The sequence below is a fragment of the Rossellomorea sp. FS2 genome (assembly GCF_047915635.1).
In the GTDB taxonomy this organism is placed as follows: domain Bacteria; phylum Bacillota; class Bacilli; order Bacillales; family Bacillaceae_B; genus Rossellomorea; species Rossellomorea marisflavi_A.
On sequence record NZ_JBLRVS010000004.1, the window covers coordinates 146,601 to 202,231 of the forward strand.

The 55,631-nt window shown below is 47.9% G+C and carries 64 protein-coding genes and 1 riboswitch (1 of these 65 only partly in view); of the genes, 14 read left to right on the forward strand and 50 right to left on the reverse strand.

From position 1 onward, the window contains the following. Positions 1-136 precede the first annotated feature (136 nt). The 12 genes from ACNA6I_RS11350 to ACNA6I_RS11405 all read right to left on the reverse strand — a co-directional run bounded on the left by ACNA6I_RS11350 (position 137) and on the right by ACNA6I_RS11405 (position 11,248). Entirely contained in the window at positions 137-2,335 is a 2,199-nt protein-coding gene (locus tag ACNA6I_RS11350) for a YhgE/Pip family protein (RefSeq protein WP_416313317.1), read from the reverse strand. 278 nt (positions 2,336-2,613) lie between these two features. Continuing rightward, positions 2,614-2,814, reverse strand: coding sequence for a cold-shock protein (locus ACNA6I_RS11355; protein WP_048005082.1), 201 nt, complete (start codon positions 2,812-2,814; stop codon positions 2,614-2,616). Positions 2,815-2,992: 178 nt separating this feature from the next. Beyond that, positions 2,993-3,760 carry a MerR family transcriptional regulator gene (locus ACNA6I_RS11360; protein WP_416313318.1) on the reverse strand — a complete coding sequence of 256 codons (768 nt, stop codon included), beginning with the start codon at positions 3,758-3,760 and terminating at the stop codon, positions 2,993-2,995. Positions 3,761-3,935: 175 nt separating this feature from the next. After that, a complete protein-coding gene (locus ACNA6I_RS11365; protein ID WP_159129460.1) occupies positions 3,936-4,700 on the reverse strand; it encodes a hypothetical protein in 765 nt (254 codons plus the stop codon). A gap of 115 nt (positions 4,701-4,815) precedes the next feature. After that, positions 4,816-5,586 (reverse strand): hypothetical protein, encoded by a 771-nt coding sequence (locus ACNA6I_RS11370; protein ID WP_048005085.1) that lies wholly within the window; start codon positions 5,584-5,586, stop codon positions 4,816-4,818. A 175-nt stretch (positions 5,587-5,761) separates the two neighbouring features. Continuing rightward, positions 5,762-6,541 (reverse strand): hypothetical protein, encoded by a 780-nt coding sequence (locus ACNA6I_RS11375; RefSeq protein WP_159129458.1) that lies wholly within the window; start codon positions 6,539-6,541, stop codon positions 5,762-5,764. Positions 6,542-6,643: 102 nt separating this feature from the next. Then, positions 6,644-7,408: a hypothetical protein gene (locus ACNA6I_RS11380; RefSeq protein ID WP_416313319.1), complete on the reverse strand. Its 765-nt coding sequence runs from the start codon at positions 7,406-7,408 to the stop codon at positions 6,644-6,646. 126 nt (positions 7,409-7,534) lie between these two features. Further along, entirely contained in the window at positions 7,535-7,984 is a 450-nt protein-coding gene (locus tag ACNA6I_RS11385) for a DUF5085 family protein (protein WP_048005088.1), read from the reverse strand. After that, complete coding sequence (locus ACNA6I_RS11390) at positions 7,971-8,420, reverse strand: hypothetical protein (RefSeq protein WP_416313320.1); 450 nt, start codon at positions 8,418-8,420, stop codon at positions 7,971-7,973. Before ACNA6I_RS11390 ends, ACNA6I_RS11385 begins: the two co-directional genes overlap by 14 nt. Positions 8,421-8,453: 33 nt before the next feature. Next, complete coding sequence (locus ACNA6I_RS11395; RefSeq protein WP_416313321.1) at positions 8,454-9,305, reverse strand: hypothetical protein; 852 nt, start codon at positions 9,303-9,305, stop codon at positions 8,454-8,456. Positions 9,306-9,341: 36 nt separating this feature from the next. After that, a complete protein-coding gene (locus tag ACNA6I_RS11400; protein WP_416313322.1) occupies positions 9,342-10,955 on the reverse strand; it encodes a T7SS effector LXG polymorphic toxin in 1,614 nt (537 codons plus the stop codon). Positions 10,956-10,978: 23 nt separating this feature from the next. Further along, positions 10,979-11,248, reverse strand: coding sequence for a YwqI/YxiC family protein (locus ACNA6I_RS11405; RefSeq protein ID WP_048012578.1), 270 nt, complete (start codon positions 11,246-11,248; stop codon positions 10,979-10,981). Positions 11,249-11,552: 304 nt separating this feature from the next. On the opposite strand from ACNA6I_RS11405, the gene ACNA6I_RS11410 reads away from it, so the two are divergent. The 3 genes from ACNA6I_RS11410 (at position 11,553) to ACNA6I_RS11420 (ending at position 13,566) form a co-directional block, all read left to right on the forward strand. Next, a complete protein-coding gene (locus tag ACNA6I_RS11410) occupies positions 11,553-11,720 on the forward strand; it encodes a twin-arginine translocase TatA/TatE family subunit (protein WP_079515280.1) in 168 nt (55 codons plus the stop codon). Between the two features lie 214 nt (positions 11,721-11,934). Then, a complete protein-coding gene (locus ACNA6I_RS11415) occupies positions 11,935-12,552 on the forward strand; it encodes a DUF47 domain-containing protein (protein ID WP_048005092.1) in 618 nt (205 codons plus the stop codon). 15 nt (positions 12,553-12,567) lie between these two features. Next, positions 12,568-13,566, forward strand: coding sequence for an inorganic phosphate transporter (locus tag ACNA6I_RS11420; protein ID WP_048005093.1), 999 nt, complete (start codon positions 12,568-12,570; stop codon positions 13,564-13,566). Between the two features lie 121 nt (positions 13,567-13,687). Here ACNA6I_RS11420 and ACNA6I_RS11425 read toward each other — a convergent pair whose 3' ends face one another. The 6 genes from ACNA6I_RS11425 to ACNA6I_RS11450 all read right to left on the reverse strand — a co-directional run bounded on the left by ACNA6I_RS11425 (position 13,688) and on the right by ACNA6I_RS11450 (position 20,425). Then, a complete protein-coding gene (locus ACNA6I_RS11425) occupies positions 13,688-15,151 on the reverse strand; it encodes a sucrose-6-phosphate hydrolase (protein WP_416313323.1) in 1,464 nt (487 codons plus the stop codon). A 21-nt stretch (positions 15,152-15,172) separates the two neighbouring features. Beyond that, positions 15,173-16,576: a sucrose-specific PTS transporter subunit IIBC gene (locus ACNA6I_RS11430; RefSeq protein ID WP_416313324.1), complete on the reverse strand. Its 1,404-nt coding sequence runs from the start codon at positions 16,574-16,576 to the stop codon at positions 15,173-15,175. A 161-nt stretch (positions 16,577-16,737) separates the two neighbouring features. Next, on the reverse strand, positions 16,738-17,724 hold the full coding sequence (locus ACNA6I_RS11435) for a LacI family DNA-binding transcriptional regulator (RefSeq protein WP_416313325.1): 987 nt from the start codon (positions 17,722-17,724) through the stop codon (positions 16,738-16,740). A gap of 100 nt (positions 17,725-17,824) precedes the next feature. Continuing rightward, positions 17,825-18,298, reverse strand: coding sequence for a response regulator (locus ACNA6I_RS11440; protein WP_416313326.1), 474 nt, complete (start codon positions 18,296-18,298; stop codon positions 17,825-17,827). A gap of 26 nt (positions 18,299-18,324) precedes the next feature. Continuing rightward, the gene (locus ACNA6I_RS11445) at positions 18,325-19,350 is read right to left on the reverse strand and encodes a fatty acid desaturase (protein ID WP_048005097.1); all 1,026 of its coding nucleotides are present in this window, start codon (positions 19,348-19,350) and stop codon (positions 18,325-18,327) included. 247 nt (positions 19,351-19,597) lie between these two features. Continuing rightward, positions 19,598-20,425, reverse strand: coding sequence for a TRM11 family SAM-dependent methyltransferase (locus ACNA6I_RS11450; protein WP_331458294.1), 828 nt, complete (start codon positions 20,423-20,425; stop codon positions 19,598-19,600). 268 nt (positions 20,426-20,693) lie between these two features. Between ACNA6I_RS11450 and ACNA6I_RS11455 the strand changes: the two genes are divergently transcribed. The 3 genes from ACNA6I_RS11455 (at position 20,694) to ACNA6I_RS11465 (ending at position 22,518) form a co-directional block, all read left to right on the forward strand. Further along, complete coding sequence (locus tag ACNA6I_RS11455; RefSeq protein WP_048016376.1) at positions 20,694-20,900, forward strand: helix-turn-helix transcriptional regulator; 207 nt, start codon at positions 20,694-20,696, stop codon at positions 20,898-20,900. Continuing rightward, a complete protein-coding gene (locus tag ACNA6I_RS11460; RefSeq protein WP_048005099.1) occupies positions 20,897-21,355 on the forward strand; it encodes a hypothetical protein in 459 nt (152 codons plus the stop codon). Before ACNA6I_RS11455 ends, ACNA6I_RS11460 begins: the two co-directional genes overlap by 4 nt. A 341-nt stretch (positions 21,356-21,696) precedes the next feature. Then, positions 21,697-22,518, forward strand: coding sequence for an MBL fold metallo-hydrolase (locus tag ACNA6I_RS11465; RefSeq protein WP_079515273.1), 822 nt, complete (start codon positions 21,697-21,699; stop codon positions 22,516-22,518). 38 nt (positions 22,519-22,556) lie between these two features. Here ACNA6I_RS11465 and ACNA6I_RS11470 read toward each other — a convergent pair whose 3' ends face one another. Continuing rightward, complete coding sequence (locus ACNA6I_RS11470) at positions 22,557-22,931, reverse strand: VOC family protein (RefSeq protein ID WP_048005101.1); 375 nt, start codon at positions 22,929-22,931, stop codon at positions 22,557-22,559. A gap of 215 nt (positions 22,932-23,146) precedes the next feature. On the opposite strand from ACNA6I_RS11470, the gene ACNA6I_RS11475 reads away from it, so the two are divergent. Next, positions 23,147-24,157, forward strand: a complete 1,011-nt coding sequence (locus ACNA6I_RS11475) for a serine hydrolase domain-containing protein (RefSeq protein ID WP_251527986.1) — start codon at positions 23,147-23,149, stop codon at positions 24,155-24,157. On the opposite strand, the gene ACNA6I_RS11480 is transcribed toward ACNA6I_RS11475, so the two are convergent. Further along, positions 24,154-25,110, reverse strand: coding sequence for a sigma-70 family RNA polymerase sigma factor (locus ACNA6I_RS11480; protein ID WP_416313327.1), 957 nt, complete (start codon positions 25,108-25,110; stop codon positions 24,154-24,156). The genes ACNA6I_RS11475 and ACNA6I_RS11480 overlap by 4 nt on opposite strands. Before the next feature lie 116 nt (positions 25,111-25,226). Between ACNA6I_RS11480 and ACNA6I_RS11485 the strand changes: the two genes are divergently transcribed. Then, complete coding sequence (locus ACNA6I_RS11485) at positions 25,227-25,640, forward strand: hypothetical protein (RefSeq protein ID WP_251527990.1); 414 nt, start codon at positions 25,227-25,229, stop codon at positions 25,638-25,640. A 47-nt stretch (positions 25,641-25,687) separates the two neighbouring features. Here ACNA6I_RS11485 and mmuM read toward each other — a convergent pair whose 3' ends face one another. Together mmuM and mmuP are read right to left on the reverse strand one after the other, a co-directional pair. Beyond that, the gene (mmuM, locus tag ACNA6I_RS11490) at positions 25,688-26,653 is read right to left on the reverse strand and encodes a homocysteine S-methyltransferase (protein WP_048015150.1); all 966 of its coding nucleotides are present in this window, start codon (positions 26,651-26,653) and stop codon (positions 25,688-25,690) included. Then, positions 26,622-28,037: an S-methylmethionine permease gene (gene mmuP, locus ACNA6I_RS11495; protein ID WP_048005105.1), complete on the reverse strand. Its 1,416-nt coding sequence runs from the start codon at positions 28,035-28,037 to the stop codon at positions 26,622-26,624. The genes mmuM and mmuP overlap by 32 nt, the downstream gene beginning before the upstream one ends. An 85-nt stretch (positions 28,038-28,122) precedes the next feature. Then, a riboswitch (SAM riboswitch) is annotated at positions 28,123-28,231 on the reverse strand. A gap of 168 nt (positions 28,232-28,399) precedes the next feature. Between mmuP and nei the strand changes: the two genes are divergently transcribed. Beyond that, a complete protein-coding gene (gene nei / locus ACNA6I_RS11500) occupies positions 28,400-29,215 on the forward strand; it encodes an endonuclease VIII (RefSeq protein ID WP_416313328.1) in 816 nt (271 codons plus the stop codon). Between the two features lie 217 nt (positions 29,216-29,432). On the opposite strand, the gene ACNA6I_RS11505 is transcribed toward nei, so the two are convergent. The 8 genes from ACNA6I_RS11505 to ACNA6I_RS11540 form a co-directional block, all read right to left on the reverse strand. After that, positions 29,433-30,362 carry a hypothetical protein gene (locus ACNA6I_RS11505; protein ID WP_048005107.1) on the reverse strand — a complete coding sequence of 310 codons (930 nt, stop codon included), beginning with the start codon at positions 30,360-30,362 and terminating at the stop codon, positions 29,433-29,435. Between the two features lie 171 nt (positions 30,363-30,533). Then, the gene (gene mnhG / locus ACNA6I_RS11510) at positions 30,534-30,962 is read right to left on the reverse strand and encodes a monovalent cation/H(+) antiporter subunit G (protein ID WP_048005108.1); all 429 of its coding nucleotides are present in this window, start codon (positions 30,960-30,962) and stop codon (positions 30,534-30,536) included. Then, the gene (locus ACNA6I_RS11515; RefSeq protein ID WP_048015147.1) at positions 30,940-31,224 is read right to left on the reverse strand and encodes a Na(+)/H(+) antiporter subunit F1; all 285 of its coding nucleotides are present in this window, start codon (positions 31,222-31,224) and stop codon (positions 30,940-30,942) included. Before ACNA6I_RS11515 ends, mnhG begins: the two co-directional genes overlap by 23 nt. Beyond that, complete coding sequence (locus ACNA6I_RS11520) at positions 31,217-31,699, reverse strand: Na+/H+ antiporter subunit E (RefSeq protein ID WP_048005110.1); 483 nt, start codon at positions 31,697-31,699, stop codon at positions 31,217-31,219. Before ACNA6I_RS11520 ends, ACNA6I_RS11515 begins: the two co-directional genes overlap by 8 nt. Before the next feature lie 18 nt (positions 31,700-31,717). Next, a complete protein-coding gene (locus tag ACNA6I_RS11525) occupies positions 31,718-33,202 on the reverse strand; it encodes a Na+/H+ antiporter subunit D (protein ID WP_048005111.1) in 1,485 nt (494 codons plus the stop codon). After that, positions 33,195-33,533: a Na(+)/H(+) antiporter subunit C gene (locus ACNA6I_RS11530; RefSeq protein ID WP_048005112.1), complete on the reverse strand. Its 339-nt coding sequence runs from the start codon at positions 33,531-33,533 to the stop codon at positions 33,195-33,197. The genes ACNA6I_RS11525 and ACNA6I_RS11530 overlap by 8 nt, the downstream gene beginning before the upstream one ends. Next, positions 33,533-33,958, reverse strand: a complete 426-nt coding sequence (locus ACNA6I_RS11535; RefSeq protein WP_048005113.1) for a Na(+)/H(+) antiporter subunit B — start codon at positions 33,956-33,958, stop codon at positions 33,533-33,535. The genes ACNA6I_RS11530 and ACNA6I_RS11535 overlap by 1 nt, the downstream gene beginning before the upstream one ends. Further along, a complete protein-coding gene (locus tag ACNA6I_RS11540; RefSeq protein ID WP_048015146.1) occupies positions 33,942-36,353 on the reverse strand; it encodes a Na+/H+ antiporter subunit A in 2,412 nt (803 codons plus the stop codon). Before ACNA6I_RS11540 ends, ACNA6I_RS11535 begins: the two co-directional genes overlap by 17 nt. 165 nt (positions 36,354-36,518) lie before the next feature. On the opposite strand from ACNA6I_RS11540, the gene ACNA6I_RS11545 reads away from it, so the two are divergent. Beyond that, positions 36,519-37,211: a universal stress protein gene (locus ACNA6I_RS11545; RefSeq protein ID WP_048005115.1), complete on the forward strand. Its 693-nt coding sequence runs from the start codon at positions 36,519-36,521 to the stop codon at positions 37,209-37,211. 50 nt (positions 37,212-37,261) lie between these two features. Here the strand turns inward: ACNA6I_RS11545 and ACNA6I_RS11550 are convergent, their stop codons facing one another. From ACNA6I_RS11550 to htpX, 5 genes are all read right to left on the reverse strand, one after another. Further along, positions 37,262-37,825: a site-specific integrase gene (locus ACNA6I_RS11550; RefSeq protein ID WP_048005116.1), complete on the reverse strand. Its 564-nt coding sequence runs from the start codon at positions 37,823-37,825 to the stop codon at positions 37,262-37,264. A gap of 272 nt (positions 37,826-38,097) precedes the next feature. Beyond that, on the reverse strand, positions 38,098-38,766 hold the full coding sequence (gene thiE / locus ACNA6I_RS11555) for a thiamine phosphate synthase (protein ID WP_252266273.1): 669 nt from the start codon (positions 38,764-38,766) through the stop codon (positions 38,098-38,100). Continuing rightward, the gene (thiM, locus tag ACNA6I_RS11560; RefSeq protein WP_416313329.1) at positions 38,766-39,554 is read right to left on the reverse strand and encodes a hydroxyethylthiazole kinase; all 789 of its coding nucleotides are present in this window, start codon (positions 39,552-39,554) and stop codon (positions 38,766-38,768) included. The genes thiE and thiM overlap by 1 nt, the downstream gene beginning before the upstream one ends. Positions 39,555-39,613: 59 nt before the next feature. Beyond that, positions 39,614-41,056: a protein adenylyltransferase SelO gene (locus tag ACNA6I_RS11565; protein WP_416313330.1), complete on the reverse strand. Its 1,443-nt coding sequence runs from the start codon at positions 41,054-41,056 to the stop codon at positions 39,614-39,616. A 131-nt stretch (positions 41,057-41,187) separates the two neighbouring features. After that, positions 41,188-42,069: a protease HtpX gene (htpX, locus tag ACNA6I_RS11570; RefSeq protein WP_048005119.1), complete on the reverse strand. Its 882-nt coding sequence runs from the start codon at positions 42,067-42,069 to the stop codon at positions 41,188-41,190. A gap of 168 nt (positions 42,070-42,237) precedes the next feature. Here htpX and ACNA6I_RS11575 point away from each other — a divergent pair, with 168 nt between their 5' ends. Continuing rightward, entirely contained in the window at positions 42,238-42,963 is a 726-nt protein-coding gene (locus ACNA6I_RS11575) for a DUF1836 domain-containing protein (protein WP_048005120.1), read from the forward strand. An 86-nt stretch (positions 42,964-43,049) separates the two neighbouring features. Here the strand turns inward: ACNA6I_RS11575 and ACNA6I_RS11580 are convergent, their stop codons facing one another. From ACNA6I_RS11580 to ACNA6I_RS11610, 7 genes are all read right to left on the reverse strand, one after another. Then, positions 43,050-43,409 carry a DoxX family protein gene (locus ACNA6I_RS11580; protein WP_048005121.1) on the reverse strand — a complete coding sequence of 120 codons (360 nt, stop codon included), beginning with the start codon at positions 43,407-43,409 and terminating at the stop codon, positions 43,050-43,052. A gap of 96 nt (positions 43,410-43,505) precedes the next feature. After that, positions 43,506-43,868, reverse strand: coding sequence for a hypothetical protein (locus ACNA6I_RS11585; protein WP_048005122.1), 363 nt, complete (start codon positions 43,866-43,868; stop codon positions 43,506-43,508). Continuing rightward, positions 43,868-44,290: a GNAT family N-acetyltransferase gene (locus ACNA6I_RS11590; protein ID WP_048015179.1), complete on the reverse strand. Its 423-nt coding sequence runs from the start codon at positions 44,288-44,290 to the stop codon at positions 43,868-43,870. Before ACNA6I_RS11590 ends, ACNA6I_RS11585 begins: the two co-directional genes overlap by 1 nt. Positions 44,291-44,304: 14 nt before the next feature. Beyond that, on the reverse strand, positions 44,305-44,736 hold the full coding sequence (locus tag ACNA6I_RS11595) for a GNAT family N-acetyltransferase (RefSeq protein ID WP_048005123.1): 432 nt from the start codon (positions 44,734-44,736) through the stop codon (positions 44,305-44,307). A gap of 75 nt (positions 44,737-44,811) precedes the next feature. Continuing rightward, on the reverse strand, positions 44,812-45,606 hold the full coding sequence (locus tag ACNA6I_RS11600; RefSeq protein WP_367259305.1) for an ABC transporter permease subunit: 795 nt from the start codon (positions 45,604-45,606) through the stop codon (positions 44,812-44,814). Continuing rightward, positions 45,603-46,508 carry an ATP-binding cassette domain-containing protein gene (locus ACNA6I_RS11605; RefSeq protein ID WP_416313331.1) on the reverse strand — a complete coding sequence of 302 codons (906 nt, stop codon included), beginning with the start codon at positions 46,506-46,508 and terminating at the stop codon, positions 45,603-45,605. Before ACNA6I_RS11605 ends, ACNA6I_RS11600 begins: the two co-directional genes overlap by 4 nt. Beyond that, positions 46,505-46,744 (reverse strand): PLD nuclease N-terminal domain-containing protein, encoded by a 240-nt coding sequence (locus tag ACNA6I_RS11610; protein ID WP_048005126.1) that lies wholly within the window; start codon positions 46,742-46,744, stop codon positions 46,505-46,507. The genes ACNA6I_RS11605 and ACNA6I_RS11610 overlap by 4 nt, the downstream gene beginning before the upstream one ends. 117 nt (positions 46,745-46,861) lie before the next feature. On the opposite strand from ACNA6I_RS11610, the gene ACNA6I_RS11615 reads away from it, so the two are divergent. Then, positions 46,862-47,407 (forward strand): helix-turn-helix domain-containing protein, encoded by a 546-nt coding sequence (locus ACNA6I_RS11615; protein WP_416313332.1) that lies wholly within the window; start codon positions 46,862-46,864, stop codon positions 47,405-47,407. A 35-nt stretch (positions 47,408-47,442) separates the two neighbouring features. Here the strand turns inward: ACNA6I_RS11615 and ACNA6I_RS11620 are convergent, their stop codons facing one another. The 4 genes from ACNA6I_RS11620 to rlmD form a co-directional block, all read right to left on the reverse strand. Next, positions 47,443-47,607: a hypothetical protein gene (locus ACNA6I_RS11620; protein ID WP_187443081.1), complete on the reverse strand. Its 165-nt coding sequence runs from the start codon at positions 47,605-47,607 to the stop codon at positions 47,443-47,445. 69 nt (positions 47,608-47,676) lie between these two features. Next, complete coding sequence (locus tag ACNA6I_RS11625; protein ID WP_252266265.1) at positions 47,677-48,273, reverse strand: histidine phosphatase family protein; 597 nt, start codon at positions 48,271-48,273, stop codon at positions 47,677-47,679. A 3-nt stretch (positions 48,274-48,276) separates the two neighbouring features. Further along, positions 48,277-48,717, reverse strand: coding sequence for a GNAT family N-acetyltransferase (locus ACNA6I_RS11630; RefSeq protein WP_416313333.1), 441 nt, complete (start codon positions 48,715-48,717; stop codon positions 48,277-48,279). 368 nt (positions 48,718-49,085) lie between these two features. Beyond that, positions 49,086-50,447, reverse strand: a complete 1,362-nt coding sequence (gene rlmD, locus ACNA6I_RS11635) for a 23S rRNA (uracil(1939)-C(5))-methyltransferase RlmD (protein WP_048005628.1) — start codon at positions 50,445-50,447, stop codon at positions 49,086-49,088. Between the two features lie 182 nt (positions 50,448-50,629). On the opposite strand from rlmD, the gene ACNA6I_RS11640 reads away from it, so the two are divergent. After that, positions 50,630-51,433, forward strand: coding sequence for an alpha/beta fold hydrolase (locus ACNA6I_RS11640; protein ID WP_063190745.1), 804 nt, complete (start codon positions 50,630-50,632; stop codon positions 51,431-51,433). Between the two features lie 77 nt (positions 51,434-51,510). Here the strand turns inward: ACNA6I_RS11640 and ACNA6I_RS11645 are convergent, their stop codons facing one another. After that, entirely contained in the window at positions 51,511-52,347 is an 837-nt protein-coding gene (locus ACNA6I_RS11645) for a GNAT family N-acetyltransferase (protein ID WP_063190746.1), read from the reverse strand. A 199-nt stretch (positions 52,348-52,546) separates the two neighbouring features. Here ACNA6I_RS11645 and ACNA6I_RS11650 point away from each other — a divergent pair, with 199 nt between their 5' ends. Further along, on the forward strand, positions 52,547-53,434 hold the full coding sequence (locus ACNA6I_RS11650) for a cation diffusion facilitator family transporter (RefSeq protein WP_048013550.1): 888 nt from the start codon (positions 52,547-52,549) through the stop codon (positions 53,432-53,434). 183 nt (positions 53,435-53,617) lie between these two features. Here the strand turns inward: ACNA6I_RS11650 and ACNA6I_RS11655 are convergent, their stop codons facing one another. The 3 genes from ACNA6I_RS11655 to ACNA6I_RS11665 form a co-directional block, all read right to left on the reverse strand. Continuing rightward, on the reverse strand, positions 53,618-53,821 hold the full coding sequence (locus ACNA6I_RS11655; protein WP_156489278.1) for a hypothetical protein: 204 nt from the start codon (positions 53,819-53,821) through the stop codon (positions 53,618-53,620). A gap of 146 nt (positions 53,822-53,967) precedes the next feature. After that, on the reverse strand, positions 53,968-55,488 hold the full coding sequence (locus ACNA6I_RS11660) for a tripartite tricarboxylate transporter permease (protein ID WP_063190748.1): 1,521 nt from the start codon (positions 55,486-55,488) through the stop codon (positions 53,968-53,970). Positions 55,489-55,502: 14 nt separating this feature from the next. Next, positions 55,503-55,631, reverse strand: the 3' portion of a protein-coding gene (locus ACNA6I_RS11665; protein WP_048005135.1) for a tripartite tricarboxylate transporter TctB family protein. Its footprint extends 318 nt past the window's final position; 129 of the gene's 447 nt are visible here — the last part of the coding sequence; the start codon falls outside the window, past its right edge — the gene reads right to left on this strand; its stop codon occupies positions 55,503-55,505.

A 55,631-nucleotide genomic window follows, 5' to 3' on the forward strand; every position in this document is an offset into this window, starting at 1 on the left:
TTCCCCTTTTTGTGCCTGGCACCTTTTCCCCTTTTTGTGGCTGGCACCTTTTCCCCTTTTTGTGCCTGGCACCAGCATTGCATTCGGTGCCAGGCACAAAAAAACAGCCGCAACGATATCGTTGCGGCTGTTTGTATTAATGGAACAATCCGGATTCCTTGGATTTTTTCATGAAGGCTTTGGTTCGTTTGCTCAGCGGTTGTTTCAGGAACGTGCCCAGGAAGATCGCGATGGCCCAGAATAGGACTAGGAACAGGATATCCTTTGTGACACGCTCCCAGACGATTCCGCCTACCGCTTCTCTCATAAGGTCGATCGCATAGGAGAATGGCAGGAATGGATGGATCATCTGGAAGAACTCAGGCAGCAATGCAGTCGGATACGTACCACCCGATCCTGCAATCTGCAGGACAAGGAGGACGATGGCCAGTGCTTTACCGACGTTTCCGAACACCGATACAAATGTGTAGACAATGGTGATGAATACCGCACTGATCAATAGGCCGAATAGGACGAACCATCCTGGTGACGAGATGTCTACTCCGAGAAGGAAGATATCCCCCAGGGTGACGATGATTGTCTGGATAAACCCGATTGACAGGAAGGTCATCAGCTTACCGAAGTAAATATGCCTTTCTTTGAGGTCCGGAATGCCTTCCATCACGTCGGTAGCAAGAAGGGAGATGAGGAGCAGACCTCCTACCCAAATAGCAAGGACCGTATAGAATGGCGTCATGGCCGTACCGTAGTTCTGAATCGGATACAGGCTGTTTTTGTTCATTTTCACCGGTTCTTCAAAGAAACTTTTCTCCAGTTTCGGATCATTTTTAAGGAGCTTGATGATTTCATTGATGTCTGTCTCACCCTGGATTTCTCTGATCCGGTCTGCGAGTTCATTCACTTTTGTGTTCACATACGGGTATTCACCCAACACATCTTTCAATGTTTTCTCCCCGTCTGAAAGATTCCCTTCCGTACTGGAGAGGATTTTCTCAACTTCAGGAATGGTGGATTGGATATCAACCAAGATCGAACGAGCATCGCTCAGCGTCTTTTTGGCGCTCGCCACTTCTGAGCGGACAGCCGGTTCGATGTTATTGTTATATTCTTTCACAAACGCATCGATATTGGCACTTGTCTCAGCAGAACGCTCTTGAATGCCGTTGATGACATCATCCACTTCCTTCTGTTTTCCAGAAAGGAAGTCGTTGATCTTATCCCCATCCGTTTGGACTTGTTGAAGTTGTTTCTTCACTTGAGCCAACTGTTCAAGAGCCTGATCAATCTGCTCCTGGTTTTGCTGGGACTCTTCGTTCTGATTGTCCTCCCCCTCTTGTGGTGAAGGGTTCTGTTCTTTTACTTGCTGGAGGCTCGACTCAATGGCCTCAATGTCTTGAATGGTCGAATCCACCTGTTTTTGGACATCGTTTGAAATGGTGTCGCCTTGACTAAGGTCGATATCGGATGTCTGCACACTCTGAAGGAAATCATTGATTTTCTTTGATGTGCTTTGAGCCTGCTCAAGGTCTTTTTGTACCTGAGGTGCAATTTCATCCAATCGTTTTTCGGCCTTATCAAGGAAGGCTGTTGTGTTGTCGATGGTTTCCAACCCTTCATTGGTCACCCGGCTTGCTTCCGGGATCATGCTTTGGGCATCATCGATCATCCCCTGGGCCTTTTCAGCATCAGAGAGTGAATCGTTCAAGGTCTTCCCGATGTCAGGAAGTCTTTCTTCTGCTTCAAACACATAGTTCTCGAAATTTTTGATATCAGGAAGATCGCCTTCGATTTCCAGTCCAAGCTCATTGAACATATCAAAAATCGTTTCATTCACAGTCGAAATGAATGAGCTTGTAATTTTATCAACAATGGCCCCTGCCCCTTTTTCCGTGATCTTCGGGGCGATGGCGTTGATTTTTTCATTTACATAATACTCAAGTTTCGCTTTCTCAGGCTTATCTTCAATGACGGTCGAAAGCTTTTGAGAAAAGTCCTTCGGAATGACGATGACAGCAAAATAGTCACCGTATTCCACTTTGTCCATGGCTTTCTCACGATTGACAAAGTGCCAGTCCATATCATCGTTTTTCTTCAATTCCTTGACAAGGTCTCCTCCGACGTCGATCGATTCGTCCCTGATCGTCGCTCCCTCATCTTCGTTGACGACCGCTACGGGTAACTGGTCGGTCTTTCCGTACGGATCCCAAGATGCTTCAATGTTAAACCATGCATAGAGGGACGGGAGGATCATCAAACCACCGATGACGATGAGGGCTACATAGTTCGTAACAAGATTTCTTCCGTCCCGCGAGAATATCTTCCAGCTTTTTTTCATGTTCTCTTACTACCTTTCTGTCGTATCTTGTATTACCGTTTACTATACCCATTTTTGTCGTGAACAGGCATCATTTGGTCAATTTAGCTATTATATCGCAATAACGTTCAGGAAAGAAGTATGTTCATCTAACTGTCACATACAATCTTTTCCCCATCTCTGTATATTTCCGGGGAAATTTGCTGTCGAAAATCCCCTGCCATGCGGAGGATGCATAGTGATTTAAAACAAAAAAAGACCCCCGAAACCGGGGATCTTTCTCATGATAAAAGCAGAAATTATGCTTTTACAACGTTAGCAGCTTGAAGTCCACGTTGGCCTTCTTCAACTTCGAAAGTCACTTTTTGACCTTCGTCAAGTGTTTTGAAGCCGTCGCCTTGGATAGCTGAGAAATGTACGAATACATCTTCTCCACCGTCAACTTCGATGAAACCGAAACCTTTTTCTGCGTTGAACCATTTTACTGTACCTTCTTGCATGTTATTTCCTCCTGCGTGGATTGTGCTCCACAATTATTACTATTATTGCTCAATTCAGGTGGAAGGATTGCTCCCTCCCTATATACCGAACAAAAATAATTAACTTAATAATAACAGATAGTGGGAGATATAGCAATGGGGTTTCGGATTTTTTTCTTAATCAGTTCGAATTGTTGTTTTACTTCCCCTCATTCTTCATATAATGACCCACCGCATCGCGAAGAAATTCTGCCATACCATTCTGGTACTTATCGTAGTATGACCTGAAACGTTCATCGTCCACATACATCTGTACAAGGCCTTCATGGGCTTCCCTATTATAATGACCCCACTGGCGGGTGATCCATTCTTTGTGGAGCTGCGCAGCTTCCTGTGCCTCCTCACTAGTTGCATCGCCCTTTTCATGCGCTATTTTTAGCAAGGCTATCATTTGTTCTTCCAGGTGCTTGGTTTCTTCATATGTTTCCTTGTCCATGCTCAGGAGCTGCTGATTCGATGCACCTATCGACTCGTCTCCATATTTCTCCCGGATCTCTTTCCCGTATTCCTTCTCGTTTATATCGACGAGCCTTTTCTTGAACCCTTCAAACTTTTCCCGATCACTCATTGTGGCTCCTCCTCCCTTATCTTCCAACGTCTGATCGACATTTCGGATCAACATCAGCAAGCGTTCCTTTTTCTCGACTAGCCGGCTCCGATGCTCTTTCAGCGCTCCCACTGAATCAAAGTCTGGATCATCCAATATGAGCTTGATCCCTTCAAGCTCCATACCCATTTCCCGATAAAACATGATCTGCTGAAGGCGGTCGACCTCCACACGTCCATAGATCCGGTAGCCGGATGAATTGATCCTGGACGGTGAGAGCAACCCGATTTCATCATAGTACCTCAGTGTCCGCGTACTGACTCCCGCCAAATCACTCAGCTTCTTTATTGTGTATTCCATGTGGCACCTCCTAGGTCTACTGTACACGTTGACGTTGCGTGAAGGTAAAGGGGGAAATGAAAAAACCACTCTTTAATTCTGATGAGTGGTGGAATAGGTAACTATTCATAATGATTCTTTCAGAAGCCTCTTCGTAATATGATCCTGTCTTAACCATTTTTCATGAATGACCAGATTAAACATCCTCAATAGAGTATAGTCGCCCGGATATAGGACTGAAATTAAAACTTTTGTATGCAGCTTTGCAGTAAAGGATAGCTAATTGTTCAGGTAGGATAAACAGCATGGCATAATAGAGAAGTAGTCCCAACAGAATCATCAAGCCCTCTCCTAAAAGGAACCCAATCCCACCGAAACTCCTAATCAAATAGTGCAGGGTATAATAAATAGAAAGTCCACTCACAATGGCAATCCCTATATATGAACGGTTTTCCATTTTGGATCTTGTCTGATGTTTTTTTGAACCGGCTCTATATGAACCCCTCATGATTGAAATGATGAGTCTTATGAGTGAGCAGGCAAAGATTAGAAGCCCAACAATCAACGTACTATATATAAAGCTGAATAATGCCCCCTGAGTGATAGTATGTTGATCCCATACTAAAAATATTACTGCCATATAAGGTAAAATTCCAAAAAGGGATTGTGAGAAAACGATTGAAAGTACATATTGGGTTTTCTGAAACTTACTATAGATTTTCTTAAACGAGAACATAATGATGGCTATGGTCAAACTAACGAGAAACCACAATGATCCCTCTTTTATTTTTTCTATGTGAGGATATATTGCGGCTTCCCCTGCTAAATGAAATACGAGATAATACAGCAACCATATCAGGGGAACACTAAAAAGAAGAGCTGAAGACAAACCTCCTGGAGATTGGCTGTTAGCCAGTGACTCTCTCAACACTTCTACATCTTTTTCATGAAACCACTTCATTAGAGCCCCCTCAACTATTGGACATATAGAATAGAAGTTCAGCCTTAACATAGTCAGCCATTTAATAAAACTTTCTGGTGCCATTACGCTGCACTATTAGGTCTTTTTCGTATAATTATTGATGGCCTTTATCTTCTAGATCATATAAGTATCCGCGGGAGTTAAAATTAAATGCTTTGAACCGCAGCTTACAATAAATCAATACCAGCTGTTCCGGCAACACAAAAATCATCATATATGAAATGATCAGTCCGAAATAAATCAGGTGTAGGTCCTCAATAGAATGGGAGGGTATTGTTCTTATAGCATATAGTATGAGCAGAACGAGTCCCGTTGAAGCTACAATTACAACTGGCAAGTAATCGGACTTCTCAAATCTATTTCTTACTCGATCTTTGCTGCCTCCTTCTCTATAAGCACCTTTTCTTAACAATAGATAAAATCGAACACAAGTCACCCAAAAAATGACGATACCAATTGCAAGTGCCATATAGGTAAAGTTCATAAGTGACTCCCGGCTCGCACTGTCTTGTTCCCCTAAAATATATAGGGCGATAAGAAATGGGTAGACACAAAAAAGCAGTTGTGAAAACAGTGTATTAATTACATATTGAACCCACTCAAGTTTTTTATAGATTGTCGGTACAGAAAACAGTAAACACAAAATAGAAATGATTAATGTAAAACTGAATTGAATATTCTTCATTTGTTCAACGTTTGGAAATACTGTCATTTCCGCAGCAATAGAAAAGGTCAAATAATAAAATAACCAAAGAAACGGTATTCCCAATAAAAGTATAGCCGCCAAATTACTTGGACTTTGTCTCCCGGATTCAAAAGGTTTTCTCAATACGACAAAGTCATTGTATGTTAATTTCCCAGCCACATTTTCACCCCAAGTTTTCCGACCATTTCTGAAGTACTTCTCAACAATTATATTTCAACTAATGTATCTTAATTATGTCCCGCGTTCTGTACATGGTTACCTAGCGCGAATGGTAAGGAGAATGATTTTAAAAGAGTTGGAGTTGGTTCTACCATTCATCATTCCATTGTAAAGACTAAACATTTTTCCTTTTTAGTTCTATTTTCTCTATATCGTGTAAGTACCCTCTTGAATTATAATTAAATGCTTTAAATCGGATCTTACAATAGGTTATAACTATTTGTTCAGGAAGAACAAAAACGGATACGTAACAAATAAGAAGCGGTAAATAAGTAAGTATAGCGTCTTCTAAAGAGACGAATTGAATTTTCCGAATAGCATATTGCATAATAAGGACAAACCCTGTAGAAGCCACTATTGCAATTGGTATGTAGGATTTGTTTTCAAACTTGCTTCTCGTTTCATCTCTGCTACTCCCTTTTTTGTAGGCTCCTTTTCTTAATAGGATGGAAAATCTTATACTAGTAACCAGGAGTACTAAAATACCTAAAATTATTGCATAATAAGTCAGTTTTATAAGGATTTCACGGCTTGCATTTTCCTGTTGGCCCATAATGAAAAATGCACTGATAAATGGGTACACAGTAAAAGTGAATTGTGCTAATAGGACGCTATATGCATACTGTAACCAACCAGTTTTTCTATATATGCTTGGAAATGAAAATATAATCCCTAGTATAGAAACAACTACAGTCATAATAAACTGAGTGGTACGAATTTTTTCCACGTTAGGATAGTTTGTAGAATCCGATGCTACTGTAAAAGTTACAAGGTACAATAACCAAACAATAGGAACACTTAGTAAGAAAGCCTCGGCAAGCTTCTTCGGGCTTTGTCTACCTGATTCAAGGGGTTTCCTTAATACAGCATAGTACTCAACAGGTAATTTAGTCATTAACGTTACAGCTCCAGTCTGAGATCCCATTTTTCAAAACCAGTGCTTACAAATATTTCTCCTAATAAATGCCCTCACCATAGTCCATGAACCACAGTGGTTTCATTCCATTAAATGTAATTCCCCTCTATTATCAAAATTAAAACTCTTAAAACGATATTTACAATAGAGAATCACTAGTTGTTCAGGTAGAACAAAACTCATAACATGTATCACTAAAAATCCGATTACTATAACAATAATTTCTCTGAATCCTTGAAAACCATAGCTACTTATAATCATTTGCAGGCTGATAACTAAGCCTGTTGAAGCTGTAACAACAGCTGGCACATAAGAATACCCTTCAAACTTAGCCCTTTGAATATCCTTCGCAGTACCTTTTCGATATGCACCTTTATTTAGTAATATAATGAACCTTATTATAGTCACAATAACAACGAGCACCATTGAACTGAGGCTTATCAGGGTTATCTTCGTTAATACATCCTCTGATACTCTATCAGACTTTCCTATAATAAATAGTGCAGCTAAGTAAACACTTAAGCTAAATAATGCATGAGACAATACAATTGCCAGTATGTACTGGATCTTCTGAAATTTCATGTAGAAGTACCGAAATGTAAACACGCTCATCAATACTGTTAATACTACGGTAAACCAAAAACAAATTAACATCATTTCTGAAAATAAAGGGTAATTCGTGACATCTCTCGTCGCATCACCTGCTACATAAAAAACTAGAAAATACATTAACCAAAGTAATGGAATACAAATGATGAATGCACCTGCTAAATTAGAGGGTGTTTGCCTGCTTAATGCAGAATTTCTAATAGCTTCGAAGTCTTTTTCTCTTAATGTTCTAAACATTGAACCCACCCCTAATCTATCTGGACCCCTTTTACGGAAGCTGATTTATTTTTCCACTTCAGTTCTCTTCTTCAACAAATGTTGAATGAAAGAATAACCCCTGACGACCTGTCAGGGGTTATTCTTTCATTCAGCCCCCGCGCTCATCTCCACATAGGTCTTCCCTGAAGGCGACTGCTTGTAGACAACGAACATCGGTGTCGATTGGGTTTGGCCACTTCGCTCAATGTACTCTACGATTTCCCAGAACTTGTATTGGGAGAATTCATCAAAGTTCTCCATCACGCGGGACATGACCATATCCTTCAAGTAGAAGTAGCTTCTGAAGTGAACGTTCTCACTCTCAGGTAAATCTATGCGGTCTTCTTCAATCGGTAGGAAGATTTCGGCTGTCATGATTTCGTCTTCTAGAGGGTTGCTCATGATGCAGAAGAACAGATCGCCTGTTGGGTTGTATCCGTTGTTTTCCAGGATGCCTGCAAAGTCTTCAAATGCCATTTCCAATTCTTCGGGTGCGAATCGGTAGAGCTTGGAGGCTACATTCTTATACGTCAGGGTGTGATCAGTGAATAGCATGAGGCACACTCCTCGGCACATAGAGATCGATGATGATATCACCGTATACCTCTAACAGGACACAGTAGAATTGGTCTGTGAGGGGAATTCCGTTCACTTCGCCATACGTTTTCACTTGTTCAAAGGCCGTTGAGAAATCGTGAATTTCCTGTGCCTGCCTTAAGACGAGAGCATCTTTCAGGTCCAGCCTGCGTTCATATTGAATGTCTGAATCATCGGCAAGCTCGACTTCGTCATTCACCGGCATATAATACGTAAAGGTCCCGCTATCTCCTTTTGCTTCATATGTAAAGATGACGGGGCCGTTTCTATATACTACCTGTTCCAGTTCTGCTTCCTCCATGACAGCAAAGCCTTCCTGCCAGTCCTCCATTTTGCCTTCCATCTTATACACTAATACATGATCAAATTGTAAGGATTTCTTTTCGATAGCCATGACCTACTCCCTTTCATCATTTGTTTTTATTTTTCATTGAAACCAGCTGTTCTTCTTATCGTGTGGAGACACTTTCTTTTCCAATATAGTGGTTGGTACATTGGGTATAAATTGGGCTTCACCCTTTGCCGTATCACGCTTCAGGGTCTTCCCATCGGCTTCAAAGTTAAAGCTGGTGAATCTCTTCTTACAATAAAGAAGAACCAATTGTTCCGGCAGGATGAAGAGCATCATATAAAATAGCGCAAGGGGCATGAGCGCAATGATATAGAATTCGAGCGAATCAGCATTGAAATTCCTTATTATATATTGAAGGATCAACACAATGCTTACGCCGATGACGATGGCGAGCGGTACGTTTGATTTCAATTCCAGGTTCATCCGGCTTTTCCACTTAGCCGATCCGTACTTATACTCTCCGTTTTTTAACAGCCGGAAGAATCGGATGACGGTAACGGCAAGCAGGAGGACCCCGACCCCGATAGTCAGCAGAAGCAGCGTCGTCATATTCCCCTCGGTCACGCCTTGCTGTGTTCCGATAAACATCATGGATATCAGATACATACAAATACCGAAAAGGAATTGGATTGCAAAGATGCTAATGCCGTATTGTGCCTTCTGATACTTCTTGTAGAATGACGGAACGCTTGCAATCAGACATAGGATGGAAAGCAGTATGGTGATGTAGAAGTGCGCTTCCTTCACCAATTCAATTGCCGGGAAAGCGGAGGAACCTCCCATCAGGGTGTAGGTTAAAAAGTAAAGGAGCCAGCTGATGAAAACCGAAACGATCAGGCTGGGTGTAAGGGCCGCGGGGCTCTGACGCCCACTTTCGAATGGCCCTTTCAACACATAAAAATGACTCTCAGGTAAATCTTTCAACATAAGCGGTACGCTCCTTTTGTTCTAAACGAAATGGGGCTATCTGAACCAGCCTTTGACTACGTCCATAGCGGATTTCCCCTTGCTCTTCTTGCTTTTCCCAAACTTATGGTTCAGAAGTGTATTCACGGCGATTCCTGCGCCCATCCCGACGAGGGTACCGACACCTGGGATAGGGATAAGGGCCGTACCTGCTGCAGTGAAGGCCGTCTGTACACCGCTTGAAACCCCGACGTCGATGGCTGTATCCACTGTTGCGCGCTTCGTTGCTTCTGCACCGGTCAATCCGTCAGCTTTGGCATTTGTATGATTCTCGTAGAATGAAAGTCCTGCTGAGATCGGCGCAAGGCCTTTCAGGCTGCTTTTCAATACGCCTTTGACAGGTCCGCTCTCTTGAAGGGGCTTCGCAATGCCTTTGATGTCGACGATATCCTTATATGAGTCCTTGACACCTTTTGCCGTTGCTTTACCGATGGTCTTGAATTTATCTTTGGCAGACAGTTCATTGTTGTTCCAATTCTTCAGGTGCGGATTTTTCTCGAGTACTTTCTCACCAACCGGTGACCAGCCTGTCTGGCCTTTCTTTTGAGTCGCGTATTTAAGGGTGACCGTATTGTTTTTAGCAATTTCCTTATGCTTAGGAGACAGCTTTTTACCGCCCTTAGGCACACCATGCATCAATTCTTTAAACGCACGTGAGTCCGGTTCTACCCCCAGCTTCCGAAGAGCATCCGGTGTCGCGGTGATGCGGTAGCCGTATTGACCTTTTTTAGGATCCCATACCTTATACGTCTTGAGACCATTTTTTCTTGCGGCATAGAAGGTCCTCAAGCTTGTGAACGACAGGGTTCCCCTGGACTTCAACTGATCGAACTGATCCAGGTTCTTCTTCGCTGTGAGTAGGAAGGAACTAGCACCCCCGCTTACATCACCGGTTTTATCCTTATCATCTTTAATTTCGAGTTCTTCTATATTAGGCGGTGTCCCATTTAATTTATTCGTTAAAGGGTTCAGTTCGGCATATTCCTTCCAAACGGTGGTCGGGAAATTCACGTTCACCTTCCCATCTTGCATCAATCCCTCGATATCAGAAATCCAGTTCTCCATCATGACGAGGTCTTCTTCAGCAGTGGAGAGTGCTTTCGACTGGCTGGAGTCGAACTCAGTCAGTTTGTCGACGGTTTCAGTCAATTCCGTTTTGGCGCTTTGGACGCCTTGGATGAAGGAAGAATCCTGGATGCTGGAGATGGAGACGATATCAGAAATGGAGCTGATGGTACTATTGGCATCTGCAACGAGGCTTTCCGTATGCTGCTTGATGCGGTCTAAGCTCTGTTCGAGTTCCTGGTCGAGAAAGGGTTGATGGATGTAGCCGTCTGAGCTTGGTTCGAGGGTGCTTAGTTCGCTTTTGATCTTTTCGAGGGTGGACTTGTATTCACTGCTGAATTTCACAATAAAATCAAGAAGGGGCACGTGGCATTCGTCATAAAAAGATCGGATGGCGCTCCCGCCCTTTCCTTTCAGTGCCTCTTCCATTCCAGAAAAGGCGGTAATCGATTGTTTAAGAGATTGGATTTCTCCATCAAGGGTATCGAGCATGGACTTGCTTCGGGAAATCCCTTCCTGAAGTGATTGGACTTTTAATGTTTTCATCTCTCATCTCTCACATTCATTGGTTATTTGCGTTGCATTCCGCCGGCGATGGTGGCATCGGCTTCCCGCATGGATTCCACGGCTTGCCTTGTGCTTTCAAGGTTTTTTTCCAACACACTTTTATAGGAAGCGAGAATGGTGTCGAGCTTTGAGGCCAGTTCATTCAGCTTATCGGCTGTATCGAGGACGTTCCCTTCAATGGACCCCTCGCTTTTCGCCTTCAGGCCCTGAAGTGATCCCTTTACATTCGATATTTGGGACTCCACACTTGAATATTCTACTTTGATCTCCATGATGACACTCCTCCCTTGGCATTTTATGTACATATTCTTGTTCCTACTATTTTCCTTCCTCATTATTACAAAAACCATTTTTGTCTTATATAGGAAATTCGGATTGTTTTTTGTTTTCTTCCTACTACTTTTTTGCTAGTTTTTATCATGGAACTAATATCCTCATACCCCATATTCAGAATATTATTCCAATTACCTGTTTAATTCACTGAAAAAACCGGAATCTCCTCTTGATTTCCACTAGAAAAGAAGTACGATATAAGAAGAAATGCCACTCATTTACAAGAAGGAAAGAGGTCTGAGTATGAATCTTGGATTTGGAGAAATTGCATTGATTGTATTTGTGGCTTTATTGTTTTTTGGTCCAAGCAAGCTGCCTGAGCTGGGGAAAGCAGTCGGGGTCACGTTGAAGGAGTTCAAAAAGGCGACCCAGGGGATTATGGAGGATGAGAAAACAGAAGAAAAGAAATGAAGATGACGGGGCCGGTCCTAGGAAAATCGGCCTTTTTTTCATTGGTGAATCAGGATGAAATACCTGTGTTCGAAGATACTATTAAAAAAGAAACCGTTCTTATGTTAAGTTAATGTAAATTTTCGATCAAAATTCTACATATTTTCGACAATTTGCGATATCATTATGAAGGTTTATTAATTCCATATTCGAAATGTTGGAGGTTTGAAAATATATGGTTTTCAAAAAGAAGGATAAATTCGGTACGATTTTGAGCAACATCGCAGAAAATCTGAAAGAGAGTGCTCATTATTTCGCTGATTATAAATTGAACAATGTCAGTGACCTGAAAGAATTCTCTACAACCATGAAGGATTATGAAACAAAAGGCGATAACTATGTGCATGAAGTCATCCTGGACTTGAACAAAGTGTTCATCACACCGATCGAACGGGAAGACATCCTTGCCCTGTCCATGAGCATGGATGATGTATTGGACGGTCTCGAGCATACTGCGGCCATGTTTGAAATGTACTCGATCACGAAGGCAGATGAGTTCATGCTGCAGTTCGTGGAAGCCATCCGTCAATGTTCAAATGAAATTGAAGAAGCCGTCGAGCTCCTTTCCACAAAGAAATGGATCAAGGTGCGTGAATCTGCAATCAAAATCAAAGACCTTGAATCTAAATGTGACGGAATCCTTCGTCAGTCTATCAAACATCTATTCAATACAGAGAAAGACCCGATCCGTATCATTCAATACAAAGAAATATACGAAGAACTTGAACTTGTAGCGGATTATTGTCAGAACGTAGCAAACACATTCGAAACCATTATCATGAAAAATGCGTAAGGAGCTTAGTTCAATATGGATACAGTATTAATTCTGACCGTCTTGATCGTCTTCTTTGCCCTTGCATTCGATTTCATCAATGGATTCCATGACACAGCGAATGCGATTGCTACTTCCGTATCGACCAAGGCATTGAAGCCAAGACACGCCATCATCCTGGCGGCAAGCATGAACTTCATCGGGGCCATGACCTTCACCGGTGTGGCCAAAACGATCACAAAGGATATCGTCGACCCCTTTGCACTTGAAAACGGGACGATTGTCATCCTGGCGGCTTTGATTGCCGCCATCATCTGGAACCTTGTGACATGGTATTTCGGAATCCCGAGCAGCTCCTCACATGCCCTGATCGGTTCAATCGCAGGTGCAGCGATTGCTGCAGCCGGATTATCATCACTGAATTATACAGGCTTCATCAAAATCGTCGAAGCGCTTATTCTATCGCCAATCCTTGCTTTCGTGGTCGGTTTCATCATCTACAGCATCTTCAAGGTTGTATTTAAAAACCGGAACCTCGCCAAAACGAACCGGAACTTCCGAAGCATCCAGATCGCTACGGCTGCCCTCCAATCGTTTACGCACGGTACCAATGATGCGCAAAAGGCGATGGGGATCATCACCATGGCCTTGATTGTCAATAACTATCAAACCTCCGACGACATCCAGACGTGGGTACAGCTTGCCTGTGCAACGGCCATGGGGCTCGGGACTTCCATCGGTGGATGGAAGATCATCAAAACGGTCGGTGCAGGAATCATGAAGATCCGCCCGGTCAATGGAGTGGCAGCGGACCTTACAGGTGCGGCCGTCATCTTCGGTGCGACAGCGATCCACCTTCCTGTCAGCACGACACACGTCATTTCCTCCTCTATCCTTGGTGTCGGTTCTGCCCACCGATTGAGAGGAGTCAAATGGGGTACGGCACAGCGCATGCTCATCACCTGGGTCATTACCCTTCCGATTTCTGCTACGCTGGCAGCCCTGATCTATTATGTAATCGACCTTTTCTTGTAAGAAAGCAAAGCAATGCAGACCGTGCCGATCCACTGGTACGGTCTTTCTTTTTCCCGAAATGTCTTTACCCCATATTCCCGCTCACCAAACCTTTTCCTACACAAAAAACGTCCACCCTTTATCAGGAATGGACGTTGAAAGTCGATGTTAAGGAATACGCCTCCACAGAAAACATGACGTTTTGTTTCGGAAGAAGGACAATGGAGTCGTCCGACACATTGGGAAAATAGCGCGCGGTGAACACATGCTCCCCGTCGTTCAAGAACAGTTCCAGGGAAGAGTGGTCCAGGAAGAGATGAAGTTGATGGACGTGACTCACGTCCACCCTCCTTATCTCTACAGACCCGTCATCGAGGCGATGCCGAGTCAAGGTAACCCTGCCTTTCTGGCAATCATAGTGGATCTCAGCTTCATTCCTGATGCGAATAGAGAAAGAGCCTGCCTCCAGAACATTCAGGATGAGCTCCTTGCTCTCAACTCCCATCCCGTCAAAGTCCCACCTTTCACCGGCAAGGAGTTTTTTTGAGCGGACGTTGAATGCACCTGCCCTTAGCTTTTTCAGTTCCTTGACCGGTCGTTGGAGTAACACGCCGTCCTTGAGTTCCAGTTCCCTTGGAATGGTTAACGCGTGGATCCAGCAGTAATCAAGGGTGGGATGATATGGCTCCTGAGAGTCCGTCATCCCCATCCAGGCCACCAGGATCCGCCTCCCCGCTTCGTCTGTCATCGTCTGGGGAGCATAGAAGTCAAAGCCCTTATCAAGCTCTGAAAAATCGCCATGTGAGAATCGGGATGAGTCAACATCCAGCGAACCCATCATATAGCCGGATTGAAAGAGATTCTGATACCGATCTTCCTCAGGTTCGATCCCTTGGGGAGAGATCAATAAGACATCTCCTTCTTCAAACTCCAACAGGTCAGGGCATTCCCACATATATCCAAAATCACCCAGACCGCTCCTTCCAGCACCTGCGATGATCCCCCTATAAGTCCAGTGATAAAGATCGTCTGATGTATACAAGACGACCGCTCCGCACCCTTCCAACGTCTGTGCGCCGATTACCATATGCCAGGTGGCTCCCCTCTTCCATACCTTCGGATCCCTGAAATGGGCGGTGAAGCCTTCAGGCAGGGTGATGATCGGACCTTTTTTCTCAAAATGCACCCCGTCTTCCGAGACGGCGAGACATTGATACGTTTCCCTTTCTCCTGAATCGTTCTTCACGTTTCCTGTATAGAACAAGTACAGATGATCATCCGAAACGACTGCCGAACCAGAGTAGCAGCCATTCCTCTCGTACCATTCACTCGGTACGAGGGCGATTGGTTCATGTCTCCATGCAGTAAGGTCCTCTGAGGAATAGTGCCCCCAAAATTTCGCTCCGTGACTTTCTTCAAGGGGATTCCACTGATAGAAGAAGTGATAACGCCCATTGAAAAAGGACAATCCATTCGGGTCATTCAGCAGTCCGATGGTCGGCATGAGATGATAGGTTAAGCGGTACGGATCAGCCTCTGCCTTCTGTTGAAATGACTGTATTCTTTCTTCTACAGCTGTGAGCAGTCTCTTTTCATTTTCATTCATATGCAAAGCTCCTTGCTGTCATTATTTCTCAACGTCGTTTTTCAGTTTATCCGAATAGCCGAACATCCACGTAAGTGCAAATGCAACCCCGATCGCAATGACATTCACCAAGATATATAACAGGATCTGGCCGTTCAAGTATAGAAGGGTACCCGGGATGACCGTGATGGCCATGCCTGTTCCCTTCAGACCGACGAGGGATGCGACGAATCCTCCTACTCCACCTCCGACAAGACCCATGATGAAGGGTTTCCCATATCTCAGGTTCACCCCGAAGATGGCGGGTTCGGTAATCCCTAGGAATGCAGAGAATGACGATGGAAGTGCAAGTGCTTTAAGCTTCTTGGATTTGGTTTTCAAACCGACAGCAAGGGCAGCACCCCCCTGGGCAGCTACAGAACAGGTGATGATGGCATTGTACGGATTGCTTCCAAGGTTTGCAAGAAGCTGGATTTCTAGCATATTGAAGATGTGGTGGACCCCTGTGACGACTATAAGCTGATTGAGGGCACCAATGATCAACCCACTGATTCCAAGTGGCCATTCAAGGACCGCAATCGTCCCGTCAAGAATGACATTTTCCAGACTGTGAAAGATCGGCCCGATAATGAAAAGGGCGAGGGTGATCATGACCAGTAACGTAAGGAATGGTGTAATGATCAGATCCAATGCTTCCGGGACCCGTCTTCGTATCTGTTTCTCAAGCTTCGCACCGAGTATCCCCGCTATGAAGGCAGGAAGGACGGAGCCTTGGTAGCCTACGACCGGGATGAATCCGAAGAACTCGATGGGATGGACATCCCCGCCTGCTACTCCCCATGCGTTCGGAAGCGACGGACTTACAAGCATGAGGCCGAGTACCAGCCCGACGATCGGCGAGCCTCCAAATACGCGGAATGTGGACCATGCCACGAGGGCCGGCAGGAAGATGAAGGCAGTATCAGTCAGGATTTCAGTGAATAAGATGAAGTTTTGAGAAATATCATCCGGAGTCATACCGAATAGGGCAAGGATCTGTTCCTGAAGAACAAGACCTCGTAATCCCATGAATAGTCCTGTAGCCACAAGGGCCGGGATGATCGGAACGAAAACGTCCCCGAATGTCCTGATCGCACGCTGGAAGGCACTTCCGCTTTTCGCGACTTCAGAGGACTGCTCAGACTTCGTGGCCCCTTTCAAGCCAAGGTTCATGACTTCTTCATAGATCCTGTTCACCGTACCCGTACCGAAGATCACCTGGTATTGACCTGAATTGAAAAAGGCCCCCTTCACTTTATCCGTTGCTTCCACCGCTTCCTGGTCAATCGCATCCTTGTCTTTGACCATGATGCGCAGTCGCGTGGCACAGTGGGCTACAGAGAGGATGTTTTCATCCCCGCCGACAGCTTTGACGATTTCTTCTGCAATCTTCCGATTCTCTGACATAGTCATTCTCCCCTCCATGTTCATCTGTGGAATCGATTACACAATATCAAAAATAAAAACACTTAATCTATGAGACCAAATGTGGAATCGATTACACAAAATCATAAAAATGATGTAATCGATTCCACATCATTTAAATGAAACCGATTACTTAATTCGGATTATACACTATCACCTTTAAGAAGTCGAACATTTATCAGTCTTTTTTCTGGAGAAGTTAATCCGCCCTTGATCGCTTCCAGGATCAACCCAGCTGCAACCCTGCCGGACTCCTTGTTCTGATAGTCCATCGTGGTGAGGGAAGGCGTGATGTACCTGGACAGCTCCGAAGCACCGATTCCAGCAAAAGCCATATCTTCAGGAATCCTTAATCCTTTTGACTTTACGTAATTCATGGCGCCGATGGCCAGGCGATCGGTCACGGCAAAAACGGCAGTCGGAGGTATGGCAGCCTCCATCATCCGCTCCATGGCCACCGCTCCGGATTCCACATCAAAGATCCCCTTCTCGATCCAACTTTCCTCTATCGGAAGATTCTTTTCCTGCATCGCTTGGAGGTATCCTTTTTTCCTCAACACACCGACAGCCGGGTCTTCTTCTGAAACCCCGATGAATCCGATGCGTTCATGACCGTGGTCGATCAGGTGTTTCACCATGTCCTTAGCAGCCTGATATTCGTCAAAGATTACATTCGGCGTACCGTCTACCTCTTGCCCCACCACAACCACCGGTATATCCAGACGCTGGATTTCAGACTTCAGGTTGGCTCCGTTTGTGGTGGCTGAGAGGATGATTCCATCCACATCGCGGCTCTTTAGAAGCCTCAGGTGTTCAATTTCTTTTTCCGCACTCAAGCCCGAGTTGGCAAGCAGGATCTGATATCCCTCTTTTGCCAGGACTTCATCCAGCCCGCGGACAAGTCGGCTCGACGTTTCCGTGCTGATTTTCGGCAGGATGACACCGATGACTTTCGTTTGTTTCGTTCTGAGGGACTTTGCATTTTCACTCGGGACATAGCCTGTCTCCTCAATCACTTTCAGAATCCTTTTCCTTGCCTCTTCCCCCACATAACCTGAATTATTTAAAAAGCGTGAGACCGTGGCACTTGAGACCTCAGCCATCTTCGCTACTTCTTTGATCGTTGGCACTCTGCATTCCTCCTTACAAAAGCCCGGACCCTTCCATTTTACCCGAAACCCGACCTGATGAACATGTTACAGAAAAAGAAAAAACCTCCCAAGGGGAGGCTCAAACAGCAGAAGATTTGAATCTGTTCACGATAGAAGCGATGGGACCGACCTTCCTGACCGGGAGGGAGTGCACGCTAGACTCCTCACCCGGTTCTTCGAGCTTGGGAGAATACACGTGTTCTCCCGTCATGACGGTACGGATCGCTTCGATCAATTCATCTCCCGTGCTGTCCTTGATCAGGTAGCCATGAGCACCGGACTCCATCACCATCCGCACGTTCCCCCGATCGGCAAACGTGGACAGGATGATCATCTTGATGCCCTTGGACGCTACATCTTTAATGAAGTCCCGTGCATATAACCAGCTGATGTCGGCAATGAAAATGTCGGGTCGGTCTTTCTCCAGGATGCTCCCTGCCGATTCAAGGGAGTCTGCCTGCCCGATCACCACTGCATCTTCTTCCAGTTCCAGAAGGGTGCAGATGGTTCTCAAGTATGCTTCATCCACTTCGGCGACTACAATAGAAATCATGCGTGTCTCTCCTCTTCAACCTGCGATTATAATTCCGGTTTGGCTTGCGGAGTGATACGGGCAGGCTTTTGGACCTTCGCTGCCTTGAAGGTGACAAAGTTCTTTTGTTCTTCATCCCACAGTTTGAATTTGAGGGAGCTGAGACTTGTCATCAGGGAAATCGTCGGGACATTCTGTAAAGGCTTGGTGTTTTTATGGGCCTCTTCCAGCTTGTAATTCGGAACCCTTGGGCTCAAGTGATGTACATGGTGGAACCCGATATTCCCCGTCAGGAATTGAATGGCCTTCGGAAGCTTGTAGTACGAGCTTCCTTCCACTGCCGCAAGCACATATTCCCACTCTTTATCTTCCTCGAAATAGGAATCTTCAAACGTGTGTTGCACATAAAATAACCAGATTCCGAAAGCGCCCGAGATCATGAAGATCGATCCTTGTACGAGCAGGAAGGGGAGCCAGCCGAGCGTCAGGCAGAACAGGGTGACCAGGACAACTAATACTAGGTTGACAAAGTACGTATTGTTTCTTTCCTTTTTCCTGGCGTTTTTACGATTGAAGCGATTTTTCAACAAGAATACATAGATCGGGCCAAGGATGAACATCACGAACGGATTACGGTAAAAGCGATACGCAAGGCGTGTTTTCAAAGGAGCTGCACGATATTCGTCCACCGTCATCGTCCAGATATCACCTGTACCCCTTTTATCAAGATTCCCGCTTGTTGCATGGTGGACAGCGTGGTCATGCCCCCACTGATCGAAAGGGAAAAGGGTCATGATGCCCATGGCTGTACCGACTGCACGATTGACTTTTCGGCTTTTGAAGAATGAGTAATGGGTGCAGTCATGGAAGATGATGAAGATCCTTGTCAAAAATCCAGCTGCCAGGATGATGGGAACGAGGGCCAGCCAGTAGGATACCGATAAACTCTCATAGGCGAGGAACCATAGAAGGAAGAACGGCCCCAACGTATTGATCAGCTGCCATACACTTTCCTTTGTTGTGGATTTCTCATAAGGAGCTACTTCTTTTTTCAGCGTTTTTATATTGGTCATGTGAGTACAATCCCCTTTTCTCTTTGTCTTACCCATAGTATAGGGGAGAGCGTGTCATGGTGTTAGTAGTAGGTGTCATGTGAGGGATATGACACTTGTCATATTTCCAGGCGGGGCGCGATTGAGAATGCTTTCACAGCAGGGGTTTGCAGAGGTAAAGGAAAATCAAGAAAATCTGAAAAAAGTCATATTCTCCTCGTGAATAACATAAAACCCACTCCATCTGTGTAAATGGAGTGGGTTTCGTTCATGAACAAACAAGAACTTCCCGGACGAATCGACCCTTCTTCACTTCGCACCGGTCATCTATGGCTAGACCGGCATCCCGCACGGCATCATCGACATCCTCAAGGGTCACGATCACAGCCTTGTCTGCAATCCGTTTGGCACTCTGAAGGAGCTCGAGCTTTTCATCATCTGTAATGACCGAGCAGAGATTATAAGGCAGATCGATGATGGCAACGTCATAATGGTCGGTTATGTCATTGATGTCCATGAGGCTGACCTCCCCCTCCAGACCGAAATGGGCGATGTTTTCCCTCACACCGTCCAAGATCAGGGGGTTGCGGTCACTTCCTTTGATATCCATCCCCATGGACAATGCTTCCACAAGGACGGTCCCGATTCCGCAGCACGGATCGATCATCGTCACACCTTCCGGATCCGGGGCGGCAATATTGGCTACTGCACGGGCCACACGAGTATTCAATGAGGTCGAATAGCTGTGGGGCTTGGACTGGTGCTTCAGCCATACGGCCTCGTTGCGGGCATATTCCCCGAACACCCACCCGCTATTTGTCTCCATCACACCAAATAAAATCGTGGGATTGACCAGCTCCGCTTCACCCTTGAGCTGGAGACCGACTTCTTTTTCGACCCTGCGTACTTCCTTGAAGCCTGTTTTCTCCCGATCGGGATTTTGAACATATATGACCTTGAAACCATCTACGGTGGCCAATTGATGGACTTTCCCCAGGAACTCTTCAAAGCTTGTTCCTTCCGTGATGACGGTGAGACGTTCTTTTATGAATGGACTCCTGCTCGGATCGATCAAGCGTGTGCTTTCCTGGATCAAGGTACTAGGATTTTCGCCGAACAACGCCCTTCTTTCCAATGCACACAACGATACTTCGTTCGGTTCCCAGGAGTAAGTGTATAGATGTTTTCTGATGATAATCAACTCCGTATGAAAATAACGTACTCCTCTTATTGTATCACAGCTATTTCGTACAGTCGGCAAGCTTGCCGGTACCCATTTTAAAAATAGATGTAAAATAGACTTTACAAAATGTAAAGTTCACCATACAATATGGGTATAAACTCAAGAAAAGGAAAGTGATGGGATGCTGACAAACCGTGTAAAAGAATTGCGGGCAAGGCATGGAATGACACAGGGCCTGCTTGCTGAGTCCGTCGATGTGACGAGACAGACCATCGTCGCCCTGGAAAAAGGGAGCTATATCCCTTCCCTGCTTCTCGCGATGAAAATAGCCAAGGCATTCGGACTGCCCGTTGAAGAGATATTCTATCTGGAGGAGGAAGAAAGATGAAATGGATGAAACTGTTTTGGATGTATGTCGTAGTATTTGGTTTATTTGGCTGGGCAATGGTGGAGTTTTTTGATATGACAACCCAAATTGCTGCGTTCAACAAAAACCCGGACGGAGACGTCATGTTTGAAGGAAATGCTTTCCCTTTTCTATTGATCTTGATCGTGTGTAGCATCCTTTCCATCCTGTCCTACCGCTCTAAAAAAAGAAGGAAGCTTTCCCTCATGGTTCCGGATGAATTCCAGGAAAGCGATGAAAGGGAAAAGCAGATCACTGCGGAAGCCTGTAAGACCGCCTATATGAGCATGATGATCGCCGCTCCGGTCATCGCCGCTCTGCTTGTCTTTTATCCACTCGTTGCTGAAAAGCTCCCCTACTATCCAGTGATTCTCTTCATGCTGCTGCCCTTCGTTCAGGTGACAGCGTATCTGATTCATTGGAAGAAGGCATTTTAATTAGTAGTAGGTTGGGACAAAACAAACGAACACGATTAGTGTAGGTTCATACTACCGCTCATGATTTCCGTGCAAGACTTCGCTTTCCGCGGGTAGCCCGTGAGCCAAGCCTGCGGGGTCTCACATCAGCTACTCTTCCCGCAGGAGTCTACGTCTTGCACCCCAATCAACCGCTGCAAACAATGAAATCGTAAGGGTCATAAAACATATTAAAAACCTGAATTCATTTGCCTTATCCTAGGCAAATGAATTCAGGTTTACTATGACTAAAGCACGTTTGTCCCAGCCTGTTCATGGTATAATTTTAATGAATTCCCAATAAGAGGAGAAGTGAGATCATCATGAATGAGCAAATATGCACCACATGCGGCGTGCAATACCACTCGGCTGCAGAGCCGTCATCTTGTCTGATCTGTACGGAGGAACGACAATACGTGAGTCCAAACGGTCAGTCGTGGACCACTCTTGAGCAGCTTACTGCATCAGGAGAATACAAGAATGAGATTGTTCAAGAAGAAGAGGGTCTTTTCAGCATTACCACCACTCCTTCGTTCGGCATCGGTCAAACCGCTTATCTCATCCAAGAAGGAGGCTTCAATGTCCTATGGGACTGCATCTCCTACCTTGATGATGAAACCATTGCGACCATCCGTACGTTAGGCGGCATCCAGGCGATAGCCCTGTCCCACCCGCACTATTACTCCACCCAGGTGGAATGGGCAGAAGCGTTCGATGCACCGATCTATATTCACGAAGACGACAGGGAATGGGTGACCCGGCCGAGTGAGCGCATCATCTACTGGAGCGGGGAAGCGCTTGAACTGCACGAAGAAGTCACCATCCATCGCATCGGCGGACATTTCAAAGGAGGAAGCATCCTCCACTGGAGAAGCGGTGCAGAAAAGCTCGGCGTGCTCCTCACAGGGGATGTCATCCAGGTGGTAGCAGACCGGAACTGGGTCAGCTTCATGTACAGCTATCCGAATCTCATCCCGCTCCCTGCCCTTAAAGTTAAGGAGATGGCGGACCAGGTGAAGCCGCTCCCATACGACAGGCTATACAACGCATTTCACCGGATCGTCACGCGTGGAGCTAATGCGAAGGTTCAGGCATCGGCAGAACGCTATATTGCCGCACTTGAAGGCACACTCTTCCATACATAACATAACAAAAGCATCCCGCGATATGGGATGCTTTTGTTTCATCCTGTACAGATCATGATAAGATGACCGTCAGGATCCTTCACCGTAAAAAACGAGAAATCATCGAAGCTCGTGATGGGCTGGACGACTTCGATTCCGATTCCCTCCACGTAGCCATGGGCTTCATGAATATCGTCCGCATGAAAATTGAAGATCGGGAAGCGGGCAGGCACGATGTCCTTTTGCTCCCCTTCAGGCCCTGCATCCAACGTCAGGCTCGTATAATCGGCGACAGGAATCGTGTGGACCGGTCTTGTGACATCATTCAGGTCGATTTCCTGCCCGAGGAGCTCTGCATACCAGAGGGCAGAGGCTTTCAAATCACTCACATGGATAAAGATGGTGTGGATCCTATTTTGAATTGGCGTCTTCATGGTTCACTCTCCTTTTTGTCTTCATTTAGTAAGACGGATGAAACGATGAAAACCTGACAGACTTTTTTCATTCTATTGTGGATTTTTCCTGCATTTGGCTTTTATACAACCTTATCCCCAAAAACGCCATAAGGAAAACTTATTCTATCACCATTCTTTGCCTATCAACCTATCACGGGAAACGGTATGATGAAGGAAACGAAGGGACTGATTCCATGAAAAAACATGATCTTCATACCCACTGTATCAATACGGACTTCCAAGGATCCATCCTTGTGACAAATGGATCCCAGATAGAATTCAAGCAGGCTTACGGCCTGGCAGACCGGGTGCACAACATATCCAATTCCACTCACACCCGTTTCGGGATAGCTTCTGGCTGCAAGCTCTTCACGGCAATTGCCATCCTGCAGCTGATCGAGAAAGGCTTTTTCTCCTTGGATTCACGGCTACGGGATGTACTTCCCCTGAAGCACTCTCACTTTCACGAAAGCATCACGGTTCACCAGTTGTTGACCCATACTTCCGGCATACCGGATTATTTTGATGAAGAAGAGATGGATGACTTCGAGGATCTATGGAAAGAACGTCCTTCCTACCGGATGGAATCACCGGCTGACTTCCTCCCCTTGTTTGAACAAGAGCCTATGAAATCCACACCCGGTGAGCGCTTTTCCTACAATAATTCGGGCTATGTGCTTTTGGGCTTGATCATCGAGGCACACACAGGAATCACATTTTCCGAATATGTGGAGACCCATATATTCGAATCGGCAGGCATGGAGAAGTCGGGTTACTTCAGGATGGACCAGCTGCCGGATGGAACAGCCACGGGCTACATCGGTCTAGGGGATGGGCTGTATAAAAGCAATATCTACTCCCTTCCCGTGAAAGGAGGACCCGACGGAGGCGCCTATACGACAACAGAGGATTTCCATGCCCTGCTCGATTCCCTCTTTAAGCACCATCTCCTGACGAGAGAAAGCACGGATCTCATCCTGAAGCCGCACGTAGCGTCCGGTACGGGAACTTTTTATGGATATGGGGTATGGGTAATCCAGGACGAAGGGGATGATACGCCGGTTTATTCGTTGATGGGCCTTGATCCTGGCGTGAGCTTCAGATCTGTGATCATCCCGGAGGACGACCGGATGATCACCGTACTATCGAATTGTGACGATCAGGCATTCTCCCTGATGACCTTCATCCGTTCCACTGTTCTTTAGTACAGATGATAAAAGTAGGCTGCGTTCAATTCTACATCCAGTTCTTCGGCAGCCTGCTTCATCAGATCCCATGAAAAGCAGTAGAATCTCCAGGAGATGATGAGGCCTTCCTCGATCTCGATACGGTGAAGATTGTTGAGATACCTCTTCCCGTCCTCCTTCTCCTCCAGTTCCACAATCACCGGGGCACCCCATAGCAGACGGTACTCCCCGATGATGGTTTGTTGATCCTGGACAATCTGATGCCAATCCTCCAAGGAATGCCTCTTTGTCTCTTCCAAGCCTATCTCCAGCCCTGAATGGACAATCTCCGTCTGGATCTCTTCATGAAGGACGGATGCGATCCTTTCGGGGTCCTTGGACCGGAATCCTTCCAACATGGTGGCGATGACCGGATCAGCTTGAAGAGAATCCACAGATGCGCTCGTTCCTGATTTGGCATTAGAGACAGGATTATACTTCCGCAAACTCTTTCGTGCACGGCTTACATGAGCATGGACGGACGCTTCCGTCGTCCCGATGATATGAGCCACTTCCTTCCCTTTGTATAGGAATGCATCAGTCAAAATGATCGATACGTATTGAACAGGGGTAAGAATGTGGACGAGATGCTCCAGATTTTCCAGAAGCTGATAGTCGAATTCTCCTGCTGCATTGATTTCCTCCATGTCCTCCCTCATCTCGATCCGTTCCTGCTTCCTCCTTTGATCGATCCAACGGTTCGTTGCAATCTTGAATAGATAGGCTTTAGGTTCAATAGGCTGATAGAGCTTGGGCAATAATGAAAACGCACGGAGGAGCGTATCCTGGACCAGATCTTCTGCATCCCACGGGGATCTCGTCAAGGTCCGGCAGTATCTCCATAGATCGGACCGGTATGGCTCGATTTTTTCTTTAAATTCCCTCTCCAGGTCCCGAAGGGGTGATCCCAGTGATTCAAGGTCTGCATTCATCTTTCCACTCCATTCTCAGAATCTACTTTTGTTAATGGTTGCCTGCATATCCTGCATTTCCTATAATATGGGTATGTGGCAAAATCTTCAATACTATGAAACGATGAGGTGATTCTATGGCTTTATACTTAATGGCATTAGCAGCCATCATTGCGACCACGGGAATTGGGATTGTAATACGGAAAGCCATGAGGGAGATGGTGGCTCATCCTGATCAGCGTCAGCAGATCCAGTCGAGGATGTTCATCGGGGTGGCGATAGCAGAAGCACTCCCATTGATCCTTATCGTCCTTGGCTTCATCATGATCGAGTCCTTTACAGGATCCGTCGTCATTCCTGTCGCCATAACGATTGCGGTTACCGCCGTCAACTTCGTGGTGTTATTGCGGACATTTTTGGACGTGGTGAAAGATCCTCATGCACATAAGCAAACAAAAGCGATGGTACAGACCACATTTTTCATTGGATATGCCCTCATGACGGCGGTCCCCATCATCGCCATTGTGGCAAGTCTCATTGCAGCAGGTTGACCCCACATAAAAAAGGAGGCGCATCGGCCTCCTTTTTTATTGTTGATTTATATTTCGCGTTTCCTCCACTTATCAGACAGGTCCTGAATATGGGAAGGTCCGGTTCGACAGCAGCCACCGATGATTTTCGCACCTGCTTCGAACCAGGCATCGGACTGATCAATGAAACTTCCGCACGCTTCCTCTCCATGCCAGGTTTTGGTCTCCGCATCATAGGTTTCACCTGAATTCGGATAGACGATAATCGGTTGATCTGTATGCTGGTGAAGGATTTTGACAGCTTCCGTCGCTTCAGGGATCGGTGCACAATTCACCCCGATCGCTGCAATCTGTTCTTCATCCTTGAAGGCAAGTGCGCAATCGGCCACCCTTGTCCCATCACTGATCCGGGACCCATCTCTCAACGAAAAGGACAACCAGGCATAAACACCGGGATACTCATGCAATAAGGACACCAACACTTCCGCTTCTTCAAAAGAAGGGATGGTTTCAAATGCCAGAACGTCCGCTCCGGCTTCTATGAGGGCCTGAATGCGGGGACGATGGAAGGCCGCAAGCTCTTCCTTTGAAATGCCGTACTCTCCCCGATACTCGGACCCATCTGCCAGGTACGCACCGTACGGCCCGACAGAGGCCGCTACGAAAGGCTTATGACGGCCGTTGTCCCGACTGCCTTCTTCATCCCAGAATGAATCCCTTGCTTCTTTTGCCAGGAATACGGTTTGCTTGATCAGATCGATGGCCTCTCCTTCTCCTATCCCTCTTTGACCGAAGCCCTCCACTGTTGCCTGGTAGCTTGCAGTAATGGCACAATCGGCCCCAGCACGAAAGTAGTCCGTATGGACGGCCGAAATCGCCCCCGGGTTCTCAATGAGCGTCCGGGCAGACCACAGGGGATCATCCAGATCGCATCCATGGGACTCCAGTTCTGTGGCGAGCGCCCCGTCCAGGATGACCGTGGCGTGAGTCCTCAGGATGGCTTCAATGGGATTGTGTTTCACTTGTGTTGACATACTCGACACTCCTTTTCTTTTTCACATAGTTTGTCACATAATACGCCGCATAACAGAAGCCCACGAATGGGATCGTGCAGTAAAGCGCCACCCTCTGACCTTCGTCGAAAGCGATCCCGATAACGGATGCAAGGCAGAGAAGAAACGAAGCAATCGGAACGAATGGATACAATGGGGTCTTATATGCCAGGTCCTTCACACTGTTGCCTTCTTTGATGAAGCGTCTCCTGAAGAAGAACTGCGATGCACTTATGCTCATCCAGACAAATACGACGGCCAGTCCAGAAATCGACACCAGTAGGATATAGACCGTGTCGGGTGCGTAAATGCTTGATAAGAGTGCAAGCCCACCGCCCAACATGCTGGTGATGGTGGCAACGAGCGGGACGCCAGATTTGGTCAGTTTGCCGAAGAAAGACGGGATGGTCTTTTTATCTGCAAGGGACCAAAGCATCCGGGAAGAAGCATACAAGCCTGAATTGGCTGCGGAGAGGATGGCGGTGATGATCACCACATTCATCAGGTCTGCCGCATATGGAATCCCGATCCTGCTGAGTACGGCGACGAATGGACTTTCCAATACGCTAGCCGCTTCGCTTGGGAGGAGGGCAGAAAGCACCACGATCGTCCCTACATAGAAGATGACGAGTCTGATAAGGGTTGTCCGGATCGCCTTTGGAATCGTTTTGGTGGGCTCCTTCGTTTCACCCGCGGCTACCCCGATCAGCTCGGTGCCGGAGAAGGCGAAGTTGACGGCAAGCATTGTCATGATGATGGCAAATGCCCCATTCGGGAATAACCCCGCATCGGTAATATTCGTGAAGAATGGTGCCGGGGATGAATCGGCAAGCGGCACGAAGCCGACGATGGCAGCTCCTCCTGCTATGATGAAAAAGACAATGGCCACTACCTTGACAAGGGAGAACCAGAATTCCGATTCTGCAAAAAATCGGACCGTGAACGCGTTCATACCGAAGATGATGGCTGCGAATAACCCACTCCAGATCCATACGCTCACCGATGGGAACCACCGCTGCATCATCAGACCGGCAGCCGTGAATTCAGATCCAAGGGCAACCGTCCAAGTCAGCCAGTACAACCATCCGACGGCATAACCGGTACCCGGCCCGATATACTTGGCCGCGTAGCTGTGGAAGGACCCCGTCTCGGGCATATGGACAGATAGCTCTCCAAGACACATCATGACAAGATACACGACGATGGCTCCGATCAAATAAGAAAGGATCGTGCCGAATGGACCTGCCTGATGGATGGTATACCCCGAGCTGAGAAAAAGCCCCGTCCCGATCACGCCCCCAAGGGAAAGCATGATCAAATGCCTTGTTTTCATTTTCCTCTTAAAGTCTTTTGCTTCAATTTTCATGTTGGCATCCTCCGCGTTCTTGATTCTGGGATGAGTAGACAAACAAAAAACGCACTCAAAACGAGTGCGTTACCGACAAATAAACTGCTTATCTATCAGGTTTGATCACCCGCTGGAATTAGCACAGTTTCTTCTAAAGAAGATCTGCTGCTGAGGCTTCAAAGGGCCAGTCCCTCCACCTCTCTGGATAAGAATTATGAGATTGGTATAAACATTAACAAGAACCCTCATTCCTGTCAATATAAAAATGAACGCACAAAAAATCTGTAAGCGCGCTCATCCCTCATCCTTAGCAATAAAACACCCTTTTGATTATTTCCATGGGAATACGGGAACGTATATAGAAAAAGGGGGATGACACCATGCCGGAAGGACCGGAAATCAGACGGGCCGCAGACCGTGTTCAAAAAGCACTCGCCCGTCTTCCCGTCATGGAGATTTTCTTTGCCTTCCCGCACTTAAAGGGATATGAAAGTCTCCTGCAGGGAACAAAGATCACCAGGGTGGATTCGAAAGGAAAAGCGATGTTGATCCGCTTCGACAACGGCTATACGATGTATTCACACAACCAGCTGTATGGGCGGTGGTACGTAAAGCAGGCCTATGAATACCCCAAAACCAATCGCCAGCTGCGCGTAGCCATACACAATGAGAAGAAGTCCGCTTTGCTCTACAGCGCCTCTGATATTAACGTCATGCGGGATGAGGAGGTTCATTTACATCCATTCATTGCAAGGGTCGGACCGGATATTCTCAGTGAACACGTAACAAGCGGAGACATCCTCACCCGGATGGAAGCATTCAGGAAGCGCAAATGGGTGCATCTACTGCTTGATCAAGGTTTTGTTGCCGGAATCGGGAACTACCTTCGGTCTGAGATCCTATTCGTCTCAGGGATTCATCCAGCACTCCGTCCCATGGACTGTCGTGAGGACCAGTTGACCCTTGCAGCCGAAGCCATCATTCATCTGATGACGCAATCGTATGAAACCGCCGGGATCACCAATGACCTGCAGTTGGTAGAAAAGCTGAAAAAAGAAGGCGTGACGCGGTCCCGTTACCGCCATTGGGTCTTCAATCGTGAAGGTTCCTCATGCTATCGATGCGGGACCGAGATTGAGAAAATCACGGCCGCTTCCAGAAGGCTGTATTACTGCCCACATTGTCAATCCAAATAAAAAGAGGTTGGTCAAAACAAAAAAGGTCATGACGAACAAATCAGTATAACTTCGCTTTCCGCAGGAGTCTTCGTCTTGCACTCCAATCAATCGCTAGAAACAAGTAAATAGTAATTGTCATGAAACCAATCGAAAACCCGGATTCATTTGCCTTATCCGCAAATGAATCCGGGTTTTACTGTGACTGAAACACATTTGTCGCAGCCTCTATTTACTATCAGATGACGCCGTCCATCCCTGCACTCGTCATGATCCCATCCAGTGCCTCTACAAAATAGGCGTGGTCAAGTCCCTGTTTGACGACGATGTCCTTCATGATCACACCCAGTTCAGTGGAAATCCTCAAGTATTCTGTCGTCATATCATCAAGCTTCTTCCTTGTTTCCGCAGCATTGTCCACGTTCACTTTCTCAATCGTTTTGATCATCTCTTCTGAGATTGCCAGGTATTTGTCCTGCGTTTCTTTGTATTTCTTGATATCCCCATCCACTTCTTTGCTGTTGTCGATCGAATCAAGCAAACCCAAGGCCTCATCATGCATGCTCTTATAGACAGGTTCCTCTATCTGGATGGTCTGAAGTTCCGATTTGACCATCTGTACATCCTCTTCGGTCATGTTTTCCTTAATGTAAAAATCGGGATTGCCAATTCCATAATCGTAGTACAACATGACCTCCATCATCCTAGCCTGGAATAAGGCAAGCTGAATTTCTTTATCGAAAGCAGCAAATTCTTCTTCACTGGCTTCAATACTGGGTCCCTGACCTGGCATCGTGGTCTCCGCATCACCTGCAGCCGGACTATCGAACGCATCGGAAGAATCATCATTGAATGGGTCTTCTTCAGTGCTCAGTGAATCATCCTGGACGCTTCCATCTGCCGGAATGTCATCGATTGATGCCGTTCCCCCATCCCCCGATGCAGTACCTTCTTCCTCTGTTGCCGTGGCATCCGTCGATTCTTCCGCATTTGCTTCTCCAGATTGATCACTGTCATCTTTCTTGGCGGTCTTTTCTTCACCCGTTTGTTCCGTCTTTTCTTTCTTCTCTTCCTTGTCACCGCTGATGGCTGTCTGCAGGCTGCTGCAACCCCCGAGGGTCAATATCATTGCCAGTAGAATGCTGAACCATGCTGCCTTTCGCTTCATGTAGCTACCTCCTTATTTGTCAACCATTTTGTTACCAGTTTTATACCCGCACTCTCTCACGGCAAACATATTTTTACAAAGTTTGGTGCTTATTGGTGTGTTTCGACACATGTAAAAAGGTGGATGAACCGCATAGCACCAGTCAAATTTCACATAAAAAAGACCACCGATTCACTCAGTGGCCTTTTCTGTTTTACTGGATGAAGAAGCATCTGTTTCCTCATCCTTCGTTTCCGTATGATAATTGGCTTCGTCCTGTTCCAGCAGATCTTTCAATTCATCCTGTACCGTTTCGTTGCACATTTCGACTTTGGAGCGGTATGCTGCCCTGACGATGACATGGGACGCGACAGGGGCTGTAAGGAACACGAAGAAGATGCCAAGGAAGAGCCTGATGCTGAAGACCCCTTCCATGATGAAAAACAGGAAGGCACCGATGAGGGTGAACAGCACCCCAACTGTGGAGCTCTTCGAAGCCGAGTGGGACCGGGTGTAGATGTCCGGCAGACGGACGAGCCCGATGGCACTCAGCAAACTGAAGATCGTTCCGATCAGGATCAGGAATACGGCGACGACTTCAATCGGACTTGTTACGTTCAAAGACGACACCCCTCTCTATATAGCGCGCAAATGCAAGCGTGCCGATGAATGAAAGGATCCCGATGAGGAGGATGACTTCGAAGAAGCCCGAATTCTGAAGCAGTACCGAAAAGATCGCCACCGCCGAGATCAGCTTTACTCCCAGGGCATCCAACGCCTGGACGCGGTCCGGGGCTGACGGCCCCTTGATGATCCGGTAGACGGTCGCCAGGATGGCAATGGTCAGGACGACAAGGGAACAGATCAATATGGCTTTAATCATTTCTGGTCACCCTCTTTATGGCAGTCTCCAGCTTCTTCTGGGATTTGTATGCCGATTCTTTTGCACTCGGAAGATTGATGCCGTGAAGATAAAATCGTTTGTTGTCATCAGAAACCTCCATGACGACGGAACCCGGGGTCAAGTTCAGCAGGAGGGCAAGAAGCGTGACTTCAAGCTCTCCCTCAAGATCCGTCTCAAGCTTGAATACACCCGGTGTCACATCGATCTTGGGCTTGATGATATGACGAGAGACCTGGACGCTGGAAACAAACAGCTCCCGGATGAAGACAAGGAATAAATGGATGATGGCCACCAGCGACTCCAGGTAAAACTTATGAGGCAGGAAACGCCTCAAAATGAACAGGACCAGTATACCGAATAAATACCCGCTGAAGAAGGTGAGGAAGCTGAAGCTTTCCTGAAAGAACATCCATATGAAACCGATCAGAAGATTGATCAGGATTTGCATGGGCATGGGGTACCACCTCTTTTCTTATCGATTGACACCAATGACGGCTTCAATGTAAATGGACGGGTTCATCAATCCCTCCACCGCTATATTCACATACTCTTGGACCCCTTGGGCACCGAGTCCAAGGAAGATGGTGAGGGCCGTTAAAATACCGATCGGCCACATGAGGCCTTTGATGCTTCCTTTTTCTTTTTCCTCGGTCAGCTCGGTATCTCCGAGGAACCCGTTCATGAAGATCTTCATGATGGAATAGAGGACCATGAGACTGGTCAAAAGACCGATGCCGCCCAGCCAGTAGTAGCCTGCCTCAAATGTCCCCTTCGTGATGAGGACTTTCCCCAGGAACCCTCCAAATGGGGGGATTCCTGCTAGGGACAGCGCGGCAATGAAGAACATCCAGCCGAATAGCGGATGGAGCGTGATGAGTCCGCTGATATCCCTGAGCTTGCTTGTTCCCGTCAAGTGGATGATCGTCCATCCCAATAGGAAGATCAGGGCTTTCACGATCATATCGTGTATCAGATAAAAGATGGATCCTGTCATTCCGTTTGGATTGAACGAAGCAAGCCCCGCCAGTATGAAGCCGACACCGACAATGACGTTATAGGTCAGGATCTTCTTGATATCCCAGTAGGCGACGGCCCCTATCGCCCCTGACAGCATGGTGAGGGCTGCGAGGATGCCGATGAGGAGATGGGTCACCTGCGGGTCATGATAGAACACAAGAGTGAACATCCGGATGATGGCGTAGATTCCCACTTTGGTCAAAAGTGCGGCGAATACGGCTGACACGGCCGTCGGAGGCGCACCGTATGAACCAGGAAGCCAGAAGAACAGGAAGAGACCGGCTTTCAGGCTGAACACCGTGAGCAGGACGATGGCGATCGTCGTGATCAGCCCATCCTGACCTGCTTCTTCCACCCGCAGGGATAGATCGGCCATATTCAATGTCCCTAGGGTCGCATAGAGGTACGCAATCCCGACAAGGAACAAGAAAGACGAAATGATGTTGATGAGGATGTATTTCAAACTTTCCCTGAGCTGGACCCTCTCCCCTCCAAGGGAAATTAGCACATACGATGCAACAAGCATCACTTCGAAGCAGACAAACAGGTTAAAGATATCCCCCGTCAAAAATGACCCGTTCACCCCGGTGATGAGGAACAGGAATAACGGATAAAAGTAATGCTCTTCCCTGCTCCTTCCGATTGACCGGAAGGAATAAAAGAGACAGCATAGGGCCACGATACCGGAAATCAAAAGCAGGAGCGCCGAAAGCATATCCGCTACCATCGTGACACCGAATGGGGCTTCCCACCCGCCCAATTGAAGGGACTGGGGACCGTTCACTTTGATTTCCTCCATCAGTACGAAGGAAACGGCAATCGATGCCAGGAGAGCTGTGATTCCGAGGAACCTTTGAAACGGTATGTTTTTTCTGAAGATTACCATCACCATCCCTGCGATGATCGGGATGATGATGGGCAATATGATCACATTATTCATTCTCATAACCTCTCATCTGTTCTGTGTCATCGGTGCCCAGCACTTTGTAGGCACGGTAGCTCAACACCAGAAAAAGGGCCGTCGTGGCGAAGTTGATCACAATCGCCGTCAACAGGAGGGCCTGAGGCAGTGAGTCCGCATAGGTGAGGGATTTGATCCCGAGAAGGGGCGGACCACCTTTCTTCAGCCCTCCCATGGTGATGATCAAAAGGTTCACGGCATGACCCAGGATTGAAGTGCCCAAAATGATTCGCAGAAGCGTCTTTGTCAAAATCAAATAGATTCCAATGGCAAAAAGAATACCGACAACAATGGACATCAGTGTTTCCATCAGCGATCATCCCCTATGCTCAGTATGATCGTCATGGACGTCCCGATGACAGCGAGCGCCACTCCTATATCAAACAGGACGGCAGTGGCAAGCTCCGTCTTACCGAAGATGGGGAGGTCGAAGTAATCATAGGTCTGGAATAGGAACGGCTTATCGAACACCATTCCCCCGACACCCGTCAGGACTGCGATGAGGACACCGACGGCAGACAGGACCTTAAAATCGACAGGCAGGTTGCGACGGACCGATTCCATATCAAAGGTGAGGAACAGGAGGATCAAGGCTGAAGAAAACGCCAGACCGCCGATGAATCCGCCTCCGGGGTGATGATGTCCGGAAATGAATAAGTTGATGGCGAAGGCCAGGATGATGACGATGGCCACCCTGGTGACATTCTTGATGATGATATCATTTGGCTTTTTCATTCTTATCCCCTCCTCCTCTCATTTTGATCAATGTATACACACCCAGTCCTGCCACCGAAAGAACCAGGATTTCAAGCATCGTATCAATCCCCCGGAAATCTACCAGGATCGCATTGACGATGTTTTTTGCACCAGCGATTTCATACGAATTCTCATAGTAGCTCGAGATGGAATCGAACATTCGTGTACCGTTTGCAGACAGGGCAACCAGGGTCACGACCACTCCTGATAAAATGGCGATGACGGCGTTTGTCAGCTTGAATGGGATCTTGCTCACTTCCTTCTTCAGCTGCGGAAGATGGTAGAAGCATAACAGGAAGAGCGTCGTCGTAACGGTTTCCACCACCAGCTGGGTGAGGGCAAGATCCGGCGCCCTGAACAAGACGAACAGGAATGACACAAGGAACCCGAGAGCCCCTACGGAAACGACTGCTGTCAGCCTCGTTTTGGCGAACAGGACCGATAGTCCCGACAGGACAAGGATCACTACAAACCCGGCTTCATAAATCGTGATCGGACTGTCGTTCGATGTATCAAGGACAAACCCGCCGGTAAGGAACAAGGAGCCTCCCACCATCAGGATGAAGAACACGAAGATATAAACAAGATAGTCCCTCAAGAACCCTGTCATATAGCGATCGGTCATAGCACCTGAAACTTTCTCCATCTTCTCGATCCCGACATTGTAGGCGTTATTCAGCGTCAGGGCCTGCGGATATTTCAAATAGAGACGGAACCATTTCCGGAGCGTCTTGTAAAGGATGATACCGAAGACGATGACACCAAAGGTCATGAACAGCTCCAGATTGAATCCATGCCATGCGCTGATTTCTTTCAGCTTGATGGTTTCATGAAGCTCGGGAAGAATGGCGTTGAAGGCCGGTTTGTATAGATAATCCCCCATCACATTCGGTACGAAGAATGAGATGATGACAATCAGAGCCAGAATGACCGGACTCAACAGCAACCCGAATGGCGCTTCATGTAAGACCTTCCCTTTCTTTGCGAGCTTGTTGCGTCCACCGAATGTTTTGAATACAAGGATCATGCAGTATACAAAGGTGAAGACACTTGCCACCCACCCGATGATCGGGATGAGGAGGCCGATGAACCCGACATTGAAGATCGATAGTTCCGACGCTTTTACCAAGGCAGTGAAGAACATTTCTTTACTGAGGAAGCCATTGAACGGCGGAAGGCCGGCCATGGCAAAACTACCGACAACAGTCAGGGTAAAGGAAATTGGCATGAATCGTACGAGCCCTCCAAGTTTCCTGATATCACGCGTACCGGTTTCATGGTCGATGATACCGATCACCATGAAGAGGGCACCCTTGAACGTGGAGTGATTCACCATATGGAAGATCGCCGCGAATATTGCCGTCCCATAGACGGTGGATTCATCCCCATACCCAAAGTACAGGGCGGCGGAACCGAGGCCGAGCATGCTCATGATCATTCCAAGCTGACTGATCGTCGAATACGCAAGGAGTGCTTTGAGATCCGTCTGGCGAACGGCGTTGACTGATCCATACAGGAGTGTGATGAGACCGACGCCGGATACGATCCAGAACCATTCGGCCGATCCACCGAAGAAGGCTGTGAAGCGTGCGACAAGATAGATACCGGCTTTGACCATGGTCGCTGAATGAAGATAGGCACTGATGGGTGTCGGTGCTTCCATGGCGTCCGGAAGCCATATACTGAAAGGAAATTGGGCAGATTTCGTAAATGCCCCCAACAGAATCAATATCATGGCAGGAAGGAAGAGTGGGTGATCCTGAAGGCCATTGGCCTGTGACAAGATGTCCCTTATACTGTTTGTTCCTGTCATCATGCTGATCATGATGAGGCCCGCAAGCATGGCAAGACCGCCGAACACGGTGATGAGCATGGACTTCTGCGCCCCGTAGCGGGAACGCTCCCGTTCATACCAGTACGCAATGAGGAGCAACGAGGATATACTCGTCATTTCCCAGAAAACATACAGGACATAAATATTATCCGAGAACACCAGACCGAGCATGGCCCCCATGAAGAGGAGCAGATACACATAGAAGTTGTGTAGCGCTTCACGGTGCTTCGACATATAGTAAATGGAATAAAAGATGACCAAGCTTCCGATCCCGGTGATCAGAAGGCCGAATAATAGACTGAGGCCATCGACAGTGAGGACAAAGTCGATATCGTATGCAGGAATCCATGACACAGATGCTTCATACGTATTTCCGGCTGAAATATTGGGGATAAAGGTTAATAGGTAGATGAAGATCAAAAGTGGAACAACGAGAACGAACCAGCCGGTATGGATCTTCGGTGAAACCAGTTTATAGATGAATGGAACCAAGATGGCGAACAAAATCGGGAGCAAGACGGCTAAATGGATCCAAGACAAATGAGCCCCTCCTTTTTGAATAATTTTCAACAATCTATTTCTTAATCTTTCGGAACTTCTAGATATAGTAAGAAATCCATTGACGACTATTATGGCATGCGTTATAGTCATACATAGTTTGAAGATAGCAAGGGAAATTTACACAGCTTCGAGGTGAAAATAATCATGAAACCGATAAAAGAACGGATGGATGAAAGCATCCTGGTATGTGTCTATTACGGACCGAACGGGGAGCGTCTCATCCAACGCGGATGCAAGATCGCCAATATGATGAAATGCCCTCTTTACATCCTTACTGTCGATCCGAAACCCTTCGATGAACTGGATGCAGAGAAATCGGCCTACATTTCCCAGTGGAAAGAACTAGCCGAGAAGCACAATGCCGATGCCTTCATCATAAAAGATAACGAAAAGCGCCCGATTTCCAAGGTGATCGCCGAAGTATCACGAGAGCGGAACGTCACTCAGATCATCCTTGGACAGACTGCCCAGAGTCGCTGGGAACAAATCGCCAAAGGGTCCATCATCAACTCTTTGCTGCGTGAAGTCCCATTTGTGGACCTTCACATCATTTCTGTGTCCCGCGCCCTCAAGAACCCTGACGGACATTTTGAGAAAGGCTGCCGTGCTTACCTCGTGGAAGAAGACGATCAATATCGTCTCACGTTCAAGCACACAAAGGCCATGCGCTACGAAGGAATCTTCTTCAAGGAATCCGGGACCGATTTCAACAATGGGCTTTTCAAGTTCATGAAAGACCGGGAAACCCTCCAGGTTCAAGTCGAAGAAGGAATCGTCAAGGACTTGACGAATGTTTCCGTACAACCGAATGATTCAGAAGATGACGACTATCTATAAGTTCTACACGAGCCTCCGCCTTAATGGGCGGGGGTTTTTCATATGTTTTTTTACAGATTGACATCCACTTTCACCAAGCGGAGTTCGTCCTGATGGATCCCGATATACCTTAAGGTTTCAGAGGAAGAATGATGATGGAAGGTTTTCATGAGGATGGAAATGGCGATCCCTTTCCTGTAGGCATGATACCCGAATGTTTTCCTCAACGTATGGGTTCCGATTTTCCCTGGTATACCCACTTCTTTCGCAGCCTTGTTAATGATGCGATAGGCCTGCTGTCTGGTTATGGCCTGAGCATGCTTCTTTGACTTAAAAAGAAAATCATCAGGTGAATAGTCTAGGGGGCTGAGATAAGCCTGAAGTTCTTCCTGAATCTTTCCGTTCAGATAGAAAGCACCCTCCTCTTCACTTTTAGAGTCTTTTAGACATAAAAACTCCTTCCCTTTCCCCTCTTCCCAGACGTCCGCGATCTTCAATGAAAGGAGATCACTGATCCGTATTCCTGTATTGATCCCGAACACGAACAGAAGCAAATCCCGCTGGGACTGCGTTCGCAGGATATCCTTGATGGCATTGATGTTTTCAATATCCCTTATGGGATCGACATATTCCATCCAGAACCCTCCCCACTAATGTAACTTAAATAAATCGTAACATAGATTAAGTAACATAACAATGAATAAACTTTGAACATCCTGCTGTATCAGCACATTCTCACAAAAGCTGATAGGGATAGCTTTCGCAGAAATTGCCCGGACAATACTTTTATGTAAATGCCGTGGATAGGATGTACCATTTGATCAGTTTCCCCATTTCCCATTCCATAAAACGCTCAACGTATACACGAAAAAAACCCGCCAAAACTCAAGGCGGATTTCATTATTTGTTATCCATTTGCACTTCCGGAATGAACGGCCTGCTCTAGTTGAATAGCAGCATCCTTCACATTATCAGCGCTGGAAATGGCCGATATGACCGACACTCCATCCGCACCTGCGTTCACCACATCAGCCGCATTGGCTGCCGTGATCCCGCCGATGCCAACGAGGGGAATAGAGAAACCATGCTCTCTGAATTCCCGGATGATCGCGGTTCCCTTTACGCTCTCTGCGTCGTCCTTTGAGCTTGTCGGGTAGATGGGGCCCAGGCCGAGATAATCAGCACCATCCTTGATCGCACGCTCGGCTTCCTCGATTGTGTGGGCAGAAACGCCGACCCATTTGTCACCACCGAGCCGCTGCCGGACAATGGAGGCCGCTTGATCCTCCTGCCCGACATGGACTCCGTCTGCATCGATCTCCACAGCCAGGTCGATATCATCATTGACGATAAAGGGGATGTTCGCCTGTCGGCATATCTGTTGGAGTTCTGTGGCAAGCTCCTTCTTTTGTGTACCCGACAGGGCCCCATGCCCTTTCTCACGGAACTGGAAGAGGGTGATTCCACCGCGGATGGCTTCTTCAAGGACGTTCACGGGATCTCCATGACAGTTGGTGCTTCCCATGATGAAATACACCTTCAGTGCTTTTTTGATTGCAGATGTCCTCTTTTCCATCACGCTTTCCCCTTTTCCACCTTGAAGTCTTTTTCATCGTCTGGCTGAAGTCGGGACAGCTCATCAAGGAATGCAGCGCAGAAGCTGCCCGGTCCATTTGAGTGTCGCTCTGCCTTTTCAGCTGCAACCCCGTAGCAGGCAACAGCTGCGACAGCACTCTGCAACGGATCGTGCCCCACGGCTGCAAAAGCTGCGGCCACGGAAGATAATAAACATCCGGTCCCCGTCACTTGGGTCATGATCCGATGACCGTTCCGTATACGATACACAGTGGATCCATCTGTCACGACATCCACCTCACCTGTCAGGATGACGATGCAGGCGAATTCTCGGGACGCCTTTACGGCCAAGGCCGTACGGTCGCCATCCCCGTCTCCGGAGTCGACCCCTCTCATGGTCCAACTCTCCCCAAGGACTGAAGCAATTTCTCCCGCATTCCCCCTGATGATGGACACGTCAACCTCCTTAAGGATGAGGGCCGTCATCTCGGTACGGAAGCTCGTGGCTCCCGCACCGACTGGATCGAGAACCACAGGAATCCCTTTCCTATTCGCCGCTTTTCCAGCCAGGATCATGGACCTCACTATCCCCGAAGAAAGGGTCCCGATATTCAAAAGGAGCGCATCGGCAATACCGGCCATTTCTTCAACTTCCTCTTCTGCATACGCCATCACAGGCGATGCCCCAAGGGCCAGAAGACCATTTGCAGTAAAATTGGTCACCACCACATTGGTGATGTTGTGGACAAGCGGTCGGTCTGTTCGCAGCTTCTCTACTAGTTCAAGCATTCCCATCTCTCCTCTTCTATGTATGAGCCGCCCAGTGCGAAAGGCGGCTGCTTAAACAATCAGGTCCCACAAAATGTGCGGTATGGTCCGTCCTCCGGATCCTGTGGTTGTTGATACGCTCCAGGACTTCCCTCATGGTCATATGGCGTCTTAAGTACGTGAAGGAGTGTGGTCAAAACGGAAAGGTCCCCATCCTCCACTGCGGCATCAAGTGCCCGTTCCACCTGATGATTCCTCGGGATCACAGCAGGGTTATGGTCGCGCATCAGCTTTCTTGCCTCTGCTTCTGACTCCGGCTGTTCATCCAAACGCTCTTCCCATCTTTCCTGCCATTGGGCAAATTCGACCGTACCGGCAAGGAGATTCCTCTCTTCCCTGTCATGGGTCAGGTCAAGAAAGGTATTCGTGTAGTCGGCCCCGTGATTCCCCATCATCGTCAGAAGATCTTCCACAAGCTTTTGGTCCGATTCATGGGCATGGAACAAGCCGAGCTTCGACCTCATTCCGTCCAGCCAGTACGAATGATAGAGGGCAGGATAAGCGGAAATCGTCTCCTGTGCAAGCTCAACCGCCTTTTCCTCATTCTCATCAAGGAGAGGCAACAGGCTTTCGGCGAAGCGGGCTACATTCCATCCTGCGATCGGGGGCTGATTTCCATACGCGTAGCGCCCCTGTTCATCAATGGAGCTGAAGACCGTTTCAGGATTGAATGCATCCATGAACGCACATGGACCATAGTCGATGGTTTCTCCACTAATCGCCATATTATCCGTATTCATGACCCCGTGGATGAACCCTACAAGCTGCCACTTGGCAATCAGTGATGCCTGAGCGTCCATCACCCGTTCAAGGAGGGAAAGATAAGGCTGGTCTGTCCCCTTCACACCCGGATAATGTCTGTCGATCGTATAATCCGCGAGGGATCGCAAGTCTTCCAGGCTCCCTGCTTTTGCGGCCAACTGGAAGGTCCCCACCCGGATATGGCTGGACGCGACCCTTGTGAGCACTGCTCCCTCAAGGATACGATCCCTGACGATGTCCTCTCCCGTCTTGACGACGGCAAGGCTCCGGGTCGTGGGGATGCCAAGGGCGTGCATCGCTTCACTGATCACATATTCACGAAGCATGGGCCCAAGCGCTGCCCTCCCATCTCCTCCGCGTGAATACGGGGTGCGACCCGCGCCTTTGAGCTGTATGTCCACCCGGGTCCCCTCAGGAGTCACTTGTTCACCCATGAGGACGGCACGACCATCACCCAGCCTGTTAAAATATCCGAACTGATGACCTCCATAAGCCTGGGAAAGGGGGTGCCCCCCCTCCGGCACACGGTTCCCTGCATAGACGGCCACATCCTGATCCGTGATGCCAAGGGATGTGGCGAGCTCTTCATTAAAGAGGACCCATTCAGGATTTTCTACGGGAACGGGTTTCATCGACGAGTAGAAAAATGGTGGCAACCCTTCATACGTATTCTCTAGTTTCCAGCCTGACTGATTTGTCATAGTGGCTCCTTTCATCTGCAATAGATTTCTTCTTTTGTCCCATGGTATCATATTTCCCGTTCAACCGCCGAAGTGAAGGGATGCGAAAAAGAAAAAGCTGCATCCGGATAAGGATGCAGCTTTCATTCTTCTTATTTGCCTTCCAGGCGACTGATGCGGACATCAAGATCCGGGTGAGTCGAGAAGATGGAAGACTTTTTCTTATTATTGATCTTCAACGTGGCGATGGCTGTATCATCGTTACCCTTCATGCGTCCAGTATAATCCTTCAGCATGCGGAGGGCATGAACCATCTTATCCTTACCTGCAAGATCCGCTCCGCCGCGGTCAGCGTGGAATTCACGGTGACGGGAATACGCGAATACAACAAGGCTTCCAAGGATGGAGAACACGATCTGGAAGACAACCACGGCGATGAAGTGGACAATCGGCGCAAGTTCTTCTTTTACAAAACGTGTAGCGATCCAGGCAGCGATACGGGACAGGAACACCACAAAGGTATTGACCACACCCTGCAGGAGGGTCATTGTCACCATATCACCGTTTGCCACGTGGGCAACCTCATGGGCGATGACACCTTCAACGGCATCGTCATCCATTTCGTAAAGGAGGCCGGTAGATACGGCCACAAGTGATTTCTTCTTGGAAGGACCTGTCGCGAACGCATTCACTTCAGGTGAATCGTAGATTCCTACTTCCGGCATATGCGTAAGACCTGCAGCCCTTGAAAGGCGGTGGACCTTTTCCACGACACTCTGCTCATCCGCCGTCAAAGCCCCATTCGGGTCGAGGACACGGACATTCATCATGCGTTTCGCCATCCAACGGGACATGGCAAGTGAAATGAATGAACCGGTAAAACCGATGATCGCACTGAAGATCAGCAGCGCAACCAGATTAAGACTGCCATCAGCATTGATGTAGCGCCCTGCACCAGTCAGTGAAAAAATGATACTGATGGTCAGAAGGACGAGTACGTTCGTCAACAGAAAATAAAATATGCGTTTACCCATCGAGATCCTCACTCCTATTTTCAAGTTCAAATGAACTTATATATGAGTTTATTATACGTTTTCTTCCTATAAAAGACAAGAATAAAGTGCACATGAAACTTCGATTGACGAGCTTCTCCCCAGTCGATACTATAGTAGAAGATAAAGCAAAGAAACGGAGCGATTGCGGTGGAGACCTACAAACTTACACGAAAAAACATGGCCGATCTTCTCATGGCCCTATCAGGACAGATCTCCCGCAGTCCGCAGGAAGTGCTCATGGAAGCCTGGGGGACATGTGACCCTTCACAGGGAATGCCGCCCATACTGGTTAAGGTCCTCGACTCCCCCGTCGGGAATACAGGATTCTCCCTGAATGAGATCGTGTCCCTGGGGAACCAGATCGAATTCACCAACTTCCCGCAAAGCACCGTACAGAACTGGGTGAAGCGGGATGTAAGGGAACTCATCGGTTCCCCACTCCACGGGAAAAAATATACGACGGCCCAGGCAGCCATGCTCTTCATCGTCGAAGACCTGAAAGGATCCCTTGATTTCGAGTCCATACGCGGGGTCCTTACCCTTGTGTTCAATAATATAGAAGACCGCCATGATGACATCATCAATCCGATCGAACTTTACAGCGCCTACGCTTCTGTATTCGATCGCATCCACCATCATGCCCTCCCCACGGCGACCACCACCGGCGACACGTCCGTGAATGAAGCGATCGACCAGTTCATCCAGGAAGAGTGCAGGAGCCTGTTACCCGGACTGCACGATGTGACAGAAGAAGATTTGACCGTCGTCTGGAACGTGCTGATCGTAGCCGCCATGACCGTCCAGTCTGCCTACTATCAAGCCACTGCCAAGAACTATGTCCAAACCGCCCTGCAGCTTCGCCGTACGCAGTAACAAACAGAACAGAATACGAAGAGCCCCCATGATCCGGCTGGCCGGCACATGGGGGCTCTCCACATTTCCTTCATCCCCGCTCTCCTTTAAAGGCCCAATCCTCCCCTGTTCAAGTAGAGGACGATCAAGCTCAGGATCAACAAAAGGAAGGGCATCCCCGACTTGGCAACCGGATCCTTCACACGGATCAGATGAGTGAAGATCGCCCCGACCATCGTCACGGCAGCGAGCAGTGCGCCGACAGCCGCACAGGTTTCATTCCAGAGACCTGAAATCAGCAGAACTGCTGTTAAGACCTCCACCACTCCTGTAAAGATCCGGAACCACACCGGCATCCGGTAACGATGGAATTCATCCACCATCTGTTTCGAGGTGAACTTCATCCAGCCGAACATGAGAAAGCCTGCACCAAGTAAAATCTGAAGGACCATGGCAACCGTACCCATCCTATCCCTTCTCCCGCTCCACCGATTTTAGATACCCAAAGAGGCATCTGATATATAGGTATGCCGGTAAGCCAAGATCCATTCTCCAAACCGGTTTTACTTTACCTGTTCAAGGAATAGATAGTCTTCTCCCGTCACCATCTCGACTCGATAGGCCCTCTTCCCGTATGTCACGGTGTGGCCTTCTTTATCCCGCACCCTCCATCCTGCAGAAAGAAGCCTTATTTTATAGGATAGTGGGAGATCTCCTTCACGGGCAGCCGGTTTCCATTTGTAGTTTTTGATACTTTTCGTTTCATTCATCACATGGGCCGACACAGGGACAGGAAATCCCTGAAGGTCACCGGACCCTTTATACCCGAAGATCACAATCGACCCATATAACAGGATCGACACGATCCCTAACGCCGAGAACCCCCATTTCAGTCTTGTCTTCCAGCTTCCATCCCACTGCACCATCAGTCCAGCCTTTTGACAAGGTAATACTGCTGGTGTTCCGGTGTCGGATGTGATTCCACCACACCTGCAACAGTGTACCCAAGCTTTTGATAAAAGTGCGGGGCCTGAAAGCTGAACGAATCAAGCTGGATGAGCCTGCAGCGGTTTTCCTTTGCAGCCTCTTCCATTTGACGTAGCAGATCCTGACCATACCCATTCCCCCTGAGTCTTTCATCCACCCAAAGGAAATCAATATGCAGATGGTACCAGAAGATCGTACCGGTGATCCCGCCGAAGACAATTCCGTCATCATCTTTGAGCATGAAGCCCACCTGCTTCACAGGATGCTTGACTTCATCCGGGAGCCTGTCCCCATTGTATTCGATCACCCTGCTTCGTATCAGGTCGCGTTCCTCCTGGTTCCATTGTGATGTGATATTCATCGCTGTCCTCCCTTTCATGAGTGAAGGCTCTTCACAAACCCTGTGCTCTTTGCCGTATACCCCACTCGTTCATAGAACCGGTGAGCGTCTTCACGCTCCGTGCGGTTCCCGCTGTTCAGTCCCATGCCGGTTGCCCCCAAGCTTTTCGCCAGGGTTTCCGCTTCTTTCAGCAGTTCCCCGCCGATGCCTTTGTTCCTGATCGATGGATCCACCACCAGGGCGATGACCCTCGCATACATCTCATCTTGAGTGTACAGATAACCCGTATGGAAGCCGATCATTCCCACGACCCTGCCGTCGAGTTCCGCCACCAGTGTATAGTGATCCTCTTTTTCTACGATTCTTTCAAGCCTCGCATGCATCTGTTCTGATGTAGCGGGATAGCCGAGATATCCCATCAAAACCGTGAGACTCCCGTAATCTTTCATCTGTGCGTTCCGTATCATCTCAAAACCCTCCAATATTATCCATTATACAGAGGGAGAATCATATTATAAATACCGAGTTTCGGAGAACCAGCCTTAGCTGTGGCGGAGATATACTTTTTTATTTTTGATCAGCCATTCGTTAATGGAGAAAAGGAAGAGGATCCAGACAACCGCAAATAGGAATGCCCATAGAATACCTGGCATGACCTCTACACCTGTCAGTACACCGGCAGCCACTACACTTAAAGAAGCAGGATTGAACAAATCGAGTATTGGATTCAGACCCGCAAGCATTCTACATGAAAGCAGGAAGATGATTGATACGAATGCCACGGCCCCGCTCCCCCTCAGGAGTGTACTTACTGTCATGATCACAGTCAGGATGAACATGCTCCACACAAGATAAATCGAAAATGCCTTTATTCCCATAGCCCAATCCACTCCTTCAAATAAAAAGTGAGAATAGAGCATGGAGGTTCCGAACCCCGCCATCATGCTGAAGGCAATCAAACTGAAGGCTGCCACCCATTTTCCATAAAGATAAGATCGTAGATTCAAAGGTCTCGTCATCATGAATGAAAGCATCCCCGATGCCTTTTCCCCTTGTATGATCCCCATGAACGAGAGAGCGATGATGATGAGTCCCATCTGATCAAACTGAGAACTGAGGGTGGTTGCGAGTATGGTATCTCCGTTCTGCACAAGCTTCGATGGATCCACGGTAATCCCCTGCTCTCCACCCATCGTTTCAAGGATGAAAGGAAGGTAATAGCTTATAACAGGCTGCGTAGCCCCTAAGAGGATAAAAACGACCGGAAGCCAGACCCACTTATACTCCATTCCCATCTGCCTGCTCTCTTTCTTGAAAATGGTCCAGGTATTCCTCATGGTTTCGTCACCATCCTTATAAAGATCTCTTCCAGGGAATCCCTGCCCAATTCGAATTTACGGATATCCACCGAGTGGTCCAATGCTTCCTGCAAGAGTCTTCCCTTATCGCGAACCGGATCTTCAAGCAGAATGCTCATGCTTCTCCCTGTAACATTGACCGAGTCTACAAATGGCAACCGGGCAACATGATCCACCCATCCCCTATCGATAGAAGCTGCATCCAACCGAATGATCGGATGGGAGTAACGATCAAGAAGATCTTGGAGCATGGCATCTTCAACCTTTTTCCCTTCCCTCATCATGACGAAGCGCTGACAGATTTCCTCTGCGTCACTCAGAATATGAGTGGAGATGATCAAGGTCGTCTGATTTTTGATCTCTTCCAGAATCGAGAGCACTTCCCTTCTACCGACAGGATCAAGGGCTGATACAGGTTCATCCATAATGACGAGTGAGGGCTTATGTAAGAGTGCCTGGGCTATCCCAAGTCGTTGTTTCATCCCACCTGAAAAGGTGGCGATGCGATCATTTGATCGATTGGAAAGTCCAACTTTACTCAAAAGCTCACGAGTGTCATGTTCCAGGTCAAAGGGAGCTATACCGGAAAGCCTTCCCATGAACGACAAGTATTCACGTGCCGTCATCCATTCGTAGAAGGCTGGATACTGGGGGAGATAGCCGATTTCCTTTTTCATGGAGGAAATCGGCTTGTCATTCAGTAAAATCTCTCCGATCTCAGGTTCCTCCATACCCGTCATCAATCGCATCAATGTTGATTTCCCCGCCCCGTTCGGTCCGATCAGACCTGTGCAAGCCCCCTCATCCACCATCAAGGTGAAGGGGTGGACGGCCACATGACCTTTATAGGTTTTACTCACATTTTTCACTTCAAGCTTCATCTTCTCTGACCCTCTTTCCGAGCGAAAACAAAGTAAAGAACAGGACCAATGGTATTCGCAAATACGATGACCAACACCCACATACGCTTATGCTCTCTGAACTCCCGATTTTTATATAAATCTGTTAAGGCCAAAACGATCAGCATCAGACTGATGATCACAATCGGCAGGATAAGCGGCAACAAGGCCTCTATATCCAAAAATGTTAAATCATCTATCCCGTAATGTAAGTTCATTCTCATCACCCTTTTCGTTATCATTATTGATAATGATAATAGATAAACGGATGAATTGCAATTCCTATTCTCATTTTTTATAATGAGATTACAAAAGCGAGGTAAAGGAGCATTCCATTGAAAAATAAAGCCGAGTTGATGATGCATCCCGTCCGGATGAAAATATGCCAGGCTCTCATGAGGAACAAAGTAGAAGGCCTGACGCCTTTAGAAATGGTTAAAGTGATTGAAGATGTCCCGCAGGCCACACTCTATCGCCACATCCAGACCCTTGCCCATGCAGGGATCATCCGTGTGACCCGTGAGAAAAAAGTAAAGTCTGTTTCTGAAAAATATTATGTATTGAACGAAGAGGAAGCCACCATTTCCAAAGAAGAATGGAAGGAAGCTTCAGGTGAGGAGAAGCTCCTCCACTTCTCACGGTATCAGCTGATGGTTTCAGCGCAATATGAAGATTACTTGAAACGAATTGGAGACGATGAGGACAAAGCCTCTTTCTCCATGGTTGAAATGAAATTGAGTGATGCCGAATACCAACAATTGCAGACGGAAATCGGGGAAATCGTGAAGAAATACTACACCGGCGCTACACAAGAAAAAAAGGATAGGGAACCACTGAGAACCATCGCCATCACGATGATTCCCGATTCCCCATCCCACTAAAAAATGCGTGGGGCAATGAATACCCCGCGCACTTCTTACAATCCGCCGCCGAACCAGCTATTTGCCTTGACCCTCTCTTCTTCTTGAAGCACCCGTTCCTGATCGTTTGCCACATCAAAGGAGGATGTCTCCCTTCGACCATTGATGAGGGCAGAGCCGAGACCGAATACGACAGCGACACCAATGATGATCCATAACATAAGATTTCACCTCCCTTTTGATGCTCTTACTAGCTTATACGGTTCAGTCTGTAAAAAGTTTCAATTTTCTTACTCTTTATGCGAAGTATTTCCTTCCACCACAATTTCATACTTCCCCCCGGCCCCTTCAATGACCGTGAGGCTGGTGGCCTCGATAAAGGGAGGCGACCACAGTTTGTCCAGAGGGAGTTTCTTTACATAGGCCAGCAGGGCTTTGATGAAAATGGAATGGGTCACCACAAGGATCGTCCCCTGGTGAACCTGAACCTTTTTCAAGAAAGACTCCACACGGTCCATAACCTGATTGAAGGTCTCTCCCGTCTCGGTCTCATAGACATGGGGCTTGTTCCAGAACGTATGAAAGCGTTCCGGATCGGCGACCCTCACTTCCTCCTGCGTCCTTCCCTCCCAATCGCCCATCCCGATTTCCCTCAGATCTTCCTCGAGGATGATGGGGGCTTGGTTCACAAGCAGCTCTGCCGTCTTCCTTGCCCGACCGATCGGGCTTGAGTATACAGCCTCAAAGGAAACCCGCTTCAATACCTGCGCAAGGGCCCGGGCGTCTTCTTCTCCTTCCGGTGTTAAATCCGAATCCTTCCACCCCTGCATCCGTTTCTCCCTATTCCACTGCGTTTCACCATGTCTTGTAATATATAATTTCACCACGGTTCACAGCTCCAATTCATAGTGAAGAAAGATTTGATCCTGGCGGTACCCATTCTTTTCATACAGCCTGCGTGCCACGTCATTGTCAGGGGCTGTACTGAGGCAGATGGAAGCAGCCCCCGTTTCCCGGGCAAACGTCCTTGCCTTGTGGAGCAGAGCCTCCCCGACTCCCGCCCCCCGGGCATCTTCTGACACATAAAGATCGTTTAGGATCCATGCCCTCTTCATCCCGATCGAGGTGAATGTCGGGTAAAGTTGGGTGAATCCGATCACTCCTTGATCATCACCTGCAAGAAAAATCACGGAGTCACCAGTTGTTAGACGCTCTTGGATGAATGTCTTTGCGCCTTCGGTATTAGATGGCCTTTTGTAAAAGATGCGGTATTCATTGAATAGATGTGCAATTGACTCAAGGTCACTCAGTATTGCTTTCTTGATGTTCATGGAGATTGCCCCTTTTCTCTTAGTAGTTAAAGTTTACCATCACTACCCTTTTTGTTCATTTCTTTTCCAAAAATTAATGCCGAACGCCAACAGTCTAGGTTCTTGATGCCGCTCATGATTTCCGTGCAAGACTTCGCTTTCCGCGGGTAGCCCGTGAGCCTCCTCGGCAAGCCTGCGGGGTCTCACATCAGCTACTCTTCCCGCAGGAGTCTACGTCTTGCACTCCAATCAACCGCTGGAAACAATGAAATACACATGTTGTTCACGAACAAATTAAAAACCCGAATTCATATGCCTGTTTATTGGCCAATAAATTCGGGTTTCCCTATGACTAAGACATGTTTGCCCCAGCCTCGTTCCTTATCAAGTTACTTACTCAGACTTGCGACGACTTCCACATGCACCGTGTGAGGGAACAGGTCGACTGGTTGTACGTCATCCAGTTTATATCCGAAGGCTTCAAGTTCTTTGACGTCTGTCGCGAACGTATCCGGGTTGCAGGATACGTAGACGATCCTCTCCGGCTGGGCACGGCCGATCCGTCTCATCACTTTGCCGCCTGCACCTGAGCGCGGGGGATCAAGAAGGAGCAGTTCAGGACGTCCAAAGCTCTCAAGAATCTCGTCGATGCCATTTCGTGCATCCTTCGCAAGGAAGGTTGTGTTGGAAATATGATTGTCACTGGCATTCCGTTTTGCCGACTCGATGGAGCTTTCCACGATTTCAATGCCGGCAAGGGCGCCGACACGGCTTGCGAATGGAAGGGAGAATGTACCGACACCACAGAAGAGGTCGATCATTTTTTCCGTTTCCTTCGGTTTGCCCATTTCAATGGCGAGGTCCACAAGCTTCTGTGCCTGTGTCGGGTTCGTTTGGAAGAACGTATCGAACCACAGACGGAATCGGTACCCGTCCATCTCATCATAGATGAAATCACGACCGGCAAGGACATGGATTTCTTCCGCCTGGGTACGGTCTGCCCAATCGGTGTTTTCCATCCACAGAAGGCTCTTCACATGCGGGAATTTCGCTTCTACACGTGCTTTCAAATCATCGACGGCAGCCTGAAGATCACCCGTCGGGGCTTCCGTTGCAAACACGCCCAGCATCAATTCACCCGTAGCAAAGGATTGTCGGACCATCAAGTGGCGCAGAAGGCCTTCATGCGCCTCCTTGTCATACCCTTTCAGGCCGTGTTCCTTGGTCCAGGCGGCGACTTCCATCGCTGCTTCCACCATCTGCTCGCTTGCGATCAAGCACGTTTCAAGGGAAATGACCTTTCGGAAGTTCCCCTGCTCATGCAGTCCGAGCTCCCCTTCTTTAGAGAAGGTGAACTCCATCTTGTTGCGGTAACGCCAAGGGTTGTCCATTCCCATGGCATCCCTCACCAATGCAGGGTCGAATCCTTCTGCTTCAAGGGCATGCTTGACGTGGTTGGTCTTTTCCTTGAGCTGGCCTTCGTACTCCCAGTGCTGCCATACACAGCCGCCGCAGCGATCAAAGTGTGGGCATGGAGGGGTTGTCCGTTCGGGACTCGGCGTGATGATCTCTTGAGGCATTGTCCTCCAGCGTTTTTTCTCGGGCTTATCCACCGTCACCTGGACTTCTTCACCAGGAAGGGTCTGAGGGATTGTAAGCTTCAATTTTCGTTTATTACCAAGCTCGTTTTCGCGCCACACGCTGGCACGGCCCGAGCCTCTGTCGTCTAATCCATGTATTGTCGCAACCATCGTTTCAGGGTTGGATGTTGTCAATTTCGGGTCCTCCTCTATAAAACCTGTCTAACTCTATACTTTAGTAAAATCGGGCGGGGATTGCAACTGGTATTTCTACAGGAAAGAACCCGATTGTTTAATCGCCTTTCCTTGAGGGAAAAGTTAACTCATTAACCAAAAGGGAGTATGATGTAGAAATGGGTAAATATATCACTGTAGATAAAGATGTGAAGCTCTTTGTGGAAGATATCGGGGAAGGTCAACCGATTGTATTCATACACGGATGGCCTGTGAATCACAAAATGTTCGAATATCAGATGAACGAATTGCCTCAGAAAGGCTATCGCTTCATCGGGGTCGATCTTCGTGGATTCGGACAATCGGACAAGCCTGCTTTCGGCTACGATTACGACACCCTCGCTTCTGATATCGGAAAAGTCGTCGACGAGCTTGGCCTTCAAGACTTTTATCTCGCCGGCTTCTCCATGGGTGGACCGATCAGCATCCGGTATGCAAGTAAATTTGCAGGAAAAGAACTGTCGCGTTTGATCCTGATGGGACCGGCAGCCCCGATCTTCACCCAGCGGGACGGCTACCCGTACGGTATGAAGAAGGAAGAAGTCGATGAGCTGATTGAAGGAATCAAAGCGGATAGACCGGCAGCACTGAAAGAATTCGGCGGAAACTTCTACCACAGCGAGACGTCTGATGAGCTCGACGCATGGTTCCTCGGTCTCGGGCTTGAAGCATCCGCCCACGGCACCATTGCCTGTGCAGCTTCTCTCCGGGATGAAGATCTTCGCAGTGAGCTTACTTCTGTGTCTGTGCCCGTCACCATCATGCATGGAAAGCAAGACCGGATCTGTGACTTTGCCTTCAGTGAACGCTTAGTCGAAGAATTGAATGATGCCGTGCTGATTCCATTTGAAGAAAGCGGACATGGCCTTGTGTACGATGAAAAGGAAAAGTGCAACGAAGAACTGCTTAAGCTATTGAAATAACTATAAACCATCGGATGCCCCGCGAATGTCGGGGCATTTTTCATGACTTGAATCCGGCGGAAGGGCAGTTGATCTTTCTACCCCAACGCTTGCGAAGCAAGGGAGAATAACATCCCATTCCTTGAATCGAGAACATCTTCACCTTGTACCATAATCGGGGAACGACTGTCTTCCTCGAATCCAAATCCCTCTAAATAGCTGTGAAAGGCAATATCATCCGTCGATGTATCCAATCGGACACTCCCCTCACCCATTCTCAGAAGTTCTTGAAGGATCCCCGCCGCTTCATATGCAGTAGGTGCGACGATGGGCCCTGCAACCCGGTGGACGGAGCCTTGCACACACATCCCGTAACCTATCAGCTTCCCATGCGAATCCCTGAGGACAACGGCTGAAATCGACCGTTCATATCGTGCTCTGAGCATAACGCTCCGGTCTCCACGGAATGCTTGAGCGTCCAAGCTTGCCACCTTTTCAATATCTTCGCCTGTCATAGGGGACAGTAAGAACTCAGGCTGATTCTGTGGTGGATGAAAAGCAGAAGCAATGTACTTCGTAATCATCCCGGTCACCTTAAAGCCCATTTTTTCGTATAAGGGTTTTCCTTCCCTTGTAGCAACCAGCAAGATCGATCGCTCATCCTTAGAGGCAAGAACAGATTCCACCAGCTCCCGTCCCAGGCCTTTCCCCTTATAGGCAGGATTGACGATGACCACACCGAGGGTGGCTAGCTCTTCACCGTACGGGAACAGGGCCGCTGAGGAAATGACCTCACCCGATTCGAGACGATGCCCAACCATCCTTCCGCTTTTGAACACTTCTTCCACATCTTCTTCACTATAGTCCCATCCCACTTCACGAGAGAGCTGTACGATATTTTTTTTATCAAAAACACCCACATTTCCAAGCTTCATCTTAAACACCCTTTCCCATTACAAAATATGCTTCGTGCCTTATACCGTCTGCATTTCTCCACATCCTATAAAGTTTCCTTCATCCAACCCTTTTCACCGGTCAAAACATATGTTTCTCCTTCAAATAAGGTTGCTGTAGACCCACTCGCACGGGGCTTGTTACGATAGAAACATAGAAAATAGAATAGGGTGAAGATAGTTGAAAAATACCTCAGGCATTGCCTTTTTATCCGTACTCAGTAATTCCTTTGTCGTACTACTAAAATTCATCGTCGGGATCCTCACCGGTTCCGTCGCTGTCATATCAGAGGCGATTCACTCATCATTGGACCTCATCGCCTCCCTCATCGCCTTCATTTCCGTCCGCATTTCCGGAAAGCCCGCTGATCCGGAGCATCCATATGGACATGGGAAGGTTGAAAACATTTCAGGTACAATCGAGACCCTGCTGATTTACGTAGCAGGGATCTGGATCATTTATGAATGTGTCCATAAACTCATCTACCCTGAACCGATCAAACTTCCGATACTGGGCGTAGGCGTCATGGTCCTCGGCGCTCTCATCAACTTCATCGTGTCCAGGATTGTGAACCGTGAGGCCAAGAGAGTGAATTCAGTCGCCATGAAATCCAATGCGCTCCACTTGCTCACAGACGTCTTCACTTCCCTTGGTGTCGCAGCGAGTCTTCTCCTCGTCACCGTCACAGGATGGACGTTCCTTGATCCCCTGATCGGGATCGGGCTTGCCATCTATATCATGATTGAAGCAACGAAACTCATGAAGGAAGCCTTCCCTCCCCTCATCGACGCCCGGTTATCCGATGAAGAGGAGCAGGCAATACTGGATGTCATCGATTCATTTCAAGATGAATACATCGAGGTTCACGACTTCCGTACGCGGCGCGCAGGTGCAATTGAATACATTGACTTCCACATGGTCGTGCCGTCCAAAGAAAGCATTGAAAATGTCCATAAGCTATGCGATCGCATTGAAGACCGGATCAGGCAGGAATTCAAGAAAGCCGTCATCTTTATTCACCCTGAACCCGAGACCCATGTCGAGAACGCCAGTGGACTTGAGAATTGACGAAACAGCAGGATGCATTCATGCATACCTGCTGTTTTTTTTAATTGTTCATTTTCCGCTTTTGCCCTTCGGCACATCCATGGACGTCCCCGACTGATATGATGGCGCCCCAACCATGAACCTGCCATGTAAGGTTTATACTTACAGAAAAATCCCATTCCTATATCTGACACGGATCAAAAGCTATCCCCTTTTCTTTTCATACCTTCTTTTCGTGAACTTCCAGGACAGATAACCGTACACCACACCGAACGAGAGGGCGGAAAGGAACGTCTGGAATAGATCCATATCAGCACCACGAGTATAAGCGAGCAATACGGATAAACCGAAAAACGCCCCTCCCCCCGTCAAGATGCCAATGACGATTAAGTATTTCACCTTCCCCATCTTTTGCGCTCTCTTCCATGCCTTTTCTTCCGAATAATTCCCCAGGGGATTCCCCTCCCTTCCCAGACAAAATCCGCACCTTCCATATCCCAAGCTTACCATAGGAGAAAGAAAAAGAAGAGCGGGATCCCCAGAGGGTCCCACTCTTATGATGCCTGACTATCCGTTTCTTCTGCATCTCCATCAGACTTTCTCTTCCTCCATGTTTTCAGTAACGGAACGATGAAGGAAAGGAATGCGATCGCGAGCAGCGTAGCCGAAATGGGCTTTTGCACGAAAATCAGCAGGCTTCCGTCGGATATCGTAAGGGCCTGTCTGAGGGAACGTTCCATCATCCCTCCGAGAATGAAGGCTAGGAGCATGGGTGCTGCTGGGAAGTTCATGCGTGCCATGAAATATCCGATGATCCCGAAGATGACGAGGAGGAATAAATCGAATGTCCTGAAGCTGATCCCGTACACCCCGATGATACAAAACATGATGACAAGAGAGATCAACATCGGCTTCGGAACCTTCAAAAGCTTTGAGATGTATGGGATCAAAGGAAGGTTCAGGATCAGCAGGATGACATTCCCGATATACATACTGGCAATGACCCCCCAGAAAATATCCGGATGATCGCTGATCATGAGCGGACCCGGCTGAACACCGAGGACGATCAATGCACCCAGCATGACAGCCGTAGTACCCGATCCAGGTATCCCTAGACTTAACAGTGGAACGAATGCGCCGCTTGACGCACTGTTATTGGCTGACTCAGGGGCTGCCAGACCGACAATGGACCCCTTACCGAATTCCTCCGGTTTCTTTGAAAGCTTCTTCTCAGTGATATATCCAAGGAACGAGGCGATGGTTCCCCCAGCTCCGGGAAGCACGCCGATGATGAAGCCCAAGAGGGACTGCCTCGTGACGGGAACGGAAAGCTCCTTGACCTCGGCTTTCGATAATTTCATGCTTCCGAACTCACTGTCGAACATGCTCCGTTCTTTCCGCTCACGGATCAGGGATGTGACTTCCGCAAGGGCGAATAATCCCAATGCGATGACAAGGAAATCGATTCCTTCCATGAGATTGATATTCCCGAATGTAAAGCGGGCTGTCCCTGTCTGGGAATCGATCCCGATCGTGGCGATGATGAATCCAACCGTTGCAGAGATCAGCGCCTTGATGGTTGAACCACTTGAAAAACTCGCGACGGTCATCAGTCCCATGAGCATGAGGGCGAAATACTCCGCCGGACCGAAGGAGATAGCCACCTTTGCCAGGAAGGGAGCGAAAAGCGTCAGCAGGATGACACTGATCGTCCCGCCTGTGAATGAAGCCAAGGCTGCGATGGCCAGGGCTTTGCCCGCCTTTCCTTGTTTGGCAAGTGGATAGCCGTCAAATGTAGTCGGGACCGCCATGGATTCTCCCGGTGCATTGAGGAGGATGGAAGAAGCGGCTCCTCCGTAGGCCGATCCGTAATAGACACCTGCCATGAGGAGGAGGGCAAGTGCCGGGTCCATCCCATACGTGATGGGGATCATGACCGCAATCGCTGTGATCGGGCCGAGACCGGGGATCATCCCGATGATGGTGCCTGTGACGACACCGATGAATACGAATGAAAGACCTTTTAAGCTGAGTGCGACTTGAAATCCAGTGAGGATACCTTCAAAGATGCTCAACCGTCATCCCTCCTTTAGAATGGCAGGATCCCCGAAGGGAGTTGTATTTTTAAAAATGAGACGAATAAAAAATAAATGCTGAGGGGCAACGCGAGTGAAACAATGATATTGCTTACCCACTTTTTGTAGCCCAGGAATCTTGA

What these genes read in the sequence shown, in the direction of transcription:
- ACNA6I_RS11350 (WP_416313317.1), bottom strand. Translation starts at nt 2,335, where the DNA reads ATGAAAAAAAGCTGGAAGATATTCTCGCGGGACGGAAGAAATCTTGTT.
- ACNA6I_RS11355 (WP_048005082.1), bottom strand. Translation starts at nt 2,814, where the DNA reads ATGCAAGAAGGTACAGTAAAATGGTTCAACGCAGAAAAAGGTTTCGGT.
- ACNA6I_RS11360 (WP_416313318.1), bottom strand. Translation starts at nt 3,760, where the DNA reads ATGGAATACACAATAAAGAAGCTGAGTGATTTGGCGGGAGTCAGTACG.
- ACNA6I_RS11365 (WP_159129460.1), bottom strand. Translation starts at nt 4,700, where the DNA reads ATGAAGTGGTTTCATGAAAAAGATGTAGAAGTGTTGAGAGAGTCACTG.
- ACNA6I_RS11375 (WP_159129458.1), bottom strand. Translation starts at nt 6,541, where the DNA reads ATGACTAAATTACCTGTTGAGTACTATGCTGTATTAAGGAAACCCCTT.
- ACNA6I_RS11380 (WP_416313319.1), bottom strand. Translation starts at nt 7,408, where the DNA reads ATGTTTAGAACATTAAGAGAAAAAGACTTCGAAGCTATTAGAAATTCT.
- ACNA6I_RS11385 (WP_048005088.1), bottom strand. Translation starts at nt 7,984, where the DNA reads ATGCTATTCACTGATCACACCCTGACGTATAAGAATGTAGCCTCCAAG.
- ACNA6I_RS11390 (WP_416313320.1), bottom strand. Translation starts at nt 8,420, where the DNA reads ATGGCTATCGAAAAGAAATCCTTACAATTTGATCATGTATTAGTGTAT.
- ACNA6I_RS11395 (WP_416313321.1), bottom strand. Translation starts at nt 9,305, where the DNA reads ATGTTGAAAGATTTACCTGAGAGTCATTTTTATGTGTTGAAAGGGCCA.
- ACNA6I_RS11400 (WP_416313322.1), bottom strand. Translation starts at nt 10,955, where the DNA reads ATGAAAACATTAAAAGTCCAATCACTTCAGGAAGGGATTTCCCGAAGC.
- ACNA6I_RS11405 (WP_048012578.1), bottom strand. Translation starts at nt 11,248, where the DNA reads ATGGAGATCAAAGTAGAATATTCAAGTGTGGAGTCCCAAATATCGAAT.
- ACNA6I_RS11410 (WP_079515280.1), top strand. Translation starts at nt 11,553, where the DNA reads ATGAATCTTGGATTTGGAGAAATTGCATTGATTGTATTTGTGGCTTTA.
- ACNA6I_RS11415 (WP_048005092.1), top strand. Translation starts at nt 11,935, where the DNA reads ATGGTTTTCAAAAAGAAGGATAAATTCGGTACGATTTTGAGCAACATC.
- ACNA6I_RS11420 (WP_048005093.1), top strand. Translation starts at nt 12,568, where the DNA reads ATGGATACAGTATTAATTCTGACCGTCTTGATCGTCTTCTTTGCCCTT.
- ACNA6I_RS11425 (WP_416313323.1), bottom strand. Translation starts at nt 15,151, where the DNA reads ATGAATGAAAATGAAAAGAGACTGCTCACAGCTGTAGAAGAAAGAATA.
- ACNA6I_RS11430 (WP_416313324.1), bottom strand. Translation starts at nt 16,576, where the DNA reads ATGTCAGAGAATCGGAAGATTGCAGAAGAAATCGTCAAAGCTGTCGGC.
- ACNA6I_RS11440 (WP_416313326.1), bottom strand. Translation starts at nt 18,298, where the DNA reads ATGATTTCTATTGTAGTCGCCGAAGTGGATGAAGCATACTTGAGAACC.
- ACNA6I_RS11445 (WP_048005097.1), bottom strand. Translation starts at nt 19,350, where the DNA reads ATGACCAATATAAAAACGCTGAAAAAAGAAGTAGCTCCTTATGAGAAA.
- ACNA6I_RS11455 (WP_048016376.1), top strand. Translation starts at nt 20,694, where the DNA reads ATGCTGACAAACCGTGTAAAAGAATTGCGGGCAAGGCATGGAATGACA.
- ACNA6I_RS11460 (WP_048005099.1), top strand. Translation starts at nt 20,897, where the DNA reads ATGAAATGGATGAAACTGTTTTGGATGTATGTCGTAGTATTTGGTTTA.
- ACNA6I_RS11465 (WP_079515273.1), top strand. Translation starts at nt 21,697, where the DNA reads ATGAATGAGCAAATATGCACCACATGCGGCGTGCAATACCACTCGGCT.
- ACNA6I_RS11470 (WP_048005101.1), bottom strand. Translation starts at nt 22,931, where the DNA reads ATGAAGACGCCAATTCAAAATAGGATCCACACCATCTTTATCCATGTG.
- ACNA6I_RS11475 (WP_251527986.1), top strand. Translation starts at nt 23,147, where the DNA reads ATGAAAAAACATGATCTTCATACCCACTGTATCAATACGGACTTCCAA.
- ACNA6I_RS11480 (WP_416313327.1), bottom strand. Translation starts at nt 25,110, where the DNA reads ATGAATGCAGACCTTGAATCACTGGGATCACCCCTTCGGGACCTGGAG.
- ACNA6I_RS11485 (WP_251527990.1), top strand. Translation starts at nt 25,227, where the DNA reads ATGGCTTTATACTTAATGGCATTAGCAGCCATCATTGCGACCACGGGA.
- mmuM (WP_048015150.1), bottom strand. Translation starts at nt 26,653, where the DNA reads ATGTCAACACAAGTGAAACACAATCCCATTGAAGCCATCCTGAGGACT.
- mmuP (WP_048005105.1), bottom strand. Translation starts at nt 28,037, where the DNA reads ATGAAAATTGAAGCAAAAGACTTTAAGAGGAAAATGAAAACAAGGCAT.
- nei (WP_416313328.1), top strand. Translation starts at nt 28,400, where the DNA reads ATGCCGGAAGGACCGGAAATCAGACGGGCCGCAGACCGTGTTCAAAAA.
- ACNA6I_RS11505 (WP_048005107.1), bottom strand. Translation starts at nt 30,362, where the DNA reads ATGAAGCGAAAGGCAGCATGGTTCAGCATTCTACTGGCAATGATATTG.
- ACNA6I_RS11515 (WP_048015147.1), bottom strand. Translation starts at nt 31,224, where the DNA reads ATGATTAAAGCCATATTGATCTGTTCCCTTGTCGTCCTGACCATTGCC.
- ACNA6I_RS11520 (WP_048005110.1), bottom strand. Translation starts at nt 31,699, where the DNA reads ATGCCCATGCAAATCCTGATCAATCTTCTGATCGGTTTCATATGGATG.
- ACNA6I_RS11525 (WP_048005111.1), bottom strand. Translation starts at nt 33,202, where the DNA reads ATGAATAATGTGATCATATTGCCCATCATCATCCCGATCATCGCAGGG.
- ACNA6I_RS11530 (WP_048005112.1), bottom strand. Translation starts at nt 33,533, where the DNA reads ATGGAAACACTGATGTCCATTGTTGTCGGTATTCTTTTTGCCATTGGA.
- ACNA6I_RS11535 (WP_048005113.1), bottom strand. Translation starts at nt 33,958, where the DNA reads ATGAAAAAGCCAAATGATATCATCATCAAGAATGTCACCAGGGTGGCC.
- ACNA6I_RS11545 (WP_048005115.1), top strand. Translation starts at nt 36,519, where the DNA reads ATGAAACCGATAAAAGAACGGATGGATGAAAGCATCCTGGTATGTGTC.
- ACNA6I_RS11550 (WP_048005116.1), bottom strand. Translation starts at nt 37,825, where the DNA reads ATGGAATATGTCGATCCCATAAGGGATATTGAAAACATCAATGCCATC.
- thiE (WP_252266273.1), bottom strand. Translation starts at nt 38,766, where the DNA reads ATGGAAAAGAGGACATCTGCAATCAAAAAAGCACTGAAGGTGTATTTC.
- thiM (WP_416313329.1), bottom strand. Translation starts at nt 39,554, where the DNA reads ATGCTTGAACTAGTAGAGAAGCTGCGAACAGACCGACCGCTTGTCCAC.
- ACNA6I_RS11565 (WP_416313330.1), bottom strand. Translation starts at nt 41,056, where the DNA reads ATGACAAATCAGTCAGGCTGGAAACTAGAGAATACGTATGAAGGGTTG.
- htpX (WP_048005119.1), bottom strand. Translation starts at nt 42,069, where the DNA reads ATGGGTAAACGCATATTTTATTTTCTGTTGACGAACGTACTCGTCCTT.
- ACNA6I_RS11580 (WP_048005121.1), bottom strand. Translation starts at nt 43,409, where the DNA reads ATGGGTACGGTTGCCATGGTCCTTCAGATTTTACTTGGTGCAGGCTTT.
- ACNA6I_RS11585 (WP_048005122.1), bottom strand. Translation starts at nt 43,868, where the DNA reads ATGGTGCAGTGGGATGGAAGCTGGAAGACAAGACTGAAATGGGGGTTC.
- ACNA6I_RS11590 (WP_048015179.1), bottom strand. Translation starts at nt 44,290, where the DNA reads ATGAATATCACATCACAATGGAACCAGGAGGAACGCGACCTGATACGA.
- ACNA6I_RS11595 (WP_048005123.1), bottom strand. Translation starts at nt 44,736, where the DNA reads ATGATACGGAACGCACAGATGAAAGATTACGGGAGTCTCACGGTTTTG.
- ACNA6I_RS11600 (WP_367259305.1), bottom strand. Translation starts at nt 45,606, where the DNA reads ATGAGGAATACCTGGACCATTTTCAAGAAAGAGAGCAGGCAGATGGGA.
- ACNA6I_RS11605 (WP_416313331.1), bottom strand. Translation starts at nt 46,508, where the DNA reads ATGAAGCTTGAAGTGAAAAATGTGAGTAAAACCTATAAAGGTCATGTG.
- ACNA6I_RS11610 (WP_048005126.1), bottom strand. Translation starts at nt 46,744, where the DNA reads ATGAACTTACATTACGGGATAGATGATTTAACATTTTTGGATATAGAG.
- ACNA6I_RS11620 (WP_187443081.1), bottom strand. Translation starts at nt 47,607, where the DNA reads ATGTTATGGATCATCATTGGTGTCGCTGTCGTATTCGGTCTCGGCTCT.
- ACNA6I_RS11630 (WP_416313333.1), bottom strand. Translation starts at nt 48,717, where the DNA reads ATGAACATCAAGAAAGCAATACTGAGTGACCTTGAGTCAATTGCACAT.
- rlmD (WP_048005628.1), bottom strand. Translation starts at nt 50,447, where the DNA reads ATGGTTGCGACAATACATGGATTAGACGACAGAGGCTCGGGCCGTGCC.
- ACNA6I_RS11640 (WP_063190745.1), top strand. Translation starts at nt 50,630, where the DNA reads ATGGGTAAATATATCACTGTAGATAAAGATGTGAAGCTCTTTGTGGAA.
- ACNA6I_RS11645 (WP_063190746.1), bottom strand. Translation starts at nt 52,347, where the DNA reads ATGAAGCTTGGAAATGTGGGTGTTTTTGATAAAAAAAATATCGTACAG.
- ACNA6I_RS11655 (WP_156489278.1), bottom strand. Translation starts at nt 53,821, where the DNA reads ATGGGGAAGGTGAAATACTTAATCGTCATTGGCATCTTGACGGGGGGA.